57 protein-coding genes and 1 pseudogene (2 of these 58 cut by a window edge) are annotated in these 56453 nt (G+C 73.5%); 32 read left to right on the top strand and 26 right to left on the bottom strand.

All coding sequences use genetic code 11. From position 1 onward, the window contains the following. The 5 genes in view from HNR68_RS21635 to HNR68_RS21650 are tightly spaced (at most 52 nt apart) and all read right to left on the bottom strand, a layout consistent with a single transcriptional unit that may run on beyond the window. A protein-coding gene (locus tag HNR68_RS21635) for a trimeric intracellular cation channel family protein (RefSeq protein WP_343050314.1) crosses the window boundary here: on the bottom strand, positions 1-493 show its 5' portion. It extends 143 nt beyond the left edge of the window; only the first 493 of its 636 coding nucleotides appear in the window; the start codon lies at positions 491-493; its stop codon lies beyond the left edge, outside the window. Positions 494-539: 46 nt separating this feature from the next. Further along, complete coding sequence (locus HNR68_RS27285; protein ID WP_281377501.1) at positions 540-662, bottom strand: hypothetical protein; 123 nt, start codon at positions 660-662, stop codon at positions 540-542. A 25-nt stretch (positions 663-687) separates the two neighbouring features. Then, the gene (locus HNR68_RS21640) at positions 688-1692 is read right to left on the bottom strand and encodes a sugar ABC transporter substrate-binding protein (protein ID WP_179723585.1); all 1005 of its coding nucleotides are present in this window, start codon (positions 1690-1692) and stop codon (positions 688-690) included. Positions 1693-1744: 52 nt separating this feature from the next. After that, positions 1745-2743 (bottom strand): ABC transporter permease, encoded by a 999-nt coding sequence (locus HNR68_RS21645; RefSeq protein WP_179723586.1) that lies wholly within the window; start codon positions 2741-2743, stop codon positions 1745-1747. Next, positions 2736-4259 (bottom strand): ATP-binding cassette domain-containing protein, encoded by a 1524-nt coding sequence (locus HNR68_RS21650; RefSeq protein WP_179723587.1) that lies wholly within the window; start codon positions 4257-4259, stop codon positions 2736-2738. Before HNR68_RS21650 ends, HNR68_RS21645 begins: the two co-directional genes overlap by 8 nt. 348 nt (positions 4260-4607) lie before the next feature. Between HNR68_RS21650 and HNR68_RS21655 the strand changes: the two genes are divergently transcribed. After that, positions 4608-6281 carry a protein kinase domain-containing protein gene (locus tag HNR68_RS21655; protein ID WP_179723588.1) on the top strand — a complete coding sequence of 558 codons (1674 nt, stop codon included), beginning with the start codon at positions 4608-4610 and terminating at the stop codon, positions 6279-6281. A gap of 123 nt (positions 6282-6404) precedes the next feature. On the opposite strand, the gene HNR68_RS21660 is transcribed toward HNR68_RS21655, so the two are convergent. After that, a complete protein-coding gene (locus HNR68_RS21660) occupies positions 6405-7454 on the bottom strand; it encodes a lactonase family protein (RefSeq protein ID WP_179723589.1) in 1050 nt (349 codons plus the stop codon). A gap of 174 nt (positions 7455-7628) precedes the next feature. Between HNR68_RS21660 and rocD the strand changes: the two genes are divergently transcribed. Further along, positions 7629-8861 (top strand): ornithine--oxo-acid transaminase, encoded by a 1233-nt coding sequence (gene rocD / locus HNR68_RS21665; protein WP_179723590.1) that lies wholly within the window; start codon positions 7629-7631, stop codon positions 8859-8861. Between the two features lie 35 nt (positions 8862-8896). Here the strand turns inward: rocD and zapE are convergent. After that, positions 8897-9921: pseudogene (gene zapE / locus HNR68_RS21670) on the bottom strand (cell division protein ZapE). 97 nt (positions 9922-10018) lie between these two features. Here zapE and HNR68_RS21675 point away from each other — a divergent pair. From HNR68_RS21675 to HNR68_RS21720, 10 genes are all read left to right on the top strand, one after another. Then, entirely contained in the window at positions 10019-10768 is a 750-nt protein-coding gene (locus tag HNR68_RS21675) for a pyrimidine reductase family protein (RefSeq protein WP_425502923.1), read from the top strand. 233 nt (positions 10769-11001) lie between these two features. Beyond that, positions 11002-11511 carry an Asp23/Gls24 family envelope stress response protein gene (locus HNR68_RS21680; RefSeq protein ID WP_179723592.1) on the top strand — a complete coding sequence of 170 codons (510 nt, stop codon included), beginning with the start codon at positions 11002-11004 and terminating at the stop codon, positions 11509-11511. A 59-nt stretch (positions 11512-11570) separates the two neighbouring features. After that, positions 11571-11861 carry a hypothetical protein gene (locus HNR68_RS21685; RefSeq protein WP_179723593.1) on the top strand — a complete coding sequence of 97 codons (291 nt, stop codon included), beginning with the start codon at positions 11571-11573 and terminating at the stop codon, positions 11859-11861. Further along, positions 11858-12100, top strand: coding sequence for a hypothetical protein (locus tag HNR68_RS21690; RefSeq protein ID WP_179723594.1), 243 nt, complete (start codon positions 11858-11860; stop codon positions 12098-12100). The genes HNR68_RS21685 and HNR68_RS21690 overlap by 4 nt, the downstream gene beginning before the upstream one ends. Positions 12101-12155: 55 nt before the next feature. Then, a complete protein-coding gene (locus HNR68_RS21695) occupies positions 12156-12335 on the top strand; it encodes a hypothetical protein (RefSeq protein ID WP_093157530.1) in 180 nt (59 codons plus the stop codon). Beyond that, on the top strand, positions 12332-12700 hold the full coding sequence (locus HNR68_RS21700; protein WP_179723595.1) for an Asp23/Gls24 family envelope stress response protein: 369 nt from the start codon (positions 12332-12334) through the stop codon (positions 12698-12700). Before HNR68_RS21695 ends, HNR68_RS21700 begins: the two co-directional genes overlap by 4 nt. A gap of 52 nt (positions 12701-12752) precedes the next feature. Next, positions 12753-13289: a DUF6286 domain-containing protein gene (locus tag HNR68_RS21705; protein ID WP_179723596.1), complete on the top strand. Its 537-nt coding sequence runs from the start codon at positions 12753-12755 to the stop codon at positions 13287-13289. After that, complete coding sequence (locus tag HNR68_RS21710; RefSeq protein ID WP_179723597.1) at positions 13286-13885, top strand: Asp23/Gls24 family envelope stress response protein; 600 nt, start codon at positions 13286-13288, stop codon at positions 13883-13885. Before HNR68_RS21705 ends, HNR68_RS21710 begins: the two co-directional genes overlap by 4 nt. A gap of 108 nt (positions 13886-13993) precedes the next feature. Next, positions 13994-15103 carry an ATP-dependent DNA ligase gene (locus tag HNR68_RS21715; protein WP_179723598.1) on the top strand — a complete coding sequence of 370 codons (1110 nt, stop codon included), beginning with the start codon at positions 13994-13996 and terminating at the stop codon, positions 15101-15103. 10 nt (positions 15104-15113) lie between these two features. Beyond that, a complete protein-coding gene (locus HNR68_RS21720; RefSeq protein WP_343050316.1) occupies positions 15114-16004 on the top strand; it encodes a 2-dehydropantoate 2-reductase in 891 nt (296 codons plus the stop codon). A gap of 88 nt (positions 16005-16092) precedes the next feature. Here the strand turns inward: HNR68_RS21720 and HNR68_RS21725 are convergent, their stop codons facing one another. Next, positions 16093-17031 (bottom strand): EamA family transporter, encoded by a 939-nt coding sequence (locus HNR68_RS21725; RefSeq protein ID WP_179723599.1) that lies wholly within the window; start codon positions 17029-17031, stop codon positions 16093-16095. A 246-nt stretch (positions 17032-17277) separates the two neighbouring features. Between HNR68_RS21725 and HNR68_RS21730 the strand changes: the two genes are divergently transcribed. The 6 genes from HNR68_RS21730 (at position 17278) to HNR68_RS21755 (ending at position 22154) form a co-directional block, all read left to right on the top strand. Next, positions 17278-18837, top strand: coding sequence for an alpha/beta fold hydrolase (locus HNR68_RS21730; RefSeq protein WP_179723600.1), 1560 nt, complete (start codon positions 17278-17280; stop codon positions 18835-18837). 307 nt (positions 18838-19144) lie between these two features. Continuing rightward, entirely contained in the window at positions 19145-19318 is a 174-nt protein-coding gene (locus tag HNR68_RS21735) for a hypothetical protein (RefSeq protein ID WP_179723601.1), read from the top strand. 54 nt (positions 19319-19372) lie between these two features. After that, positions 19373-19660 carry a hypothetical protein gene (locus HNR68_RS21740; protein WP_179723602.1) on the top strand — a complete coding sequence of 96 codons (288 nt, stop codon included), beginning with the start codon at positions 19373-19375 and terminating at the stop codon, positions 19658-19660. A 56-nt stretch (positions 19661-19716) separates the two neighbouring features. Continuing rightward, positions 19717-20796, top strand: coding sequence for a DNA glycosylase AlkZ-like family protein (locus HNR68_RS21745; protein WP_179723603.1), 1080 nt, complete (start codon positions 19717-19719; stop codon positions 20794-20796). Between the two features lie 46 nt (positions 20797-20842). Beyond that, entirely contained in the window at positions 20843-21262 is a 420-nt protein-coding gene (msrB, locus tag HNR68_RS21750) for a peptide-methionine (R)-S-oxide reductase MsrB (RefSeq protein ID WP_179723604.1), read from the top strand. A gap of 154 nt (positions 21263-21416) precedes the next feature. Beyond that, on the top strand, positions 21417-22154 hold the full coding sequence (locus HNR68_RS21755) for a hypothetical protein (protein WP_179723605.1): 738 nt from the start codon (positions 21417-21419) through the stop codon (positions 22152-22154). A 72-nt stretch (positions 22155-22226) separates the two neighbouring features. On the opposite strand, the gene hemQ is transcribed toward HNR68_RS21755, so the two are convergent. The 3 genes from hemQ to hemE are packed head-to-tail and all read right to left on the bottom strand — an operon-like array spanning position 22227 to position 25445. Then, positions 22227-22922 carry a hydrogen peroxide-dependent heme synthase gene (gene hemQ, locus HNR68_RS21760; protein WP_179723606.1) on the bottom strand — a complete coding sequence of 232 codons (696 nt, stop codon included), beginning with the start codon at positions 22920-22922 and terminating at the stop codon, positions 22227-22229. A 4-nt stretch (positions 22923-22926) separates the two neighbouring features. Next, positions 22927-24363 carry a protoporphyrinogen oxidase gene (gene hemG / locus HNR68_RS21765; protein WP_179723607.1) on the bottom strand — a complete coding sequence of 479 codons (1437 nt, stop codon included), beginning with the start codon at positions 24361-24363 and terminating at the stop codon, positions 22927-22929. Beyond that, positions 24360-25445: a uroporphyrinogen decarboxylase gene (hemE, locus tag HNR68_RS21770; protein ID WP_179723608.1), complete on the bottom strand. Its 1086-nt coding sequence runs from the start codon at positions 25443-25445 to the stop codon at positions 24360-24362. Before hemE ends, hemG begins: the two co-directional genes overlap by 4 nt. 201 nt (positions 25446-25646) lie before the next feature. Between hemE and HNR68_RS21775 the strand changes: the two genes are divergently transcribed. The 6 genes from HNR68_RS21775 (at position 25647) to HNR68_RS21800 (ending at position 32669) form a co-directional block, all read left to right on the top strand. Further along, on the top strand, positions 25647-26225 hold the full coding sequence (locus tag HNR68_RS21775) for a DUF3000 family protein (protein WP_179723609.1): 579 nt from the start codon (positions 25647-25649) through the stop codon (positions 26223-26225). A gap of 405 nt (positions 26226-26630) precedes the next feature. Then, complete coding sequence (locus HNR68_RS21780) at positions 26631-27347, top strand: response regulator (RefSeq protein ID WP_010695004.1); 717 nt, start codon at positions 26631-26633, stop codon at positions 27345-27347. 98 nt (positions 27348-27445) lie between these two features. Further along, on the top strand, positions 27446-28690 hold the full coding sequence (locus HNR68_RS21785; protein WP_179723610.1) for an HRDC domain-containing protein: 1245 nt from the start codon (positions 27446-27448) through the stop codon (positions 28688-28690). 185 nt (positions 28691-28875) lie between these two features. Next, complete coding sequence (locus HNR68_RS21790) at positions 28876-30120, top strand: acetyl-CoA C-acyltransferase (RefSeq protein WP_179723611.1); 1245 nt, start codon at positions 28876-28878, stop codon at positions 30118-30120. Continuing rightward, on the top strand, positions 30117-32213 hold the full coding sequence (locus HNR68_RS21795) for a 3-hydroxyacyl-CoA dehydrogenase NAD-binding domain-containing protein (RefSeq protein WP_179723612.1): 2097 nt from the start codon (positions 30117-30119) through the stop codon (positions 32211-32213). Before HNR68_RS21790 ends, HNR68_RS21795 begins: the two co-directional genes overlap by 4 nt. 84 nt (positions 32214-32297) lie before the next feature. After that, entirely contained in the window at positions 32298-32669 is a 372-nt protein-coding gene (locus tag HNR68_RS21800) for a hypothetical protein (RefSeq protein WP_246330510.1), read from the top strand. A 3-nt stretch (positions 32670-32672) separates the two neighbouring features. Here the strand turns inward: HNR68_RS21800 and HNR68_RS21805 are convergent, their stop codons facing one another. The 7 genes from HNR68_RS21805 to HNR68_RS21835 form a co-directional block, all read right to left on the bottom strand. Further along, positions 32673-33818 (bottom strand): ATP-binding protein, encoded by a 1146-nt coding sequence (locus HNR68_RS21805; RefSeq protein WP_179723613.1) that lies wholly within the window; start codon positions 33816-33818, stop codon positions 32673-32675. A 4-nt stretch (positions 33819-33822) separates the two neighbouring features. Next, positions 33823-34509, bottom strand: a complete 687-nt coding sequence (locus HNR68_RS21810; protein ID WP_179723614.1) for a response regulator — start codon at positions 34507-34509, stop codon at positions 33823-33825. Positions 34510-34634: 125 nt separating this feature from the next. Further along, the gene (dxs, locus tag HNR68_RS21815; protein WP_179723615.1) at positions 34635-36560 is read right to left on the bottom strand and encodes a 1-deoxy-D-xylulose-5-phosphate synthase; all 1926 of its coding nucleotides are present in this window, start codon (positions 36558-36560) and stop codon (positions 34635-34637) included. 368 nt (positions 36561-36928) lie between these two features. Then, on the bottom strand, positions 36929-38047 hold the full coding sequence (locus HNR68_RS21820; RefSeq protein WP_179723616.1) for a hypothetical protein: 1119 nt from the start codon (positions 38045-38047) through the stop codon (positions 36929-36931). A 12-nt stretch (positions 38048-38059) separates the two neighbouring features. Next, a complete protein-coding gene (locus tag HNR68_RS21825) occupies positions 38060-38947 on the bottom strand; it encodes a hypothetical protein (RefSeq protein ID WP_179723617.1) in 888 nt (295 codons plus the stop codon). A 34-nt stretch (positions 38948-38981) separates the two neighbouring features. Next, the gene (locus HNR68_RS21830; RefSeq protein ID WP_179723618.1) at positions 38982-40220 is read right to left on the bottom strand and encodes a TRAM domain-containing protein; all 1239 of its coding nucleotides are present in this window, start codon (positions 40218-40220) and stop codon (positions 38982-38984) included. After that, entirely contained in the window at positions 40192-42228 is a 2037-nt protein-coding gene (locus HNR68_RS21835; protein ID WP_179723619.1) for an amino acid permease, read from the bottom strand. Before HNR68_RS21835 ends, HNR68_RS21830 begins: the two co-directional genes overlap by 29 nt. Positions 42229-42512: 284 nt before the next feature. Between HNR68_RS21835 and HNR68_RS21840 the strand changes: the two genes are divergently transcribed. Both HNR68_RS21840 and HNR68_RS21845 read left to right on the top strand, forming a co-directional pair. Continuing rightward, positions 42513-43178 carry an NAD-binding protein gene (locus tag HNR68_RS21840; RefSeq protein ID WP_179723620.1) on the top strand — a complete coding sequence of 222 codons (666 nt, stop codon included), beginning with the start codon at positions 42513-42515 and terminating at the stop codon, positions 43176-43178. Beyond that, on the top strand, positions 43178-43843 hold the full coding sequence (locus HNR68_RS21845; RefSeq protein WP_179723621.1) for a potassium channel family protein: 666 nt from the start codon (positions 43178-43180) through the stop codon (positions 43841-43843). The genes HNR68_RS21840 and HNR68_RS21845 overlap by 1 nt, the downstream gene beginning before the upstream one ends. 139 nt (positions 43844-43982) lie before the next feature. Here HNR68_RS21845 and HNR68_RS21850 read toward each other — a convergent pair whose 3' ends face one another. The 4 genes from HNR68_RS21850 to dut all read right to left on the bottom strand — a co-directional run bounded on the left by HNR68_RS21850 (position 43983) and on the right by dut (position 46407). Continuing rightward, positions 43983-44723 carry a DUF3159 domain-containing protein gene (locus HNR68_RS21850; RefSeq protein ID WP_179723622.1) on the bottom strand — a complete coding sequence of 247 codons (741 nt, stop codon included), beginning with the start codon at positions 44721-44723 and terminating at the stop codon, positions 43983-43985. Beyond that, entirely contained in the window at positions 44720-45097 is a 378-nt protein-coding gene (locus HNR68_RS21855) for an OB-fold nucleic acid binding domain-containing protein (protein ID WP_179723623.1), read from the bottom strand. The genes HNR68_RS21850 and HNR68_RS21855 overlap by 4 nt, the downstream gene beginning before the upstream one ends. A gap of 145 nt (positions 45098-45242) precedes the next feature. After that, positions 45243-45911 (bottom strand): DUF3710 domain-containing protein, encoded by a 669-nt coding sequence (locus HNR68_RS21860; protein WP_179723624.1) that lies wholly within the window; start codon positions 45909-45911, stop codon positions 45243-45245. Between the two features lie 4 nt (positions 45912-45915). Next, positions 45916-46407 carry a dUTP diphosphatase gene (dut, locus tag HNR68_RS21865; protein WP_179723625.1) on the bottom strand — a complete coding sequence of 164 codons (492 nt, stop codon included), beginning with the start codon at positions 46405-46407 and terminating at the stop codon, positions 45916-45918. Positions 46408-46431: 24 nt separating this feature from the next. Here dut and HNR68_RS21870 point away from each other — a divergent pair, with 24 nt between their 5' ends. Next, positions 46432-46938 carry a DUF3093 family protein gene (locus tag HNR68_RS21870; RefSeq protein WP_179723626.1) on the top strand — a complete coding sequence of 169 codons (507 nt, stop codon included), beginning with the start codon at positions 46432-46434 and terminating at the stop codon, positions 46936-46938. A 78-nt stretch (positions 46939-47016) separates the two neighbouring features. On the opposite strand, the gene HNR68_RS21875 is transcribed toward HNR68_RS21870, so the two are convergent. Further along, positions 47017-47316, bottom strand: coding sequence for a DUF4193 domain-containing protein (locus tag HNR68_RS21875; protein ID WP_179723627.1), 300 nt, complete (start codon positions 47314-47316; stop codon positions 47017-47019). Positions 47317-47792: 476 nt separating this feature from the next. On the opposite strand from HNR68_RS21875, the gene cei reads away from it, so the two are divergent. Further along, entirely contained in the window at positions 47793-48491 is a 699-nt protein-coding gene (cei, locus tag HNR68_RS21880; protein ID WP_179723628.1) for an envelope integrity protein Cei, read from the top strand. Between the two features lie 51 nt (positions 48492-48542). Here the strand turns inward: cei and HNR68_RS21885 are convergent, their stop codons facing one another. Further along, positions 48543-49370: an inositol monophosphatase family protein gene (locus HNR68_RS21885; protein ID WP_425502899.1), complete on the bottom strand. Its 828-nt coding sequence runs from the start codon at positions 49368-49370 to the stop codon at positions 48543-48545. Between the two features lie 64 nt (positions 49371-49434). Here HNR68_RS21885 and ppgK point away from each other — a divergent pair, with 64 nt between their 5' ends. From ppgK to HNR68_RS21900, 3 genes are all read left to right on the top strand, one after another. After that, complete coding sequence (ppgK, locus tag HNR68_RS21890; protein WP_179723630.1) at positions 49435-50193, top strand: polyphosphate--glucose phosphotransferase; 759 nt, start codon at positions 49435-49437, stop codon at positions 50191-50193. A gap of 252 nt (positions 50194-50445) precedes the next feature. Beyond that, positions 50446-51834, top strand: a complete 1389-nt coding sequence (locus HNR68_RS21895; RefSeq protein ID WP_380574267.1) for an RNA polymerase sigma factor — start codon at positions 50446-50448, stop codon at positions 51832-51834. 460 nt (positions 51835-52294) lie between these two features. After that, a complete protein-coding gene (locus HNR68_RS21900; RefSeq protein ID WP_179723631.1) occupies positions 52295-52480 on the top strand; it encodes a DUF7455 domain-containing protein in 186 nt (61 codons plus the stop codon). A gap of 64 nt (positions 52481-52544) precedes the next feature. Here HNR68_RS21900 and HNR68_RS21905 read toward each other — a convergent pair whose 3' ends face one another. Continuing rightward, a complete protein-coding gene (locus HNR68_RS21905; RefSeq protein WP_179723632.1) occupies positions 52545-53756 on the bottom strand; it encodes a cysteine desulfurase-like protein in 1212 nt (403 codons plus the stop codon). 103 nt (positions 53757-53859) lie between these two features. Beyond that, the gene (locus HNR68_RS21910) at positions 53860-55635 is read right to left on the bottom strand and encodes a DEAD/DEAH box helicase family protein (protein ID WP_179723633.1); all 1776 of its coding nucleotides are present in this window, start codon (positions 55633-55635) and stop codon (positions 53860-53862) included. 211 nt (positions 55636-55846) lie between these two features. On the opposite strand from HNR68_RS21910, the gene HNR68_RS21915 reads away from it, so the two are divergent. Continuing rightward, positions 55847-56453, top strand: the 5' portion of a protein-coding gene (locus tag HNR68_RS21915; protein WP_179723634.1) for a YihY/virulence factor BrkB family protein. It continues 557 nt past the right edge of the window; 607 of the gene's 1164 nt are visible here — the first part of the coding sequence; its start codon is at positions 55847-55849; its stop codon lies beyond the right edge, outside the window.

Genomic DNA, 56453 nt, shown 5'->3' on the forward strand with positions numbered 1-56453 from the left:
CGCTGCCCACCAGCGCCGGCACCGCGTAGATCTCGCTCTCCGGGTGCAGCAGCGCCGGGACGTCGCCGGCCAGCAGGTCGCGGGCGGCCCCACCGCCGATGGCGGTCGCCGCACCGAGCGCGACCGCGGCCAGCGGGTGCATGCCGTGGTTCAGCGCCTTGAGGCTGCCCGCCACGCAGAACACACCCAGCCCGATCGCGTCGAAGAACAGCACGAACCGGCGGATCCTCGTCAGGCGCGGGTGCCAGAAGAACACCACCACCGAGGCGACCAGCGGCGTGGTGAAGTACGAGGTGGTGGTGAACGCCTCCGGCGGCACAGCGCCGATCACCAGGTCGCGGAACAGCCCGCCGCCCAGCGCGGTCACCTCGGCCAGCACCACGATGCCGACCACGTCGAAGCGCTTGCGCACGGCGAGCAGCGCCCCGGAGAGCGCGAAGGCGAAGATGCCGATCAGGTCGAGGACCTGCTGGACCAGAGGGTTGAGGATCACGGTGCCCACCGCACCGTTCTACCTCCCGCCCCACCGGCCTACCCGGTCAGCGCTCCTCGGCCTGCGCGGCGATCGCGCGCAGGATCGCGACGACGTCCTCGCCGCTGGGTGCGCGGTCCGGGTGCCGCACCTGCCCGGCGCGGCCGGCGCCGTCGGACTGCCGGACCACGGTGCCGGCCGCGCTCGCTGGACCGTCAGGCGGGCGGGTTCTCGCAGGACGGGTTGAGCAGCTTCTGCACCTCGGGGCTGTCCAGGTTCTCCTCGGTGATCAGCGTCGAGCCCGTGTCGGTCTCCGGCGACGGGTTCTGCTCACCGCGGATCTCGGCCACCGCCGCGTTCACGGCCGCGTAGCCCATCTTGAACGGGTTCTGCGCGATCAGGCCGGTGATCACACCGTCGCGCAGCGCCTGGATCTCACCTTCCGAGGTGTCCCACCCGATGATCTTCACCTGGCCGACCTTGCCGGCCTGCCGGACCGCTTCGGCGGCCCCGAGCACGCTGGGCTCGTTGGCCGCGTAGATGCCGTCGAGGTCCGGGTTCGCGGTGAGGATGTCCTGGGTGACCTGCAGCGCGCGGTTGAAGTCGCTGTCGCTGGACTGCTGCGCCACCAGCTGCAGGCCCGGGTGCTTGGCCATGCCCCGCTCGAAGCCCTCGGCCCGGGTCTCGTTGGTGCTGGTGCCCGGCTGGAACTCGATGAACGCCACCTTGCCGGTCCCGCCGAGCTGCTCGGCCAGCAGGTCGGTGGCCTGCTCGGCGGCGGCGACGTTGTTGGTGGCGTAGACCGGGACGTCCGGGGGCTGGGGGTCGGTGCCGGAGTCCATGTTGACCACCGTGGTGCCCTGGCCCTGCGCGGACTTGGTGACGTCGGCCAGCGCCTTGGCGTCCGTCGCGGCGTACACCAGGCCCTTGACGTCACCCTGCGACAGCAGGTCCTGCAGCAAGCTCTGCTGGCCGCTGACGTCGCTCTCCGCGTTGACCCCGTCCCAGTGCACGGTGACGTCCTGGTGCTGGGAGCCCGCGCACTCCGCGCCGACCCGCACCTTCTCCCAGAAGTCGAAGCCGATGGCCTTCGGCACCACGGCGAGCTTGATCGGCCCGCCCTGGTCGCCACCCCCACCGGTCTGCTCGCGCACTCCGACGCTGCACCCGGCCGCTGCCACCGAGACCAGCACGCACGCCGCGGTCAGAACCTTCTTCATCCTCGAGCTCCCTTGCTCGTCACCGGTTTCCCACGGGCTGCGAGGTCGTCGCTCACCCGGCGTCGCCGCCGAGCCTGCGCCGCTGGTAGCGGTCCCACCAGACCGCCAGCCAGATGATCACGCCGATCAGCACGTTCTGGTAGAAGGTGCCGATGTTGAGCTGGACCGCGCCGTTGCGGATGACCGCGACCAGGAACGCGCCGATCAGCGAGCCCAGCACGGTGCCGCGACCGCCGAACAGGCTGGCGCCGCCGATGACGACCGCGGCGATGACGTCCAGTTCCAGGCCTTCGCCGAAGTTCGGCTGGCCGGAGTTGATCCGCGAGGCCGCGATCATGCCGCCCAGCCCGGCCAGCGCACCGGAGAGCACGTAGACCAGGGTCGTGTAGCGCTTGACCGGCACACCGGACAGCCGCGCGGCCTCCATGTTCGAGCCCATCACGTAGGCGTAGCGGCCGAGCCTGGTCCGGGTCAGCACCAGGTGCCCGAGGACCGCGACCACCGCGATGAGCAGCACCGGGATCGGGACGCTGTTGATGACGCCCTGGCCCAGCAGCCGGAACGAGTCCGGCGCGCCGAACACCGCGACCGCGCCGGTGGCGATGAGCACCAGGCCCCGGCCCACGCTGAGCATGCCCAGCGTGGCGATGAACGGCGGCAGCCCGACCACCGACACCAGCAGCCCGTTGACCAGCCCCGCCACCGCACCGACCGCGATGCCGCCGACGATCCCGACCAGTGGGTTCAAGCCGTGCTCGGCCATCAGCAGCACGCCGACCACGCCGGACAGCGCGGCCACCGAGCCCACCGACAGGTCGATGCCGCCGGTGATGATCACCAGCGTCACGCCGACCGCCATCACGGCGTTCACCGAGGTCTGCGAGCCCAGGTTGAACAGGTTGTCCGCGGTCAGGAACGACGGCGCGATGATCGACAGCACCACGAACACGACGATCAGCGCACCCGCCGCCGCGACCTGCGAGACCGCACCGGACATGCGGTCCCCCAGCGCGCCCAGCAGACCGCGGTCCGCTGTGGACGGTTCAGCCATGGTTTCCCCCGTTCGAGACGTTGCGGGCACCGGTCGCCAGCGCGACGACGCGCTCCTCGGAGAACTCCGCGCGGCCGACCTCGCCGGTGATCCGGCCGCCGCGCATCACCAAGATCCGGTCGCACATGTTCAGCAGCTCCGGGAGGTAGCTGGAGATGAACACCACCGCCGCGCCGCGCGCCGCCAGCGAGTCCATCTGCTGGAACATCTCCGACTTGGCCCCGACGTCCATGCCACGGCCGGGCTCGTCGAAGAACAGCACGTCCGCGCCGGTCTCCAACCAGCGCGCCAGGACCACCTTCTGCTGGTTGCCGCCGGAGAGCTGGCGGACCGGCCGCCCCACCCACGGCACCCGGATGCGCAGGCTGTCGCGCTCCCGCTCGGCGATGCGGCGCTCGGCGGCCAGGTCGATCAGGCCCGCGCGCATCGGCAGCTTGGCCAAGGTGATGTTCTTGTCCACGCCCAGCTGCAGGGCCAGCCCGTCGGTCTTGCGGCTCTCGGTGAGGTAGCCGATCCCGGCGGCGATCGCGTCGGCCGGGCCGCGGATGCGCAGCACCTCGCCGTCCAGCTCGACAGTGCCTGCGTCGGGCGGCTCCGCGCCGAACACCGTGCGCGCCAGCTCGGTCCGGCCCGCGCCGACCAGCCCGGCCAGGCCGACGATCTCCCCGGCGCGGACCTCGAAGGACACGTCGCGCACCACGTCGCCCCGGATCAGCCCGGAGACGCGCAGCCGGACGGGCCCGGGTTCGTGGTACGTGCGCGGGTAGAGGTTGTCCACGTCGCGGCCGACCATGAGCTGCACCAGCTGCGCTTCGTCCAGTTCGGTCACCGCCCGCGTGGCCACCACCGCCCCGTCGCGCATCACCGTGACCCGGTCGCCGATCTCGAAGATCTCGTCCAGCCGGTGCGAGATGTAGAGCACCGCGATGCCCTTGGCGGTCAGCCCCCGGACGATGCCGAACAGCTCTTCGGCCTCCCGCTCCGTCAGGCTCGCGGTGGGCTCGTCCAGGATGAGCACCTTCGCCTGCACCGCCAGGGCTTTCGCCAGCTCGACGCGCTGCTGCTCCGCTGTGGACAGCTGCGCGACGCGGCGCCCCGGGTCGATGTCGAGCCCCACCTCGGCGAGCAGTTCGCGCGCGGCGCGGCGCTCAGCCGACCGGGAGATCCAGCCACCGCGGCCGGGTTCGTGGCCGATGAACAGGTTCTCCGCCACCGACAGGTCCGGGGCGAGGGCGAACTCCTGGTGCACCATCGACACGCCGAGGCGCCGCGCCGCGCCCGGGCCGTGGTACTCGACGCGCTTGCCGTCGAGTTCGATGTGGCCGGTCGACGGCGGCTCGACCTGGGCGATCAGCTTCATCAGCGTCGACTTGCCCGCACCGTTCTCGCCGGCGAAGACGTGCACCTCGCCGGGCGGGATGCTCAGCGTCACGTCGGAGACCGCGACCACCCCGGGGAACGACTTGCCGACTCCGTGCAGCGCCACAGCGGGCCGGAGCTGGTCGGTGGGCGTCACGTGCGCCTCCCTCGATCTGCGTTGATCGTTCCTCAGGGCTGGCAGTGCGCCGGATCATACCCACAACACCCACGCCGAGAAAGGGTTGGAACGAAGCCAAGTATTCGATTACCAAGACCCGTCTCCCGCGGCGACCGCAGGCGCTGCCGCGGTGCCGCCGGAGCCGTCCCGGCGGTGGGTCCGCGCACCCGCCCGCACCAGCCTCCGACCTGGACCGCCGGGCCGCAGCGCGACTCGCCCACCCCTGTGATCTGCGCGGGCTCGCGCCAACGCACCGCACGGGTGCACAGCCAACCTCTAAGCTCGGGAGGGACGACAGCGTGATCCGTCGGAGGAGGCCGATACCCCGTGCAGCCACTGCTGGCCAGCGACCCGCGCCGGGTCGGCGACTACCGGCTGCTCGCCCGGTTGGGGCGCGGGGCGATGGGCGGGGTCTACCTCGGTCGCTCGCGCGGTGGCCGGGTCGTCGCGGTCAAGGTGATCCGGCCGGACCTGGCCGAGGACGCCGAGTTCCGGGAGCGCTTCCGCCGCGAGGTGGCCGCCGCCAGCTCGGTCGGCGGCTTCTGGACGGCCGCCGTGGTGGACGCCGACCCGAACGCCGAGCAGCCCTGGCTGGCCACCGAGTACGTGCCCGGCCCGACGCTGCACCAGGCGGTGAGCGACCACGGGCCGCTGCCGGAACCCACCGTGCGCGGGCTCGGCGCCGGGCTGGCCGAGGCGCTCAAGGCGATCCACCGCGCCGGGCTGGTGCACCGCGACCTGAAGCCGGCCAACGTGCTGCTCGGCCCGGACGGCCCCCGGGTCATCGACTTCGGCATCTCGCGGGCGATGACCGGCAACGCGCTGACCGCGACCGGGATGTTCATGGGCACCCCCGGCTACTTCTCCCCGGAGCAGACGCTGGGCCACGAGGTCGGCCCGCCCAGCGACGTCTTCGCGCTCGGCGCGGTGCTGGTGTTCACCGCCACCGGACAGGGGCCGTTCGGCGAGGAGAGCACCGCGACGCTGCTGTACCGGGTGGCGCACGCCGAGCCCGACCTGTCCGAGGTGCCGGAGGGGCTGCGCCCGCTGCTGGCCGCGTGCTTGGCCAAGGACCCGGCGGCCCGTCCCACGCCCGACGAGATGCTGGACGAGATCGGCGAGACCAGCCCGCAGGGCCACCAGTGGCTGCCGCCGGCGATCACCGACGTGATCGCCCAGCACGCCACCCAGCTGCAGGAGACGACGAGCGCCGAGCTGCCCGACACTCCCCCGCCGCAGTCGGTCGCCGCGCCCAAGCCCGCCACGCTCGCCTACACCCAGGCCGCCCCCGCGGCGGCAGCAGCACCGGCAGCGGCGCCGCCCGCACCGCAACCCCCGCCGAGCGCACCCCACCCGCCGGCACCGCAGCCACCGCCGGCGCCCGCGCCCCGACCGGCGCCGGGCCCGCAGCCGGTGACGGAGGGGATGCGGGACGAGATCGTGCCCGCGAAGCCGCGGCAGACCTCCCGGCAGCCCCAGGTGCGCCGCGACAACCCGGGGCCGGTGTTCAGCACCACCGGGCGCTTCCGGGCGCTGCTGTCGGCGCTGGTCTACTTCGCGATCATGGTCGGGGCGTACCGGCTGTACGACGCCGGTTTCGGCTCCCGCCACCTGGTGATCTTCCAGCTCGGCATGCTGCTGCTGGGCATCAGCGCGGTCTGGTCGCTCGGCCGGGCGGTGATGCCCAGCTTGCACCTGAAGGTCAACAGCGACGGACTGCTGGTCTCGCGGATGGGCATGGTGCGCGAGATCCCGTGGAGCCAGGTCCAGCGCGTCGGGGTGGCGGGCACCGGCAAGCGGGCCGCGGTCGCGGTGTGGTTCACCGACGGGGCCGCCCAGCGCTCGACGCTGTGGCACCGGCTCCGCCCGCACCACGGCGGGGCGCGCGTCTTCCCCATCGGCTCGGTCAGCGGCTGGCTGACCCGCCGCCAGGAGATCCGCCGCGTGCGCACCGCCCTCCAGCAGTACGCCCCCGGCCGCTACGACAGCCGGGTGCTCTGACCGCCGGACGGGGACGTCGCCGTACGAGGTGCGGGCTCGCACCGCCTCCTCGTCGGCCTCGGCCGGGCCGTCCACCGCAGCGAGCACGCTCCCGGCGAACGTCGCGACCCCGGTGTGGCGCCGTCATGGCACCGGGAGGACGCAGACCGGCGTCGGGGCGGGCACCGGGTCGCCGAGCGGGGTCAGCTCGCCGTCCGGCGAGAGCGCGAACGCCTGGACGTCGTCGCTGCGCTGCCCGGCGGCGAACAGGACCCGCCCGTCCGGGGACAGCGCGATGTGGCGGGGCTCGGCCACCCGTGCCGAGTGGATGCCGAGCAGCCGGAACTCGCCGTCGCTGGCGTCGGTCTGGAACACCGCGACGCTGTCGTGGCCGCGGTTGGAGGCGAGCACGAACCGGCCGTCCGGGGTCACCACCACCTCCGCGGACAGGTTCGTCCGCCCGTAGTCCGGCGGCAGCGCGCTGAGCGTCCGCCCCGGCTCCAGCGCGCCCGACAACCGGTCGTAGCCGAACTCGGTGACCGACGACGCCAGCTCGTTGACCAGGTACGCGCGGTCGCCGGCCGGGTGGAACGCCAGGTGCCGCGGCCCCGCCCCGGGCCGCACCGGCACCTCGCGCCGCAGCGCCAGGTGCCCGCTGTCCTCGTCGAAGTCGTAGACGTGCACCGAGTCGGTGCCGAGGTCCACCGCGAGCACGAACCGCCCGGTCGGGTCGGGCAGCACCTGGTGCGCGTGCGGCCCCTCCTGGCGCTGCGGGTTCGGGCCGCTGCCGCTGTGCTGCACGACGTGGCACGGTTCGCGCAGCACCCCACCGGCCCCGATCGGGTGCACCACCACGTTGCCGGTCCGGTAGTTCGCGGTGAACAGGTGCTTCCCCGACGGGTGCACGCTCAGGTGGCACGGGTCCCCGCCGAGCGTGGGCTGCGAGGTGAGCTCGCGGAGGGCACCGCCCTCGCCGACCTCCAGCGAGACGACCCGCCCGGCGTGCTGCTCGCTGACCGCGAAGACCGTCCGCCCGTCCGGGGCGAGCGCCAGGAACGACGGGTCGTCGGCCTCGGCCGCGGTGCCCTCGCAGCGCAGCGCGCCGCTGCTGTCCGCGGTGGCCGCCTGGATGCCGTCGGCCGCCGTGTCCGCGCCCGTGTAGGCCCCCAGGTACACGCGGTACTCACCCGCCATCGACGTCGCACCTCCACAGCCGCGGACCCCGCCCACCACATGGTGCCAAGCCGCACCGCAGCGCCCCAGGCGAGCAACGATCAGCCGCACGATGCCCTGACGACGCAACGAAGTGACGCCACGAGCAACACCTCGCGGCTGAAATCTCCGCTGGTCGCGGCATAACCTTGTGCCATGACTGCCGTTCCGTCCCACCTCGAGGCGTCGTCGGGGGCAGCGGAGCTCCGCGCCCTCGACGACCAGTACAGCGCGCACAACTACCACCCGCTGCCGGTCGTGATCGCCGAGGCGTCCGGCGCCTGGATGACCGATGTGGACGGACGGCGGTACCTGGACTTCCTGGCCGGGTACTCGGCGCTGAACTTCGGCCACCGCCACCCGGCGCTGGTCGCCGCCGCCACCGAGCAGCTCGGCCGGCTCACGCTGACCAGCCGCGCGTTCCACCACGACCAGCTCGGCCCGTTCTGCAAGGAGCTCGCCGAGCTCACCGGCACCGACCGGGTGCTGCCGATGAACTCCGGCGCCGAGGCCGTCGAGTCCGCCATCAAGATCGCCCGGAAGTGGGCCTACCAGGTCAAGGGCGTGCCGGAGAACCAGGCGGAGATCATCGTCGCCGGCTCGAACTTCCACGGCCGCACCACCACCATCGTGTCGTTCTCCACCGACCCGGTGGCGCACGACGAGTTCGGGCCCTACACGCCCGGCTTCCGCATCACCGACTACGGCGACGCCGCCGCCGTGGAGGCCGCCATCAGCGAGCGCACCGCGGCGGTCCTGGTCGAGCCGATCCAGGGCGAGGCGGGCGTCATCGTGCCGCCCGCCGACTACCTGCCGCGGCTGCGGCGGCTCTGCGACGAGCACGGCGTGCTGCTGATCGCCGACGAGATCCAGTCCGGGCTGGCCCGCACCGGGGAACTGCTGGCCAGCGAGCACGACGGCATCCGCGCCGACCTCTACACCCTCGGCAAGGCCCTCGGCGGCGGCATCCTGCCGGTGTCGGCGGTGGTGGGCCGGGACGACGTGATCGGCGTCCTGCGCCCCGGCCAGCACGGCTCCACCTTCGGCGGCAACCCGCTGGCCTGCGCGGTGGGGCGCGCCGTGATCAGGCTGCTCAGCACCGGCGAGTTCCAGCAGCGCTCGCGCGAGCTCGGCGCGCACCTGCACGCCCGGCTCGGCGAGCTCGTCGGGCGCGGCGTGCTGGAGGTCCGCGGGCGCGGGCTGTGGGCCGGGGTCGAGATCGCGCCCGGCGGGCCGACCGGCCGCCGGGCCAGCGAGGCCCTCGCCGAGCGCGGCGTGCTGTGCAAGGAGACCCAGGACACCACCCTGCGCCTGGCGCCGCCCCTGGTGATCACCCGCGAGGAGCTCGACACCGGGCTGGACGCCATCGCCGAGGTCCTCACCCGCTGACGCGGTCGCGGGCCGCTCGGTGCGAGCGGCCCGCGTCAGGAAGCGGCGAGGTCACGGGAGAGCGCGGTCAGCCGGCTGATCGCGCGCAGGTACTTCTTGCGGTACCCGCCGTGCAGCATCTCCTCGGTGAACAGCGACGACAGCGACTCGCCCGAGACGCGCACCGGGATCGAGCGGTCGTAGAGCCGGTCGGCCAGCGCCACCAGGCGCAGCGCGACGTCCTGGTCCGGCGCCGCGTGCACCCCGCGGAGGTGCACCGCGGTCACCCCGTCGACCAGGCGCCCGTACTTCGAGGCGTGCAGGCCGGCGAGGAACTCGCAGAGCTCGTCGAAGTCGTCCAGCGTCGAGCCGTCGGTCGCCTCCGCGAGCCGGGCCAGCTCCTCGTCGCTCATCGGCGGGGCGCCTCCGGCAGCCCGCGGTGCCGGTAGTCGGGGCCGTCCACCCGCACCACGTCGAACCGCGCCGACATCGCGTGGATCTCGCGGAGGAAGTCCGCGGCCGCGAACCGGCCCTCGCCGAGCTTGTCGGGCAGCGTGTTGGACGTGGCCGCCACGTGCACGCCCGCGTCGGTGAGCTTCGCGATCAGCTGGGTGACCAGCATGGTGTCGCCCGGGTCGTCCAGCTCGAACTCGTCGATGGCGAGCAGCTTGTGCTCGGACAGCCGACGCACCGTCTCGGCGAAGCCGAGCGCCCCGACCAGGCTGGTGACCTCGACGAAGGTGCCGAAGGACTTGCGGCCCTCGGTGGCGTGCCACAGCGAGGCGAGCAAGTGGGTCTTGCCGACGCCGAAGCCGCCGTCGAGGTAGAGGCCCTGCTTGCCGGCGGCGGCCTTCTTCCGGCCGAACACGCCGCGCAGCCACGACCCGCCCCCGCCGCTGCCGTTGATCCGCGCGGCGAACGCCGCGCACTCCCGCACGGCCTGCGCCTGGCTGGGCTCCTCGGGGTTCGGGATGTAGGTGTCGAACCGCACCGCGTCGAACATGGGCGGCGGGGTCATCGCCTCGACCAGCTCGTCCGGGGTGAGCGCGGGACGGCGGTCGACCAGACGCGGGAAGCTCATGGGCCGACTCTATAACCGGTCACCGCCCCGCCCGGGCGCGTGGGCACGTGCTCCTGCTCACCCGAGCACGCCCGCGACGTGGTGGGATGGGTCCGTGGTGGACTGTCTCTGGCCGGTGGACGGCGCGCAGCAGGTGGACGACGACCTGGAACGGTTCTACGCCTACCCCGAGCAGCTGGACCGCCCGTGGGTGCGGGTCAACTTCGTCTCCAGCCTCGACGGGGCGGTCACCGTGCGGGGCAGCTCACGCGGGCTGTCCGCGCCGGTGGACCAGCGGGTGCTGGGGCTCATCCGCGACCTCTCCGACGTGGTGCTGGTCGGTGTGGGCACCGCGGTGGCCGAGGGCTACCGCGGGGTGAAGCGCACCGAGGTCCGCGCGGAGCGGCGCGAGCGCCGCGGCCTGTCGCCGGTCCCGCCGATCGCGCTGGTCACCGCCCGCGCCTCGCTGCCCCCGGACTCGCCGCTGCTGACCGACACCGTGGTGCCGCCGATCGTGCTCACCACCGAGGCCGCCCCCGCGCAGCGCCGGGCCGAGCTCGCCGACGCCGGTGCCGACGTGGTCGTGGCCGGGGACGCGGAGGTCGACCTGCGGGCGGCGCTGGCCGCGCTGGACGAGCGCGGGCTGCGCCGCATCGGCTGCGAAGGCGGGCCGCGGCTGTTCGGCTCCCTGGTCGACCAGGACCTGGTCGACGAGCTGTGCCTGACCCTCTCCCCCTTGCTCACCAGCGGCGACGCGAGACGGATCGCGGTGGGCGCGGGCGCTGAGCCGCCCCGGGCGATGCGGCTGCGGTCGGTGCTGCACGCGGGATCGCTGCTGCTGGTGCGTTACGCAAGAATGCGCGAGTGACCGTTGGGGCGCGAGAGGCGGTCGTGACCGCTGCCGGCGCGAGCGCCTCCGACCGACGGCACGCCACCGCGAGCGCGCCGACGACACCGGACCTGGGGTCGGCAGCTCCAGCACGGGCTGACCGCCACGCGCGACGCGGTGGTGCCGGACACCTGCGCGCACGACGGGTGCGCGCCGCACTGAGCACGCCGGGCCGCCACGGCGCCGGCGCGACCGGGGAAGGAACGCCAGGCATGGCACAGAGCAACGGGAGCACGCAGAACTCGCAGACCACGACCGAACGCGGCGACCGGTGGGTCCCGGAGGCCCGGACGCCGAACGGGGTCCCGGACCGGCTCGCCGACGACACCTCGCACGGCAAGACCACCATCGCCGCCTCGGTGGTGCAGAAGATCGCCGGGATCGCGGCGCGCGAGATCTCCGGCGTGCACGCCTTGGGCGGCGGGGTCTCCCGGGCGTTCGGCGCGCTCCGGGAGCGGATCCCCGGTGGCAGCGGCACCTCCTCCGTCGCCGGTGTGCAGGTGGAGGTCGGCGAGAAGCAGGCCGCGGTCGACCTGGACGTCGTGGTGGAGTACGGGGCGTCCATCGTGGACCTCGCGCGCGCGGTGCGGCGCAACGTGATCACCGCGGTCGAGCGGATGACCGGCTTGGAGGTCATCGAGGTCAACATCGCGGTCAACGACATCCACCTGCCCAACGAGGACGGCGACGAGGCCGCCGCGTCGACCTCCCGCGTCGAATGACCACGACGGGCGGGGCCGGTGCCCGCCCGGCCCCCCGGACCGAGGAGGACGTCCACCGGATGCCGGACCAGGTCTCCGCTGACGAGCTCGCCGACCGGCTGCTGGCGCACCCCTCGGTGGCGCGGCTGCACGGCGGGCAGTACGGCGAGATCGCCACCTACCTGCCCGGGCGGCGGATCACCGGGGTGCGGGTCGGCGAGCGCGCGGTCGAGGTCGCGGTGGTGCTGCGGCTGGACCGGCCGCTGCCGCCGGTGCTGGCCGAACTGCGCGCCGGACTGGCGGACGCCGTCGGCGGCGTGCCGCTGGACATCACCGTGGCCGACGTGGTCGCACCCGGGGAGGGCGGGTGACGACCGTGCAGCACGACCCGGACACCCGCCGCGCGGTCCGCGCGTTCGTCCGGGCCCACCACCCGGACGTCGGTGGTGATCCGGAGGCCTTCGCCGCCGGGCTCGCCGAGCTGCGCGCGGGCCGCGACCGCGCCGACGCGCCGGTCGTGGTCGTGCACCGGCCGCGCGGCGTCCGCGGCCTGCTGCGCCGGTTCCGCGACTGGCGAGCCCGCCGCCACCGACCACCCCGGGTCCGGTGACCACCGGACCCCGACGAGCCGAACACCCAGCCAGACCCACGGAGGGCATTGCCAGATGAACTGGACGCAGACCGGTCTGCTCGCCGGCCTGATCCTCGGCGCGGCCGCAGCGCTCGGCGGCTTCACCGGCTTCCTGATCGCACTGCTGGTCGGTGCGCTCGGGCTGGTGGTCGGCAGGCTGCTGGACGGCGAGCTGGAGATCGGTGACATCCTCGGCCGCGGGCGGGACCGATGAGCACCGGCGCCGGGCGCGCCGACCCGGCCGACCGGGGCCGGTTGCACGTCAGCCGCACCGTCCTGCGCAAGATCGCCGAGCACACCGCCGACCAGGACCCGGGGTGCGCGCCGACGCGGCGCCGGATCGCCGGGCTCGGGCTCGGCGCGCACGGGGCGAGCGCCCACGTGTCCGGCCCGGACGACGCGCTGCGCGTCCGGCTGGACGTGGCGCTGCGCTACCCGGCACCGATCCGCGAGGCCGTCGCGGCGCTGCGCACCCGCGTCGGCGAGGAGCTGTCGCGCCTGGCCGACTGCGAGGTGCGCAGCGTCGACGTGACCGTGTCCGCGCTGGTCCCCGCGGACACCCCACCACGGGTGGAGTGAAGCCCGCCGCGGGTGGAGCCACCACGACCACAGGAGACAGGTTCTCGAAGACATGCGGTTCCTCGTCCGTCTGATCACGACGTTGCTGGGGCTGGCCGTGGCCGCTGCCGGGGCGCTGCTGGCGGTCGAGGCCGCCGGTGCGCTGGTGCGGCCCGACCGCGGCGGCCTGCTCGTGCCCTGGTCCCGGGTCCACGACGCGCTGAGCGCGGTGTCGTGGGACGACGCGCCGGTGCTGCTGACCGCCGGCGGGCTGGTCCTGGCCGGACTGCTCCTGCTGCTGGTCGCGACGGCCTCCGGGCGGCGGGAGGTCCGGCTGCACGACCCGGCGCCCGAGGTGACGGTGACGACCGACCCGCGCTCGCTGGCGCGGCTGGTCGGGCACCAGGTGCGCGCCCAGGACGGGGTGGCCACCGCCTCGGTCACCGCCAGCGCCACGCGCGTGCGGGTCCGGGCCAGTTCGCTGTTCCGCGAGGCCGAGGACCTGCGGGAGCGGTTGACCGAGACCGCCGAGCACGCCGTGCACGACCTCCCGCTGCGCAGCACCCCGACGGTGCTGGTGCAGGTGAGCACCCCCAAGGAGCGGCGATGACCGAGATCCGACCGAGCACCACCCCCACCGGCCGCAGCCTGGGCTTCGAGCGCCGCGTCGTCGTGCTGGCCGCGGTGCTCGCCGTGCTGGTCGGCCTCGCGCTGCTGCTGGTCGGGACCGGGTGGTTCGGCTCGTACCGGGCGCAGCGCCCGGTGGCCGACCCGATCCTGGTGCAGTGGCTGGGCGAGAACGCCCAGCTCGCCCTGCCGGTCGGCATCGCGGCGGGCCTCGGGCTGGTCGTGCTCGGCCTGTGGTGGGTCGCCCGGGCGCTGCGCCCGGAGCCCCGGCCGGACGTGCGCCTGGAGCGCGGCAGCGAGGAGCTGACGGTGACCGCCCCGGCCCTGACCGAAGCGGTGCGCGCGGACGCCGAGCAGGTCACCGGCGTCACCCGGGCCCGGGTGCGGATGGCCGGGGACGAGCGGCGCCCGGCGCTGCGGCTGACGCTGTCGCTGCAGGAGGGCACCAACGTCCGCCAGGTGTGGGAGGAGCTCGACGCGAAGGTGCTCTCCCGGGCCCGGGAGGCGCTGGGCACCGATCCCCTGCCCACGGCGATCTGCCTGGAGCTCGACCGGGTGCCCCGACGGCGCGTCACCTGACCGGTCCCGCGCTCGTCCAGGGCGGCGCGGCGAGCGAGACTGCGCAGGTGGGGTCGCGACGGCGCGAACGCCGGCCGTGGCCCACGCCGATCACCCGGGAGGTCCGCCGTGCTGCCCCTGAACCCGCCGGTGAAACCGATGCTGGCGACTCCGACCGACCGCATCCCGCGGCGGGGCGGGCTGCTGTTCGAGCCGAAGTGGGACGGCTACCGCTGCCTCGTCTTCGCCGACCCGCAGGCCGACGCCCCGGTGCAGCTGCAGTCCCGCACCGGCCGGTCCCTCGACCGCTACTTCCCCGAGGTGCTGGCCGCCGTCGCCGAGCACGTCCCACGGCCGGCGGTGCTGGACGGCGAGCTGGTGGTGGTCCGGCACGACGACCCCGGCGACCGGCTGGACTGGGACGCGCTCAGCGAACGCATCCACCCCGCCGCCAGCCGCGTCCGGACGCTCGCCGAGCGCACCCCGGCCACCTTCATCGCCTTCGACCTGCTGGCGCTGGACGACCGCGACCTCACCGGTGTCCCGCAGCGCGAGCGCCGCGAGCTGCTCGAGGGGCTCGGGCTCGACGCCCGCGGTCTGCGCACCACGCCGGTCACCGACGACCCGGACACCGCGGAGGAGTGGTTCCGGCTGTTCGAGGGCGCCGGCCTGGATGGCATCATCGCCAAGCCCACCGACGGCACCTACCAGCCGGGCAAGCGGACCATGCTCAAGATCAAGCACTCGCGCACCGCCGACTGCGTGGTCGCCGGGCTGCGCTGGCACGCCAAGAGCCGGCCCGGCACCGCGGTCGGCTCCCTGCAGCTGGGCCTGCACGACGAGCACGGGGTGCTGCACCACGTCGGCGTCGTGGGCGCGTTCTCCGACGCCCGCCGGCGCGAGCTGGCCACCGAACTCGCCGAGCTCATCACCGACGGCGAGCACCCGTGGCTGGACCGGAGGACGAGCGGCCAGCGGCTGCCGGGCTCGGTGAACCGCTGGAACACCAGCGAGCAGCCCTGGGTGCCGCTGCGGCCGGAACGGGTCGTCGAGGTCTCCTACGACCACACCGAGGGCGCGCACCCCGCCCGGTTCCGGCACACCACGCAGTTCGTGCGGTGGCGGCCGGACCGCGACCCGGGGTCCTGCCGCTACGACCAGCTCGACGAACCGGCGCGCTACGACCTCGACGCGGTGCTGGCCGGCGACGTGGGTCGTGGGACCCCGTCGAGCGGGTAATGTCCGTGCCGTGCACATCGCGGTGATCGGATCAGGTGGTATCGGTGGGGTCCTCGCGGCGGCGGCGGAGGCCGCCGGGCACGAGGTGACGTTGTGCGTGCGGACCCCGTTCGACCGGTTGACGGTGGAGACCCCGGAGGGCACCAGCGAGGTCCCGGCGACGGTGGTGACCGACCCCAGCTCGGTGGGCGCGGCCGACTGGGTCCTGCTGACCACGAAGGTCCAGGACGTGCCGAGCGCGGCCGGCTGGCTGAAGGCGCTCGACGACGGCCGCGCGCCGATCGTGGTGGTGCAGAACGGCGTCGAGCACCGCTCGTCGGTCGCCGGGATGGGCCTGCGCGGACCGGTGCTGCCCGCGCTGGTCTACGTGGCGGCGGAGCGGGTGCGGCCCGGGCACGTGGTGCGCCGCTCGCCGGTCACCATGCAGGTGGAGGCCGGTGAGGTCGGCGACCGGTTCCGGGAGCTGATCTCCGGCGGACCGCTGACCGTCCGCACCACCACGGACTTCCGGACCGCGGCGTGGCGCAAGATGTTGACCAACGTGGCGCCGAACCCCATCACCGCGCTCACCCTGCGCCGCCTCGACGTGCTGGCCGACCCCGACGTCCAGGAGCTCAGCACCGGTGTGCTCGCCGAAGCCGTCGAGGTGGCGCGTGCCGAAGGCGCCGACCTCGAGCCGGAGGACGCCGAGCGCGTGCTGGCCGACTACATCGAGAAGTTCCCGCCGACCAACGGCACGTCGATGCTCTACGACCGCCTCGCGGGTCTGCCGACGGAGCACGAGCACATCACCGGCGCCCTGGTCCGCGCCGCGGACCAGCACGGCATCCCGGTCCCGCTGAACAGGGCCCTCCTGACCCTGATGCGGGCCCTCCGCCCCACCAAGCTCCCCCCGGTCTGAGCGACCCCGGCACCGAACGGGCGACGCGTGCAGGGCACCTCCCGGCCGACTGGACTGGCGGAAGGGGCCCTTCACGCCGTGTCGAGAGCTAGTTGGCGGCGGTGTCCTCGGGGGTGCGGGCCGACTTGGCCGTGGTGACCGAGCCGACCGAGGCGATGACCACGCAGCCGATCGCCACCCACTGCCACGCGCCGAGGAGCTCGCCCAGCACCACCAGCCCCGCCAGGGCGGCCACCGCCGGCTCCAGGCTCATCAGCACGCCGAAGACCCGCGCCGGGATGCGGCGCAGCGCCTCCAGCTCCAGCGAGTACGGGACCACCGAGGACATCAGCGCCACGACCAGGCCCGCGACCAGCACCGCGGGGTTGAGCAGCGCGGTGCCCGCCTCGGCGATGCCGAACGGGGCCGCGACCAAGGCACCGAAGGCCATGCCCAGCGCCAGGCCGGAACCACCGGTGGTGCGGCTGCCGAGCTTCGCGCCGACCAGGATGTAGGTCCCCCACAGCGCACCGGCCACGAGCGCGAAGCCCACGCCCACCAGGTCCAGGCCGCCTTCGACACGGGCCAGCAGGAACACGCCCAGCCCGGCCAGCACCGCCCACAGCACGTCCAGCTTGCGGCGGGACCCGAGCACCGCCACCGCCAGCGGCCCGAGGAACTCGATGGTCACCGCCGCGCCCAGCGGGATGCGCTCGAACGCCTGGTAGATGCAGACGTTCATGCCCGCCAGCACCGCGCCGTACCCGGCCACCACCGCCAGCGTCGTCCGGTCCAGTCGCAGCGACGGGCGCCAGACCACCAGCAGGACCAGCGCGGCGAACGTCAGCCGCAGCGCCACCACACCGGACGCGCCCGCCATGGTGAACAGCTGCTTGGCGAAGGCGGCACCGACCTGGAGGCTGATCACGCCCAGCAGCACCAGCAGCGGGGGCGGGACCGCCCCGAGCGCCCGGGCCGGGACCTGCACCAGGCCGGACAGCGGTCGCCTGCCCGACGAGGCACCCGAGTCGATCTGCGCGACGTGCACGTTCCCCCTTCGCGGTCCGAGAGTTCGCCCGGCGGGCCGACGCCGGCGCGGGCCGCGGCTCCGACGCCGCGCGTCCCGCGGTCCGCGCGGGCGCGGGGACCGCCGAACCGGCCGGTCCTCGCCGGTGAACGTTAACGCGGCGCTGCGGCCGGCAACATCGGAATGTCAGGGCCCTCACCGAGGCCTCACGTCGATCATGCGATGCTGGCCGAGTTCCGCCACCGCGCTCGCCGACGAGGAGTACCCGTGCCGCGCACCTCTCATCGTGCCGGGGCCGTGCTGCTGCCGTTGCTGCTGGTGGTGCTCGCGGCGTGCTCGGCCGGCCCCTCGGACCGCCCGGCCGTCGCCTTCCAGGACGGCGACCAGCAGGTCGCGCCCGCTCCGCAGCCGCCGAAACCGGCTCCGGTCCCGGAGCTCGGCGGCCCCAGCGACGACGTGCTCCCCTGGTCGGACTGCACCGAGCAGACCCGCGAGGAACTGGGTGGGCTGCCGCCGGGCACGCAGGTGAGCTGCTCGCACCTGCTCACCACGCTCGACTCCCCGGAGGCCCCGGAGCGCGGCACCGCGCGCAACGCGCTGCTGCGCGTCGGTCCGGGCGGGCGCGTGCCGCTGGTGGTGGTCGGTGACGTGGGCGGGGAACCCGGCACCACGTTCGCGGCGCGGATGGCGACGCAGGTGCCCGAGCTGCTGGGCACCTTCGACATCATCGGCATCGACCGGCGCGGCACCGGGGAGTCCGACCCGGCCGACTGCGTGCCGCAGCTGGAGCGGGAGAACATCGTCGACTTCGACGCCCGCGCCACCGACCGCGCCGACCTGGACCGGCTGCTGGACTCGGTGCTGCGCGCCAGCCAGGAGTGCCTGCTCGACCTGGACGAGCGGCTGCAGGCCTACGACACCTGGCGGGCCGCCTCCGACCTGGAGGAGCTCCGCTTGGACCTGGGCGTGCCGAAGCTGCACGCGATCGGCCGCGGTGAGGCGGCCCGGCTGCTGACGACCTACGCCGAGCGGTTCCCGACCTCGGTGGGCCGCGTGGTGCTGGACGGCGCACCGGACCCGACCCGGGACACCATCGGGCAGGAGGAACTGCGGGCGCAGAGCGCGGAGCAGGTGTTCGACGTGTTCGCCGCGGACTGCGTCGCGCGCGGCTGCCCGCTGGGCCCGGACCCGCGGAAGGCGGTCAGCGACCTCGTGGAACGCACCCGCCACCAGCGGTTGCCGGCTCCGGGGACCGAGGTGGGCAGCGGCCGCGTGGTGCAGGCGGTGCTGCGCGGCCTGTCCGACCGCAGGAGCTGGCCCGCGCTGGCCGACGCGCTGGCGGCGGCGGACCGCGGGGACGGTGCCGGGGTGGCGGACTTGAGCGCCCCGCTGGTCACCGAGCAGGGCGGCGACCCCCCGTGGCTGGACGGCGATCTCATCACCAGCTGCAACGACACCACGCTGCGGGTGCCGCCGCAGCGCACCGGGGAGCTCGCGGCGGACTGGGTGAGCAGGTTCCCGCTGTTCGGCGGGGTCGCCGTGCAGCGGCTCGTGTGGTGCGGGTCGTGGCCGGTCCCGCAGCAGCCGTTGCCCGCGCCGCGCCGCCCCGACCTGCCACCGATCCCGGTGATCAGCACCGCGAACGACCCGCTGGTGCTGGCGGCGGGCAGCGAGCACATGGCCGACCAGCTGCCGACCGGCGTGCTGGTGCGCTGGCAGGGCGCCGGGCACGGCGCCATCGGCCGCTCCGCGTGCGCGACGGGCGCCGTCACGCGCTACCTGCTCCAGGGCACCGTGCCGACGGACGGCATGGCCTGCCCGGAGTGATCCCGCACGCACCCCGGGCAGGCCCGCGCCGCTCAGCCGCAGCTGGAGCAGCAGCCACAGGACGGACCGGTGCAGCTACCGCAGCAGCTGCAGCCACCCTGGGCGTGCGGAGCGCGCTCGACTTCGGTGCAGACCATAGGGGCCTCCCGTTCGTGGCGATTACCAGCGATTGCGATGGTGCTCGCCAACGGAGCAACGTCGACACCGCTGGCCGAGCGAACCGCTGTCCGCCATCGAGATGATCACTACCCATCAATCCATCGCAATGCGTAGTCGATCACAGAGCGCGACGATCCGTCACGCGTGCGTGACGAAGATCGCTGCACGTCTTCGGGAGGAGCACCGTGCTGGACGAGGCCGTCCTGCTGATCACCGGCATCTCCGCCGCCGGGAAGTCGGGCTGTGGCTGGACACCTCCGCCCAGCCCCCGGAGCAGACCGTCGACGAGGTCCTGCGCCGCTGGCGCGAGGCCGTGGCCTGACCGTCCGCACCGACGGAGCTCGTTGCCGGGGCGGCCAGGCGCTACGGTGGTGCCGTGCCGGACGACCCGACCAGCCGCCTCGGCGACGACCTCGACGGGCTCGACCCGGACGACCCCGAGGTCAAGGCCTTCGCGGCGCACCGCGACCGGATGCGGCGACCGAACGCCGACGCCACGGTCGAGGGGATGCTGCGCGGCGTGGACGACTTCGCCCAGAGCGTCAACCGCACCGACGGGCACCGGCGCCTGGTGGCGGTCTGCGTGGTCGCGCTGATCCTGCTGGGCGTGCTCCACACGGTGTGGAACGCCCTCGCGTTCGTGGTCAGCACCTTCGTCGGGTGAGCTGTCGGCCGCGCGTGCCATCCTCGCGGCAGAGTCCCCGCCCCGTCGGAGCCGCGATGATCGACGTCGACCGCGAGCGCGTGCAGGCCTACCGGTACGCCGCCCAGCAGCTGGACCGCTCCGCCGCGCACGTCGGCGACCTCGCGGTGCTGTCGCTCGGGGTCCCGGACAGCCCGGCCGGGTCTGCGGCCCAGTCGGTGCGCGCCCGAGTGCCCGGCGCGGAGGTCCCCGCCGACCTCGTGCTGGCCTGGTCGGTCCGCGGCAGCCCGCACCTGCACCGGCCCGCCGACCTGCCCGCGCTCGCCCGGCAGCTCTACCCGACCTCGGACGCGGACGTGGTGGCCAGGATGCCGGTCATGAGGGCCGTCGACGCCCCGCTCCGGGTGTTCGCCAGGACGGTCGCGGCGATGCGCGAGCACGCGCGGGAGACGACGGACCGCGGCACGCTGAGCGCGGCGGTCACCGCCGAGGTTCCGGAAGCCTCGGCGTGGTGCCAGGCCTGCGGGGCCACGCACGTCTTCTACTCGCTGTACCTGCAGTCCGGGCTGGCGGCGGGCGTCCGGCTGGTCCGCCGGTCCGGGCGGCTGCAGATCACGGCGACCGGGGACTGGACGATCCCGCAGCGGACCGAGGACCTCCCGGCGCTGGTCGAGCAGGTGCTGCGGTTGCAGGGGCCGGGCTCGGTCGCCGACGTCGCGGCGTTCCTCGGCACCAGCGCCGCAGCGCTGCGACCCAGCTGGCCGGAGGGCCTGGCCGAGGTCTCGGTGGACGGCCGGCGCGCCTTCCTCCCGCCGGAGGCGACCGCCGCGCTGGAGTCGCCACCGCCGGCGCGGGGCGTGCGGCTGCTGCCGCCCGGCGACCCGTTCCTGCGCGTCCGGGACCGCGCACAGCTGCTGCCCGATCCCGGGCTGCGCGCGCTGCTCTGGCGGGCGACCGCCTCCCCCGGAGCGCTGCTGGTGGACGGCGCGGTCCGCGGGACCTGGCGAGCCCGCAAGGCCGGACGCGAGCTGCAGGTCGCGGTCACCGCCTTCGGGGAGCTGACCGCGGGCGTCCGCGCCGAGGTGGAGATCGAGTCCCAGCAGCTGGCCGCGACGCGGGGCGCGGCGTCGGCCGCGGTGGTGTACGACTCGATCTGACCCCGGGACGGTGCAGTCGATCTCGGCACGGATTAGCGTGGGAACCATGGACTCGGTCGCAGGAACCCCCAAGGTCAACAAGACGGACGAGGAGTGGCGGCAGCAGCTCAGCCCCGCCGAGTACGCCGTGCTGCGCCAGGCCGCCACCGAACCGGCCTGGCAGGGCGAGTACGTCGACACCAAGACCACCGGGGTCTACGAGTGCCGCGGCTGCGGTGCGGAGCTGTTCCGCAGCGAGACCAAGTTCGAGTCGCACTGCGGCTGGCCGTCGTTCTACGACCCGGCCGACAGCGACGCGGTGATCCTCCGCGAGGACCGGTCCCTGGGCATGGTCCGCACCGAGGTCCTGTGCGCGTCCTGCCACGGGCACCTGGGGCACGTCTTCGAGGGCGAGGGCTTCCCCACCCCCACGGACCAGCGCTACTGCATCAACTCCATCGCGGTCCGCTTGGTCCCCTCGGAATGACGGGCAGCAGCGGGACCGCACGCGGTCGCGCGGCACGCGCTCGACGGGGAACCGCCGGCCGGCCGGGACCGCGTGCCGCGCGGATGCGGAATCGCAACCCAAGAGTGTCCGCACCCGGGACAGCGGCCCAGCCCGGTGTGCCAAGTTCTCGATCATGAGTTGGGAGCAGGTGGTCACCTGGGTCGCCGCGGGGCTGGCGATCATCGCCGTCGGGGTCGCCGGGTGGCAGCTGTGGTCGGCCCGCCGCGAGGCGCGGGAGGCCGTGCAGCGGTCGGAAGCGATGCGCCGCATGATGACGGCCGCCGAAGCGCACGCCGAGCAGGCGACCAAGGCCGCGCACAACGCCCGCACGCAGGCCGAGCGGGCGTGGGAGCAGATCAAGCACGCGCAGGCCCAGCTGGACGAGGCGCGGCAGGAGCGCCACCGCAGCACGCAGACCGAGCAGTGGGAGTGGGCGTACGCGGTGACCACCAGCGCCCGCGAACTGGTCGACAGCAGCCAGGAGCTCATCCGCACCGCGCTGGACGCCCAGGTCGCGCCGCACTACCGGGTCGCCGCGGACCGGCACTACCGGCAGACCGCGCAGCGCTGGCAGGAGACCGTGATCAAGGCGGTGGCGCGCACCTCACCGCCGCTGGAGACGCAGCAGCAGATCGTCAAGTTCGTCGACGTGCACCAGCGGCTGCACGGGCAGCTGGGGGTGCTGCTGCGCGCGGTCGAGACCGACACGCTGACCGAGGGCGACGCGCTGAGCAGGCAGATCCTGGGCCTGCGTCAGGAGCTCACCAGCGTTCACCGGCAGATGCAGCGCACCATCAGCGCGAGCCTGTCCGCCCCGGACACGCCGACCCAGCAGATCGCGCCCGCCGGCGGGCGGCTGACCGAGTCGTAGCGGCGCGAGTCGTAGCGGCGCGGTCCGCGCGGTGGCCTGCCGGCCTCGCGCGGACCGCGGACGGCCCGAGCGTCAGGGCAGGCGGCTGACCAGGTCGGCGACGTCGACGCGGTGGCCGGTGAAGAACGGGACCTCCTCGCGGACGTGCAGCCGGGCCTCGGTGCCGCGCAGGTGGCGCATCAGGTCCACGATGCGGTGCAGTTCGTCGGCCTCGAAGGCCAGGACCCACTCGTAGTCGCCGAGCGCGAACGACGCCACGGTGTTCGCCCGGACGTCCGGGTAGTCCCGGGCTTCCTTGCCGTGGTCGGCGAGCATCTGGCGGCGCTCGTCGTCGGGCAGCAGGTACCACTCGTAGGACCGCACGAACGGGTACACGCACAGGTACTTGCGCGGCTCCTCACCGGCCAGGAACGCCGGGACGTGGCTCTTGTTGAACTCCGCGGGGCGGTGCAGCGCCACGCTGCTCCACACCGGCTCGGACGCCTGCCCCAGCGGGGTCTCGCGGCGGAACCCGGTGTAGGCGGCCTGCACCTGCTCGACCTGCTCGGCGTGCCACCAGATCATGAAGTCCGCGTCCGCGCGCAGCCCGGAGACGTCGTAGACGCCGCGGACGACGACACCCGAGTCGGCGAGGGACTCCAGGTACTCCTGGGTCGCTCGCGCGGCCTTCTCCCGTTCCTCGGGCAGCGCACCCTGCTCGATCCGGAAGACCGACCACATGGTGTAGCGGATGGTGTTGTTGAGCTCGTCGTAGTTCAGCCGCGCCATGCCTTCATCGTCCCACTCCTCGGGGCGGGTCCCCCAGCAGGGCCCGCGTGATGTCCGTCGCCGCGGCCTCGCCCGTCGCGATGCACGCGGGAACGCCGACGCCGTGCAGCGCCGCCCCGGCGAGGGCCAGGCCGGGCACCTCGGCGACCGCCCGCTCCACGTCGGCGACCAGGTCGAGGTGGCCCACGCCGTACTGCGGCAGTCCGCCGCCCCAGCGCACCACCACGGAGTCCACCGGTTCCGCCGAGATCCCGGTCAGCTCGGCGAAGTCGGCCCGCACCCGCCGCCGCAGCTCGTCGTCGTCCAGCTGCAGGTCGGCGGTCTCGCCGAACCGGCCGACCGAACCGCGCACCAGCAGCTCGCCGTTCGCGCCGCGCAGGTGCGGCCACTTGTTGCTGGAGAAGGTGAACGCCTTGGCGGTGAACGGGGTCCCGTCCGCGTGGCGCTCGCCGCGCGCGATGAGCACGCCGGAGGCGTTCGGCAGGCGCACGTCCGCGGGCAGCGCGAAGCCGACGACGACCATGGAGGCCAGCTCGACCTCACCGAGCTTGGCCGCCGCGCTCGGCACGACGTCCTGCAGCAGGCGGCGCGCCGCGGGAGCGGGGACCGCGAGCACGACGCCGTCGACGTCGAGGTGCTCCGGGCTCGGTGCCGCGCCGATCTCCAGCCGCCAGCCGCTGCCGGTCCGGGACAGGCGCCGCACCGGCAGCCCGAGCCGCAGCCGCGCGTCGGCGGCGATCAGCAGCTGGTCGAGGAGCCGGCGGTAGCCGTGGTGGAAGGCGCCGAACACCGGCTTCTTCGGCACGTCGGGCTTCGGGGCGGGCAGCGCCGCGGCGGCGGCCGCGGTGATCGACCCCGCTCCGGCGTCCAGCGCCGCGGCCAGCGCCGGGATCGTGGCCCGCAGCCCGAGCCGGTTCGCGTCGCCCGCGTAGACCCCGCCGAGCAGCGGCTCCACCAGCCGGTCCACGACCTCGTCGCCGACCCGGCCGCGCAGCAGGTCCCCCACCGACACGTCCGCGCCGTCGAGCTGCACGGGCGGCAGCTGCGCCTCCGCGCGGAGCGCGGCCAGCCCGGACTCGGACAGCACGTCCCGCACCGACTCGGGCGCGGCGGGCACGCCCATCACGGTCCCGGTCGGCAGGCGGTGGGTGCGCCCGCCGGCGTGCACGGTGGCCGGTGCACCGGCCGGGTGCACGACGTCGGCGCCCACGCCCAGTTCGTCGGCCAGCCGCAGCACCTCGGGGCGCCGCGCGAGGAACGCCTCGGCCCCGAGGTCGTAGGCCCGCCCGGCCAGTTCGACCGTGCGCAGCTTCCCGCCGACGCGGGAGGCCTGCTCGACCACGTGGACCTCGGCGTCCGGGCCCAGCTCCACGCGCAACCGGTGGGCGGCGACCAGTCCCGAGATGCCGCCGCCGACGACCGCGACCCGGGGTGCGCTCATCGCTGCTCGCTCGCGGTGTGCACGAGCTCGACGACGCGGGTCAGCACCTCGGGGTCGGTGCTCGGCAGCACGCCGTGGCCGAGGTTGAAGACGTGCCCGCCGGCCGCGGCGCCCTCGGCGAGGATGCGGCGCACCTCGCGCTCCACCGCGTCCCACCCGGCGAACAGCACCGCCGGATCGAGGTTGCCCTGCACCACCGGCTCCCCCGCGTCCGGCGCCGCTGCCCGCAACCGCGCCGCGGCCTCGTCCAGCGGCACCCGCCAGTCCACGCCGACCACGTCGGCCCCGGCCTGCCGCATCGCCCCGAGCAGTTCCCCGGTGCCCACCCCGAAGTGGATCTTGGGCACGTCGGCGACCTCCGCCACCCCGGCGAAGATGCGCTCGCTGTGCGGCAGCACGAACTCGCGGTAGTCCCGCAGCGACAGCGCCCCGGCCCAGGAGTCGAACAGCTGGACCGCGTCGACCCCGGCCGCCAGCTGCGCCCTGAGGAACTCCAGCGTGGTCTCCGCCAGCTTCTCCAGCAGCGCGTGCCAGGTCCGCGGGTCCGAGTGCATCAGCGCCTTGGTCCGCTCGTGGTTGCGGCTCGGCCCGCCCTCGACCAGGTAGGAGGCCAGCGTGAAGGGCGCCCCGGCGAAGCCGATCAGCGGCGTCTCCCCCAGCTCTCCCACCAGCAGCCGGACCGCCTCGGCGACCGGGGCCACCGCGTCCTGGTCCAGCTTCGGCAGCGCTTCGACGTCGGCGGCGCTGCGGACCGGCGAGGCCACCACCGGCCCGGTGCCCGCGACGATCTCCAGCCCGATGCCCGCGGCGTGCAGCGGCAGCACGATGTCGCTGAACAGGATCGCGGCGTCCACCCCGTGCCTGCGCACCGGCTGCAGGGTGATCTCGCTGACCAGCTCCGGGGTCATGCAGGCCTGCAGCATCGGCACGCCCTCGCGGACCTGCCGGTACTCCGGCAGCGAGCGGCCGGCCTGGCGCATGAACCAGACCGGGGTGTGGCGCGGGGTGCCGCCGCGGGCGGCGACGAGGAAGGGAGCGTCGGCGAGGTCTCGGCGGGCCGGGACCGGTGCGGGTGTCGTCATCGGGGGTCTGCGTCCGTACGTCGTTCGATCCCGGTGGTACCGCACGGGCGCTGCCTCGGCGGCGGACCGGGCTTGCGCGGCAATCTTCGCACGTCGCTCCGAGCGGCTCGTCGCCGAACCCCAGCCCGCGGCCGGGCACCGGCGGGGCCGATCGGCGTGCCTCCGCCACCGCGCGGGCCCGGCCGCCTAGAGTCTGCGGGCGTGACGGAGATGGCGGCGGCGCCCGAGGCTTTTCGGCAGGCAGTTGCCACGTTGACGTCCGCCCGCCCGCGCGCGGAGGTCGAGCTGTCCGAGGTCGGTCCGCCCAAGCGACTCGCCCCGTGGGCGCACGCGCTGGCGGCCGAGGCGAACGGTCCGGCCGGGGAACTGGCCACCGCCCGGCTGGTCCTGCTGCACGACCCGGACGGCCAGGAGGCGTGGGACGGCGTGCTGCGGCTCGTGGTGTACCTGCGGGCCGAGCTGGACCCGGAACTGGCCACCGACCCGCTGCTGCCCGCCGTCGGCTGGTCGTGGCTCACCGACGCGCTCGAGGGCTCCGGGGCGGCGTGGACGGCGCTCGGGGGCACGGTCACGCTCACCTCCTCGGCGCGCTTCGGTGACATCGCCGGGCCGCCCCGCACCCACGACCTGGAGCTGCGCGGGTCGTGGACGGCCACCGACGTCGACCTGGGCCCGCACGCGGCCGCCTTCCACGAGCTGATGGCGAGCGCGGCGGGGCTGCCGCCGGAAGGCGTCTCGGTGCTCGGCCGTCGGTCCGACGGCGCTGGGCCGCGCGCCTGACCGATCGTCCCCCGATCACCGGCCGTGTCGGCCGGTTGCCGTGCGTGAAGGGGCGTGACGAGCCGACCGCGCGACACGCCGGGGCCGCGTTCCCGTTCGCGAAGAACCGCCAGGCACGGCGAAGACGTTGATCGTGCAAGTTTTTCACGATACGTATTCACGTTACGTCGGGAAGCCACGCTCTGACGTTACGGCGATCGCAGATAGTCACCCGAAAGTGCGATGCGATCATGCTCAGGTAACAACTCGATCGGGATAGATACCCGATTGATCGTCCCGCTGACCCGCTTGGGCGGTTACGCTGCCACCCGACGACACCACTTTCGGTCGATCAGTGGCGCGGCTGATTGGTCGAGAGTCCCGGTGCCGGTCGGGGGGCACGACCGACTCCAGGGAGGTAGTGACGTGGCTGCCGTCGGCTTAGGTCAGGCCGCTCGAACCACGCCCGCCGGCACGTTGCCGGCCAACATGGTCCCGCACCCGCGGGAAGAGCTGTTCACGGTGCTCGTGGTGGACGACCATCCACTGCTCCGGGAGGCCATCGCCGCCCGGTTGCTGCAGATGGGCGCCGGCACGGTGCACGAGGCCGCATCCATGGCCGAGGCCAGGGCTCGCGCTCTGGCGACCGGTCCGTGCGACCTCGCGATCCTCGATCTCGGGCTCCCGGACGGGACCGGTATCGAACTGGTCACCGAGCTCCGGAGCCAGGGATGGCCGCGGATCGTGGTGCTCGCGTCGTCCGATGACCCGTACGCGGTGCGGGCCGCCTTCCAGGCAGGTGCGCAGGCGTACCTGCTGAAGTCGGCCTCGCCGATGGTGGTCACCGACGGCGTGCGCCGCGTGCTCGACGGCGGGGTGTACGCCGACCCCAGCGTGGCGCCGGTGCTCGCCGCCGGTACCCGCGTGCCGGGGACCGACAACACCCCTCGCGAGCTGTCCGGGCGCGAGGTCGAAGTGCTCCAGTTGGTGGCCGACGGCCGTTCCAACAAGGAGATCGGCGAGGCCCTGAACCTCTCCGCGCTCACGGTGAAGAGCCACCTGTCGCGGATAGGGCGCAAGCTGGGCACGGGTGACCGGGCCCAGATGGTCGCGCTGGCCATGCGGGCCGGCGTGATCCGCTGATCAGGGCACGGACGCACCTGGGCCGGAGCGGTCGGCCCCGACGAGCTCGGGCGGAAAGCCCCCACGACCCGGACCGGAGCACGTAAGGTCTGGTAGCCGTGGAAGCTGCAAGCCCCGAGACCGTCGGGTCCGACCGCCCGGAACCGGTGTTGTTGACCGAACCCGCCGAAGGCGTTCCGCCGGTGGTGGACACGCCGTCGGCCCTGCGCGCCGCCGCAGAGGCGCTCGCCGCGGGCACCGGACCGGTGGCCGTGGACACCGAGCGCGCGTCGGGATACCGCTACTCGCAACGCGCCTACCTGGTGCAGCTGCGCCGGGACGGTGCCGGGACCGTGCTCGTGGACCCGATCGCACTGCGCGGCGACCTCAGCCCGCTGGTGCCGGCGCTGGCCGACACCGAGTGGGTGCTGCACGCCGCTTCGCAGGACCTGCCGTGCCTGGCGGAGCTCGACCTGCGCCCGGCGAAGCTGTTCGACACCGAGCTGGCCGGTCGGCTGGCGGGGTTCGAGCGCGTCTCGCTCGGCGCCCTCGTGGAGCGCATGCTCGGGTACCGGCTCGAGAAGGGGCACGGCGCCGCCGACTGGTCGCGCCGCCCGCTGCCCGAGGACTGGCTGGTCTACGCGGCGCTCGACGTCGAACTGCTGGTCGCGCTGCGCGACGCGATGCACGACGAGCTGGTGCAGCAGGGCAAGCTGGCGTGGGCGCTGGAGGAGTTCGAGGCGGTCCGCACCGCCGAACCCGCGCCCCCGCGCGACGAACCGTGGCGCCGCACCTCGGGCATCCACCGGGTGCGCAACCCGCGGCAGCTGGCGGCGGTCCGCGCGCTCTGGCAGACCCGCGACAAGTTCGCCCGGGAACGCGACCTCGCCCCGGGCCGGGTGCTGCCCGACTCCTCGATCGTGCAGGCCGCGCAGGCCAACCCGAAGACGGAGGCCGACCTGGTCGCGCTGCCGGTCTTCGGTGGCCGACAGCAGCGGCGCCGGGCCTCGATGTGGTTGCAGGCGCTGCGGTCCGCGCGGCGCCTGAGCGACGACGAGCTGCCCGCGCCGTCCACCCCCAACGACGGCCCGCCACCGACCAACCGGTGGGCCGACCGCGACCCGGACGCGGCCGCGCGGCTGGCCGCGGCCCGCGCGGCGCTGGCGGAGATCGCCGAGCGGCACCGGCTCCCGGTGGAGAACCTGCTGCTGCCCGACCTGGTCCGGCGCACCTGCTGGACCCCGCCCGAGGACCGGAGCCTGGCGTCGGTGACCGCGCTGCTGCGCGAGAAGGGCGCCCGCGAGTGGCAGCTCGAGCTGACGGCGGAGGCCATCACCAACGCCCTCCAGGCCACCGCGGGCTGAGCGCGGCGTGCGGCCGCGTGCCACGATCGGCACGGCCGGGACCGGCGAGATCAGCATGTGAGACACCCGACAGGGGTGGGCGTGTGGTTACCGGCGGGTAATGAGCGCTAGAGTTCGGTTACCGGCCGGTAAGTCCTCCGTGGGCCCGGCCGAGCACCATCCACCAAGCCAGTGAGGAGCACGCCGTGGCCGCACCTGCGTCGGCACCCGCCGACAGCCGCAGCCGCCCCGCGGTTCGGGACGTGGTCTTCGTCGACGGCGTACGCACGCCGTTCGGCAAGGCCGGTTCGAAGGGCATCTACGCCGAGACCCGCGCTGACGACCTGGTCGTCAAGGTCATCCGGGAGCTGCTGCGGCGGCACCCGGAGCTGCCGCCGGAGCGCATCGACGAGGTCGCCATCGCCGCCACCACCCAGACCGGTGACCAGGGCCTGACCATCGGCCGCAGCGCCGCGCTGCTGGCCGGGCTGCCCAAGTCGGTCCCCGGCTTCGCCATCGACCGGATGTGCGCGGGCGCGATGACCGCGGTGACCACGGTCTCCAGCGGCATCGCCTTCGGCGCCTACGACGTGGCGATCGCGGGCGGTGTCGAGCACATGGGCAACCACCCGATGGGTGAGGGCGTCGACCCGAACCCGCGCTTCGTGTCGGACAAGATCGTCGACCCGTCCGCGCTGGTCATGGGCTCGACCGCGGAGAACCTGCACGACCGCTTCCCGGCGCTGACCAAGGAGCGCACGGACGCCTACGCGGCCCTGAGCCAGCAGCGCTACGACGAGGCGCTGAAGGCCGGCAAGATCACCCCGGACCTGGTCCCGGTGTCCACCCGTTCTTCGGAGAACGGCTGGGGCCTGGCCACCACCGACGAGCCGCCGCGCCCGGGCACCACGGTCGAGGCGCTCAGCGGCCTCAAGACGCCGTTCCGCCCGCACGGCCGGGTCACGCCGGGCAACGCCGCGGGTCTCAACGACGGCGCCACCGGCTGCCTGCTGGCCGACGCCTCCACCGCCGCCGAGCTGGGCCTGCCGGTCGGCATGCGGCTGGTCGGCTACGCCTTCGCCGGCGTCGAGCCGGAGGTCATGGGCGTCGGACCGGTGCCGGCCACCGAGAAGGCGCTGGAGCGCGCCGGCCTGAGCATCGACGACATCGGCCTGTTCGAGATCAACGAGGCGTTCGCGGTCCAGGTGCTGGCCTTCCTGGAGCACTTCGGCATCGCCGACGACGACCCGCGGGTCAACCCGTGGGGCGGCGCCATCGCCTGCGGCCACCCGCTGGCCTCCTCCGGCGTGCGGCTGATGACGCAGCTGTCCCGCCACTTCGCCGAGCACCCCGAGGTCCGCTACGGCATCACGACCATGTGCATCGGCTTCGGCATGGGCGGCACGGTCATCTGGGAGAACCCGAACTACAACGCTGGAGGCGAGCAGTGACCGATCCCGCCACGCTGTTCCCGGACGAGGTGGTCACCCAGGCGCGCACCCGCCTCGTGGACGTCCCCGGCCTGTCCGGCAAGCTCGCGCTGATCACCCTCGACAACGGCCACGACCACACCCGGCCGTCCACCTTCGGCCCGGGCGGCCTGCAGAGCCTGAACGCCGCGCTGGACGAGGCCTTCGCCGCTGAGCCCGCGGCCATCGCGGTGACCGGCAAGCCGTTCATCTTCGCCGTCGGCGCCGACCTGTCCGGCATCGGCCGGATCACCGAGCGGGAGCAGGCGCGCCAGATCGCCCAGACCGGGCACGACGTGTTCCGCCGCCTGACCGAGTCGAAGGTCCCGACCTTCGCGTTCGTCAACGGCGCGGCGCTCGGCGGTGGCCTGGAGCTGGCGCTGTCCTGCCACTACCGGACGGTGTCGAAGTCGGCGGGCATGGTCGCGTTCCCGGAGTGCTTCCTGGGCCTGTTCCCGGGCTGGGGCGGCACCCAGCTGCTGCCGAACCTGATCGGCCCGGACGCGGCGGTCACCGTGATCCTGGAGAACGCGCTCAGCCAGAACAAGATGCTCAACCCGAAGAAGGCCCACGAGCTGGGCATCTTCGACGAGCTGCTGGACAGCCCCGACTTCCTCGAGGAGTCGATCCGCTGGGCGGTCCGCGTGGTCAACGGCGAGCACACCGTGTCGCGCCCGGAGATCGACCGCGGCAAGGGCTGGGACGACGCGGTGGCCCGCGCCAAGGCCATCGCCGAGTCCCGCACGCACGGCGCCTCCCCGGGCGTGACCAAGGCCGTCGAGCTCATCGAGCTGGCCCGCGGCAACGACCTCGACGCCGGCTACGCGGCCGAGACCGAGGCGCTGGCCGACGCGCTGATGACCGACGAGCTGCGCGCCGGGCTGTACTCGTTCGACCTGACCCAGAAGCGCGCCAAGCGGCCGGCCGGTGCGCCGGACAAGTCGCTGGCCCGCGACGTCAAGAAGGTCGGCGTGGTCGGCGCCGGGCTGATGGCCGGCCAGCTGGCGCTGCTGTTCGTGCGCCGCCTGGAGGTGCCGGTGGTCATCACCGACATCGACCAGGAGCGCATCGACCGCGGTGTCGGCTACATCCACGGCGAGATCGACAAGCTGGCCGCCAAGGGCCGGCTGTCGCCGGACGCGGTGAACAAGCTCAAGGGCCTGGTCCAGGGCTCGCTGGACAAGGCCGCGTTCGCCGACGCCGACTTCGTCATCGAGGCCGTCTTCGAGGAGATGTCGGTCAAGCAGAAGGTGTTCGCCGAGCTGGAGGAGCACGTCTCCCCCGAGGCGATCCTGGCGACCAACACCTCCTCGCTGTCCATCACCGAGATGGCCTCCAAGCTCCAGCACCCGGAGCGGGTCGTCGGCTTCCACTTCTTCAACCCGGTCGCGGTCCTGCCGCTGCTGGAGGTGGTGCGCGGCGAGCGGACCGACGACGCGGCGCTGGCCACCGCCTTCAAGGTCGGCAAGAAGCTGAAGAAGTCCTGCGTGCTGGTCAAGGACGCCCCGGCGTTCGTGGTCAACCGGCTGCTGACCCGCTTCATGGGCGAGGTCATCGCCACCGTCGACGAGGGCACGCCGTTCGAGGTGGCTGACGGCGCCCTGGAGCCGCTGGGCCTGCCGATGACCCCGATGGTGCTGCTGCAGCTGGTCGGCCCGGCGGTCGCCCAGCACGTCAACGAGACGATGCACGCGGCCTACCCGGACCGGTTCGGGCTCAGCGACAACATGCAGCGGTTCGTCGACGCGGGCAAGACCGCGGTGTGGACCACCGACGAGTCCGGCAAGCAGGTGGTGGACCCCGAGGTCGCGGAGCTGTGGAAGCAGGGCGACAAGCCCTCCACCGCGGAGCAGGTCCGCGAGCGGGCGCTGCACGCGCTGGCCGAGGAGATCCGGATCATGCTCGAGGAGGGCGTGGTCGCCGAGCCGCAGGACATCGACCTGTGCATGCTCCTCGGCGCGGGCTGGCCGTTCTGGCTGGGCGGCATCACGCCGTACCTGGACCGGGCGGGCATCTCGGAGAAGGTCAACGGCAAGCGCTTCCTCGACCCGGGCGTGGCTTCGGTCCCCGCCTGATCGACGGTCGCCGCAGCGGGGCCGGGACGCACGCGTCCCGGCCCCGCTCCTTCCTCGTGTGGGGGCAGTTCTACCGTCGTGCTCGTGACGCGGCTGGGTACGGGACGGGGGAGCGACGGCACCGGGTCTGTCCACTCCGGACGTTGGCGCGCACGGGCCCGCCTGGTGGCGGCGGTGGTCGGCGCGGCCGTCTGCGTCGTGCTCGACCTCGGCGCCGCCTACGCGGTCGCCTCGTCGTTCTCGATGAGCCCCGGTGGCGCGTGGGACGACGACGTGCTCACCGCGGTCCAGGTGAGCGCGTGCGCGGGCGGTGCGCTCGCCGTGCTCGGCGGGGCGGTCCGGGCCGTCCCGGTGGCGCGCGGCCGGCTGCGGTGGTGGTCGTTGCTGCTCCCCGCCGTCCTGGTGGCGCTCGCGGTCCTGCGCTTCGTCTGGGTCGACCTCAGCTACCCGACGTGACCCTCACGGCGCGGCGGGGAGGCGCACGGTCACCGCGAGGCCGCCGGTGGGCAGGGCCTCCGCGTCGACCTTGCCGTGGTGGGCCTCCGTGGCCGCGCGGACGATCGACAGGCCCAGGCCCGCTCCGCTGCGGGCGGTGCGCTCCACGCCCGCCCGGCGGAACGGTTCGAACAGGCCCTCCACCTGCTCGGGTGGGACCCGCGGGCCGGAGGAGGCCACCCGCAGCGTCGTCCACCGCGGATCGCTGCCGACGGTGATCTCCACCCAGCCGCCGTCGGTGTTGTGCCGCACCGCGTTCTCCAGCAGGTTGCCCGCCACCCGCTCCAGCAGCGCCGGGTCGCCCACCACGAACGCCGGTTCGCCGCTGCACGTGACGCGCAACCCGCGCTGGCGGACCTCCGGCCGCACCGGGCGCAGCGCCCGTCCGACCACCTCGGTGAGGTCCACCGGCTCGCGCACCGCCAGCTCGACGCCTTCCGTGCGCGCCAGCAGCAGCAGCGACTCCACCAGGCGCTCCGCGCGGGCCGTGGCCTCCCGCACCACCTCGGCCATCCGGCGCAGCTCCGCCTCGTCGGCGTTCGGGTCGGACAGCGTGACCTCGAGCTCCGTGCGGATCACCGACAGCGGGGTGCGCAGCTCGTGGCTGGCGTTGGCGACGAAGCGGCGCTGGGCGTCGAAGGCGGCCTGCAACCGGTCGAGCATCTCGTCGAAGGTGTCCGCCAGGCGCGCCACCTCGTCGCGGGGACCGCTCAGCGCGATCCGCTCGTCCAGCGACTCCGCGGAGAGCCGCCGCGCGGTCGCGGTCACCTCGTGCAGCGGGCGCAGCACCCGGCCGGCCGCCGTCCACGCCAGCAGCGCCGCGGCCAGCACCACCGCCACGAACGCCCCGCCGCCGACGAGGAGCACCTGCTGCCGCGCCGAGTCGCGCAGCGCCTCCCCCAGCAGCTCCGCGGGCACGTCCACGCCGTGCACCCGCACCAGCGTGCCGTCCGGCAGCCGCGGCACCGCGGCCACCACGTTGCCCACCAGCACCCAGCCCAGCCACAGCAGCAGGGCGCTGACCACCGCGACCAGCCCCGTCGCCAGCAGCGTCAGCCGGAGCCGGAGACCGGGCCCGCGACGGGAGAACCCCCGGGCAGCCGTGCGCACCAGCTCAGCCTCGGGCGTGCTCGGCGCGGCCGGCCGACGGCACCCGGTAGCCGGAGCCGACCACCGTCTCGATGATGCCCGGCTCCCCCAGCTTCTTGCGCAAGGTCATCATGGTGACCCGCACCGTCGTGGTGAACGGGTCGGCGTTCTCGTCCCAGACCCGCTCCAGCAGCTCCTCGGAGCTCACCACCGCACCCCCGGCCGACAGCAGGACCTCCAGGACGCCGAACTCCTTGCGGGTCAGCTCGATCTCGCCGTCGCTGCGGCGGACCGTGCGCCGCGCCGGGTCCAGCTCCAGGTCCTCCGCGGTGAGCAGCGGCGGCTGGGCGGGTGTGGCGCGCCGCCCGAGCGCGCGCACGCGGGCGACCAGCTCGGCGAAGGCGAACGGCTTGGCCAGGTAGTCGTCGGCGCCCAGCGACAACCCGGCGACGCGGTCGGCCACCGTGCCGCTCGCGGTGAGCATGAGCACCCGCGTCAGCTCACCCGAGCTGATCAGCTGCCGGCACAGCTCGTCACCGGACATGCCGGGCAGGTCCCGGTCGAGCACCACCACGTCGTAGCGGGTGATCGACGCCTTCTCCTGGCCGCTCTCGCCGTCGTAGGCGACGTCCACGGCCATGCCGTCCCGGCGCAGGCCACGAGCGATCGCGTCGGCCAGCGGCTTCTCGTCCTCGACCACCAGGATTCGCACGCACCCACCCTGCCACAACGACCAGACCGGGAACTCCCGGTGCGATCACGAGTCGGCGGGTCACCCGGTCCTCGCCCACCCGTCGGTGTGCCGGGCACCGACGGCACGTCGCGTGGAGCCGGGGATCAGCCGTTGGCGGCGGGGCGCTCGGGGTCCGCGGCGACGCGCAGCGGCACGCGGGGCCCGCCGAACTTGGCCAGCCAGCCGGTGATGCGGTCGGCGATGTCCTCCTCGGTGAGACCGAGGTCGGCCAGCACCTCGTCGCGCGAGGCGTGGTCCAGGAACTCGTTCGGCACCGCCAGGTCGCGCAGCGGCACGTCCAGCTCGGCGTCGCGCAGCGCGGCGGCCAGCGCCCAGCCGAAACCGCCGTGCCGGCCGCAGTCCTCCAGGGTGACCACCAGCCGGTGCCGGGCGGCCAGCTCGACCACCTGCTCCGGGACCGGCAGCACCCAGCGCGGGTCCACCACGGTGACGTCGACGCCCTGCTCGGCGAGCCGCTCGGCCGCCGACACCGCCAGCCGGCCGAACGCGCCCACCGCGACCAGCAGCACGTCGCCCTGGCCGCGCCGCAGCACGTCCACGCCGCCGACGCGCTCGACCGCGGGCACCTCCTCGATCACCGAGCCCTTGGAGAAGCGCACCACGGTCGGGCCGTCGTCGACGGCGACCGCCTCGCGCAGCTCCTCGCGCAGCGTCACCGCGTCCCGCGGCGCGGCGACCCGGATGCCCGGGACCACGCCCAGGATCGACAGGTCCCACATGCCGTTGTGGCTGGCCCCGTCGTCGCCGGTGATGCCGGAGCGGTCCAGGGTCACCGTGACCGGCTGCTTGTGCAGCGCGACGTCCATGAGCAGCTGGTCGAACGCGCGGTTGAGGAACGTCGAGTACACCGCGAACACCGGGTGCAGCCCGCCCATCGCCAGCCCGGCCGCCGAGGTCATGCCGTGTTGCTCGGCGATGCCGACGTCGAAGCAGCGGTCCGGGTAGGCCTCGCCGAACTTGCGCAGGCCGGTGGGCCCGAGCATCGCGGCGGTGATGGCGACCACGTCGGGCCGCTCCGCGCCGATCTTGACCAGCTCGTCGGCGTAGACGTCGGTCCAGCTCTTCGGGGCCGGCTTGGTCGGCACGCCGGTCTCCGGGTCGATGACCTTGACCTGGTGCATCAGCTCGGCCTGGTCGTTCTCGGCCGGGGCGAAGCCGTTGCCCTTGCGGGTCACCGCGTGCACGATCACCGGCCCGCCGAAGGACTTGGCCATCTGCAGCGCGTGCTCCATCGCGCGCAGGTCGTGGCCGTCCACCGGGCCGAGGTACTTGATGCCCAGGTCGGAGAACATCACCTGGGGCGCGATGGCGTCCTTGATGCCGCTCTTGGCGGCGTGCAGACCGGTGTAGAGCGAGCGTCCCACCACCGGCAGGTTGCGCAGCGTGCGGCGACCGCTCTCCAGGGCCTTCTCGTAGCTGGGGTTCAGCCGCAGCGCCGCGAGGTGCTCGGCCAGGCCGCCGATGGTCGGCGCGTAGGACCGGCCGTTGTCGTTGACCACGATCACCACCGGGCGCTCCTGGTCGGCGGCGATGTTGTTCAGCGCCTCCCAGCACATCCCGCCGGTGAGCGCGCCGTCGCCGACGATCGCCACCGCGTGCCGCTTCTCGCCACGCAGCTGGAACGCGCGCGCCATGCCGTCGGCGTAGGACAGCGCGGTCGAGGCGTGGCTGTTCTCCACGTGGTCGTGCTCGCTCTCGGCGCGCGACGGGTAGCCGGAGAGGCCGTTCCGCTTGCGCAGCCGGTCGAAGCCGTCCTGCCGACCAGTGATGATCTTGTGCACGTAGGCCTGGTGGCCGGTGTCGAACACGATCGAGTCGCGCGGTGAGTCGAACACCCGGTGCACGGCCAGGGTCAGCTCCACCGCTCCCAGGTTCGGCCCCAGGTGGCCACCGGTGCGCGAGACCTTCTCGATCAGGAACCGCCTGATCTCGTCAGCCAGTTGCGCCAGCTCAGCGTGCTTCAGACGCCTGACGTCGGCGGGACTGCGCACGGACCCCAGCAGCGTCACCGCTCCACCTCACTCATCGTGCTGGTCGGGTTCTCCCGCATGCCGGGCGCCCAGCTGGCTGCCTGGGCTCCGCCGCGATGCATGGTGCGACCAGTCTACGGAGCGGGCTGCTGGACGCCCGGTGCGGTGTGCACGGCCTCCCGACGCAGAGTCGGCTGCTCACAACGGCCGAACACGGCTGAGCCGAACGGCCGCGGACACCCGTCCCCCGGCGCTCTGAGCGGCCCGGAGACCGGGTCGGCAGGGACGGTGACCCCCGCCATGCGCAGGGTCGACGCGGCCGAGCGGCAGCGGCGGGAGATCACCGGCCGGCGCCGCGCAAGATCATTGTGGGGATCATCACGGGGCCCGGGACGCCGGGCCCGGCCTCACCGCCAGGGGCGCCAGCCCGGGAGCGGGGCGACGTCCGGGCGCAGGTCGCCCCACGGCGGGCCGTGCGGCGGGAGGGCGTGCAGCTCGGCGTGCTCCAACCGCGCGCGCACGCGCAACCACCAGACGGCGAAACCACCGCCGAGCACCAGCAGGACGACGCCGACGACCCACACCCCGGGATCGGTGAGCCCGCGGCCGACGGCGGTGGCCAGCAGGCCCGAGCCGAGCACCGCGGCCGCGAAGCCGACCAGCGCCCGGAACGCCGGGTAGGCCTGGGTCTGCCTGCCGTCGCGGAAGGTCTTCGTGCGCGCCACGGCCCAGCTGCGCAGGGCGTGCCACGCTTCGACGGTCTGCGGGCCGGTGCGCTGCGGCCAGGCGGCGGTGGCGCGGCGCCGCGCGATGGCCGCCACCAGCCGCGGGTCCGCCACCGGCAGCAGCCACTGCTGGCGCCCGGCGACCAGCCGCACCGCCGGGCCGCGACGCACGCGCACCCCGGTCCCGCCGGGCAGCGGCCACCAGGCGTCGGCGTCGACCTGGCCGGGCTGGGCGAGGGCGAGCTCGGCCAGCGGCAGCGCCTGGTCGACGTGCCCGCCACCGGCCCTGGTGCTCTGCGCCATCACCACCCGGTCCCGGCCGACCCGCAACCGCCCGGTCCCGACCGGGAAGGCGACCTCCACGTCGAGCTCGGCGAGGTCCAGCGCGGGCTCGGTGCACCGGCGCCAAGCCACCCACGCCAGCGCCGGCCCGACGACCAGCAGCGCCACCGCGACCGGAACGCCGACGAGGAGGTCGACCACCACCGGGGGCACCGCGGCCAGCAGCGCCCACCCCGGCCACCGGCGCGGGGTCCGCTGGTCCAGCAGCCAGCCCGCGGCGGCGACCACGACCCACGCGGCCGCCCAGACCAGCAGGTGCACCGGCACCGCGCCCAGCCCCAGCAGCAGCGTCACCGCGGGCAGCAGCACGACGGCGAGCCCGCCCACGACCAGCGCCACCGCGCGCCGGCCGGGCACGGACTCCCGCGCCGCACCCGGGTCCCCGGGCACGGGCCGCGCCTCGGTCCCCGACTCGGGCGGGGCGGGCAGCACCTCCGGCAGGTGTTCGCGTCTCGTCATCTCTCGGTCTCCTCAGCACTCACCGGGGTCGAGGCGCACCGGGGCGCGCCCGCGCGCGGCGACGCGCGCGCACAGCACGTCGGCGAACTCCGGGTCGACCGGCAGCAGCTGCTCGTCGTGGCGGGTCCGGACCACCACCACGTCACCGGGCGGCACCGACGCCCCGCGCCCGTCGGGGAGCCGGGCCCAGGCCCGGTCCTCCGGGGTGCTCGGCCGCACCCCGACCGCGGTGATCGCGGCGAGCTCGACGTCCTTGGTGGCCGGTCGCTGGGCGGGTCGCCCCGCGGCGGTCCGCACGGTCAGCCGGATCCGGTCCTCCGCCAGCAGCAGCGAGTCCTCCCCGCCTCCCTGCGGGGAGCGCAGCGGCCAGCGCAGCAGGAACTCGCTGCCGCCCAGGTCGCGCAACGGCGGCCGCAGCAGCGCGCGGCGGGCCGCCTCGGTGGCCAGCACCGGCACCGCGGTCCCGACCACGAGCAGCAGCACCGGCTGCCACCACGACAGCACCCCGCCGCCCACCGCGGCGATCACCGCCAGCAGCAACCCGAGCGCCTGCAGCGGCGCGACGAGGACGGAGCCCTGGTGCCAGGTGTGCGGCTTCCGGCGCCAGTCGACGCCGTCCACCGCGCGCCCGGCCAGCCACGCCGCGGCCGGGAGCGGCAGCAGCACGAGGACCGCGGTGAACGCCCACCCCACCAGGTCCTGCGTGCCGCGCGGCCCGGCCACCGGCACCACCGGCCCCCGGGCCACCCACGACCAGGCCAACCCCAGCAGCGACACCACCAGCTCGGCGAGGCAGAACAGGGCCGCCACCCGCAGCCAGGTGCGCGCCCGGCGCCAGCGCTGCTCGACCGCGGCCCGGCAGCGCGGGTCGACCCGGCCGGGCACTCCGTCAGGCCACACCCGCGCCTCCCTCCCCGCCGCGACCGGTCCGCGGCTACTCGCCCGTGGCCTCCAGCAGCGCGATGCACTCGACGTGGTGGGTCATCGGGAAGGCGTCGAAGGCCTCCAGCTCCCGCAACCGGTAGCCGCGCTCGGCGTACAGACCGACGTCGCGCGCCAGCGCTGCCGGGTCGCAGGCCACGTGCACGACCCGCGACGGTCGGCGCGAGGTCACCGCCTCCACCACGGCCCGCCCGGCGCCCTTGCGCGGCGGGTCCAGCACCACGACGTCCGGCACCGGGAGGTCCTCGTCCTCGGTCACGCGCTCCACCGTGCCCGCCCGGAACGACACCTGCGGCAGGTCCCGCAGGTTCGCCACCGCGTCCTCCACGGCCCGCGCGGAGGACTCCACCAGCAGCACCGAGCCGCTCGGCCCGGCCTGCTCGGCGAGCACCGCCGCGAACAGCCCGACCCCGCCGTAGAGGTCCCACGCCACGCCCCCGGCGGGCACGGCGGCCATCCGGGCGACGGTCTCGCTGAACACGTCCGGCGCGGCCGCGTGCACCTGCCAGAAGCCCTGCACCGACACGTCGAACGCGCGACCCCCGGCGGACTCGCGCGCCACGGCACCCCCGCGGACGGCCCGGGCCACCGGGCGCCCGCGTCGCCGCTGCGGCTTGTGGTCCACCGCGGTCACGTGCACCTCGCCGCGCGCGTCCTCGACCACGGTCAGCTCCGCGCCCGGCCGCCAGCGGCGGTCGGTGACCTCCGCCATCGCGTCCGCCGCGGTGATCGGGCAGTCCGCCACCGGGATGACCCGGTGGCTGCGGTGCGCGCGGAACCCGGCCCGGCCGCGGCGGTCCACCGCCAGCCGGGCGCGCGTGCGCCAGCGCAGCAGGCCGCCGGGCAGCTCGCGCACCCGCACCGGCCAGTCGATCCCCGCGATCCGCTGCAGCTGCTCGGCCACCACCGCCGCCTTGAGCTCGCGCTGGGTCTCCGCCGAGGCGTGCTGCCAGTCGCACCCGCCGCACCGGTCGCGGCCCCGCGCCATGTCGGCCAGCGGGCACGGCGGGCTCACCCGCCCCGCCGCCGGGGTCCGCACCTCCACCGCGTCCGCGCGGCAGAACCCGCCACCGGCGTCCTCGGTGACCTCCGCGACCACGACCTCGCCGGGCAGCGCGTGCCGGACGAACACCACCCGTCCCTCGTGCCGGGCCACGCAGTGCCCGCCGTGCGCGACGGGCCCCACCTCGACCTCGAGCCGCCTACCGGTCCAGTCCGGTCTTCCGGTCACCGCTTCCCTTCCCGTTGGTCCCCAGGCCGCGCCGCGTCGCGCCGGGCATGGAGGTCAGCTGCTGCTTCTTCTTCTGGCGGATGCGGTCGGAGGACTCCAACTGCCACGGCACGCTGGTGACCATCACGCCCGGCTGGAACAGCAGACGGCTCTTCAGCCGCAGCGCGCTCTGGTTGTGCAGCAGCTGCTCCCACCAGTGCCCCACCACATACTCCGGGATGAACACGGTGACGACGTCGCGGGGGCTGTCCCGGCGGATCCGCTTGACGTACTCCAGCACCGGCCGGGTGATCTCCCGGTAGGGAGACTCCAGCACCTTCAGCGGCACCGGCAGGTTCTCGTCCTCCCACTGCGCGGTCAGCTTCCGGGTGTCCCCGTCGTCGACGTTCACCGTGACCGCCTCCAGCACGTCGGGCCGGGTGGCGCGGGCGTAGGCGACGGCCCGCATCGTCGGCAGGTGCAGCTTGGAGACCAGCACCAGCGCGTGGTTGCGGGACGGCAGCACCGTGTCGGCCTCCTGCCGCTCCAGCTCCGCGGCCACCCGGTCGTAGTGCCCGTGGATGGCGGTCATGAGCACGTAGATCGCGGCCATCACGGCGATGGCGATCCAGGCACCGTGGGTGAACTTGGTGATCAGCACGATGACCAGCACGCTGGAGGTCATCACCAGGCCGAAGGCGTTGATGGACTGCGCCCGCCGCATCCGCTGCCGGGCCCGCGGGTCGGTCTCGGTGCGCAGCTGCCGGTTCCAGTGCCGGATCATGCCGCTCTGGCTGAGCACGAACGACACGAACACCCCGACGATGTAGAGCTGGATCAGCCGGGTGACCTCGGCGTCGAAGGCGAGCACCAGGACGATCGCGCCGAAGGCCAGGAACAGGATGCCGTTGGAGAACGCCAGCCGGTCGCCGCGGGTGTGCAGCTGCCGCGGCAGGTACCGGTCCTGCGCCAGGATCGACCCGAGCACCGGGAAGCCGTTGAACGCGGTGTTGGCCGCCAGCACCAGGATCAGGCCGGTGCACACCAGCAGGTACCACACGCCCGGCGGGAAGCCGGCGAAGACCGCGCCGGCCAGCTGCGCGACCAGGGTCTTCTGGTGGTAGCCCTCCGGGGCGCCGATGAGCTGGTGCGCCGGGTCCTCGGCGATGACGACGTCGGTGACGTCGGCCAGCCACAGCAGCCCCAGGAACATGGCCACGCTGATGGTGCCCATCAGCGCCAGGGTGGTGGCGGCGTTGCGCGACTTCGGCTTGCGGAACGCGGGGACGCCGTTGCTGATCGCCTCCACCCCGGTCAGCGCCGCGCTGCCGGAGGAGAAGGACCGCAGCACCACGAAGGCGAACGCGATCCCGGCCACCTGGGTCTCGTCCGGCACCAGCTCGAAGTCGGCGCTCTCCGCCCGCAGGTCCCGGCCGAGCGCGAAGTCCTGGAACAGGCCCCAGCCGATCATGCCGAGCACGCCGACGACGAAGGCGTAGGTCGGGACCGCGAAGAGCGCGCCGGACTCCCGGACCCCGCGCAGGTTCAGCGCGGTCAGCAGCGCGATCGCGCCCACCGCGAACAGCACCTTGTGCTGGGCCACGAACGGGACCAGGGAGCCGATGTTGGCTGCCGCCGAGGAGATCGAGACCGCGACGGTGAGGATGTAGTCGACCAGCAGCGCGCTGGCCACCACCAGCCCCCACCGGCGCCCGTGGTTGACGCCGGCGACCTCGTAGTCGCCGCCGCCGGAGGTGTAGGCGCGCACGTTCTGCCGGTACGAGGCCACCACGGCGATCATCACCACGGCGACCAGCAGCCCGATCCACGGGCTCATCGCGTACGCCGAGAGACCCGCCGCCGAGAGCACCAGCAGGATCTCTTCCGGGGCGTAGGCGACGCTGGACATGGCGTCGGAGGAGAACACCGGCAGCGCGATGCGCTTGGGCAGCAGGGTGTGCGCGATGCGGTCGCTGCGGAACGGCCGACCGACGATCAACCGTTTCACCGCGGTGGCGAGCTTGGACACGGCACGAAGCGTAAGCGCAACCCGGGGTCCACCGGGTGGTGCGGCCGTCCGTTTTGCTCGCAGGTCACATCCCGGGGCCACCCCTCCCCGCACCCGCGCCTCACCCGGTACGGTGCAGCCGCCCGGAGGCGTGCCAGCCCGCCGGGAACTGACCGTCCGATCCAGACGTCCCGGTCAGTCCCCGGTGGAACTGGCGCCGCCCGGCCGCGGGTATCCGGGTACCGTCAGCAGACGATCGAGAGGTCGTCACGACACCAGCACTTCCGCAGCGAGGAGACGAAGCTGTGCACGTGGTGATCATGGGCTGCGGCCGGGTCGGTGCGTCCCTGGCCGCCGCCCTGCAACGGCTCGGTCACACGGTGGCCGTGGTCGACAAGAACCCCCAGGCGTTCCACCGCCTGGGCAAGGAGTTCCGCGGGCAGCAGATCACCGGCAACGGCTTCGACCGGGACATCCTCGTCGAAGCGGGCATCGAGCACGCGACGGCGTTCGCGGCCGTGTCCAACGGCGACAACTCCAACATCGTCTCGGCGCGGGTGGCCCGCGAGACGTTCGGCGTGGAGCACGTGGTCGCCCGCATCTACGACCCGAAGCGCGCCGAGGTCTACCAGCGGCTCGGCATCCCCACGGTGGCCACCGTGCCGTGGACCACCGACCGGTTCCTGCGGATGCTGCTGCCCGAGGGGGTGGCCACCGCGTGGCGGGAACCGTCCGGCACCGTCGCGGTCCTGCAGCTGCCGCTGCACGAGGGCTGGGTCGGCCACCGGGTCTCGGAGCTGGAGTCGGCCACCGGCGCGCGGGTGGCGTTCATCATGCGGTTCGGCAACGGCGTGCTGCCGGACGCGAGCACGGTCATCCAAGCTGACGACGCGGTCTACGTGGCGGCCCTGTCGGGCACCGTCACCGACGTCACGGCGGCTGCCCGCCGCACACCCGAGGAGAGCGACTGATGCGCATCGCGATCGCGGGGGCCGGCGCGGTCGGCCAGTCCATCGCGCGGGAGCTGCTCGAGGGCGACCACGAGGTCCTGCTCATCGAGCGCAGCGTGCAGAGCTACCACCCGCGCAACATCCCCGGCGCCGAGTGGATGCTGGCCGACGCCTGCGAGCTGTCCTCGCTGGAGGAGGCAGGGCTGGAGTCCTGCGACGTGGTCATCGCGGCCACCGGCGACGACAAGGTGAACCTGGTGGTCTCGCTGCTGTCGAAGACCGAGTTCGCGGTGCGCCGGGTCGTGGCCCGGGTCAACGACCCGCTCAACGAGTGGCTGTTCACCGAGGCGTGGGGCGTCGACGTCGCGGTGTCCACGCCCCGGATGCTGGCCGCGATGGTCGAGGAGGCGGTCAACGTCGGCGACCTGGTGCGGCTGATGACGCTGCGCCAGGGGCAGGCGAACCTGGTCGAGGTGACGCTGCCCGAGAGCACGCCACTGGCCGGCCGGCGGGTCCGCGACCTGAAGCTGCCCGCGGACGCGGCGCTGGTGAGCATCCTGCGCGGGGGCCGGGTCATCGTGCCGCAGGCCGACGACCCGCTGGAGGTCGGCGACGAGCTCCTCTTCGTGGCCACCACGGACGTCGAGCAGCAGATCCGCGAGGTCCTCCACGGCGAGGCGTCCTGACCCGGGCGATCCCGCTGAGGAGCCGGTCCACGACCATGGTGGATGCGTCTCGACGGGAATCAGACGTCCGGGTTCCCGGTGGAGCCGCGGACCGCGGGACGCGCGACGACGTTCGGTGACTCGGGCACGGGGCGTGGGGTCAGCTGGTCGAGGGGGTGGAGCGCGCTGCCGGCGCGTCCTCCGCCGCGGCGGCCTTCTCCTCCTCCGCGACCTTCGCCGCGCGCCGGATCGCCCACACCGTCACGATGAGCGCCAGGCCGGTCAGCGGGTAGCCCATCGCGATCCGGGCGAACGCCAGCCAGCCGGTCTGGTCGGAGTCGTAGAGCCACTGCTGCACCACGTACTTCGCGGCGAACACCGCCGTCCACGCCAGGGTGGCCAGGTCGTAGCCGCGCAGCGCGCGCCGCTGCTTGCGCCAGGCGAAGCCGAGCCCGTTCAGCGCCGACCAGGCCACACCCACCAGCGGCCAGCGCGCCAGCACCGACACCAGGAACGCGCCGCCGTAGACCAGGCTCGTCCAGATGCCCAGCAGGAAGAAGCCCTTGGCGTCACCGGAGCGGTAGGCGATGAACGAGCACACCGCCACCCCGATCACGCCCGAGATCGCCGGCTGGACCGGCTCCTTGCGCACCAGCCGGAAGACCGCGATGGCCACCGCCACGCCGATCGCCGACCAGATCGCCACCATCAGGCTCACGAAGGAGCTGACCAGGACGAAGACCACGATGGGCACCGCGGAGTAGGCCAGGCCGCTGACCCCGCCCATCTGCTCCAGCAGAGTGGTCTCGGACACGGCGGCGCGCGGCTCGCCGCTGTCCGCCTGCTTCTCGGCCGCGTCCTGGGCGGGCAGCCCGGCAGCCGCTGCGTCGCGTTCGCTCATGCGGTGTTCTGCAACTCGTAGTAGGGGTTGTACAGCACCTTGCGCCCGTCGCGGACCGCGATCCGACCCCGGGCCTTGATGATGCGCCCCGGTTCGATGCCCGCGATCCGGCGACGCCCCAGCCACACCAGGGTGACGTCCTCGGTGCCGTCGTAGAGCTCGGCTTCCAGCGTCGGCGCGGACGCCTTGGGGCACAGCCCCACGCTGCGGACCCGTCCGAGGACCACCGCTTCCTGACCGCACTGGCAGTCGCTGGCCGGCTGCGCTCCCCCGGCTTGCGACCGCTCCGACAGGTCGTCGGCGTCCAGCTCGGCGACGTCACTGGTCAAGCGCCGTACGAGGCGACGCCAGTAGCCGCCCTCGCTCTTGCTCATGTAGCGCTCCTGTGCGCCTCGGGGCTCGACTCGCGCAGCCCGTGCACCACCAGCCTAGCGGCCTCCGGAGACGTGGTCGCGTCCCCGGCGCGATTGCGCGCGTGATCGCTCGAAAGCATCAACCAGGGCCCCACGGCGTGGACCGTCACCGCGCCCGGCCGTTGCCCTGCTGCGCCTGCTGCTGGGCCTGCTGCGCTTGCTGCTGCTGCGCCTGCTGGATGTGGCGCACGATGGCCTCCGGCAGCTGGATCGGCAGCGGGGTGCGCACCGGCATCGGGTCGCTGCCGCGCACCACGATCGTCTCGTCGATCACCGCGTAGAGCAGCTTCGCGCAGTCCTGGGCGGTCTCCGCCGGTCCCGCCGCGACGCCGCGCAGCAGCCAGCGCGGGCCGTCCACGCCGACGAAGCGCAGCGCGGCCTTCGGCGAGTCGGCCACCAGCTCGGTGCCCCAGTCGCCCTCCTCGGTGTGCACCCGCGCGCCGTCCTTGCGCAGCTGCTCGGCGAGCTCCGCGCTGACCTCGTGCCACAGACCGGTGCTGCGCGGCGCGGCGTACGCGCTCACGGTGAGCCGACCGACCGGGGTGACCAGGTGCACGGCGCGCACCGGGCCCGCCGGGTCGACCTCGACCTGGAGCTGGCCGCCTTCGGGCACCGGCAGCCGCACCGACCCCAGGTCGAGGCGCTCGACGCCGTCCTCCGGCGCCTCGCTCTCGTCGAACGGCCCGCGCTCCGGGACGTCCGCGGCCTCCACCGGCTCCTCGAGCTCCTCGACCACGTCTTCGGCGGCACGCTTGCCGCGGCCCCATCGGAACATCCCCTCAGCCCTCCGTCCTGTGACCGGTCTCGGCTCCCGAGACCGCCAGCACCTCGTGCCCGCCGGTGGACCCGTAGCCCCCGGCGCCCCGCTGCGACGCGGGCAGCTCGTCGACCTCCTGGAACACCGCGTGCTCAACCTTCTGCACGACGAGCTGGGCGATCCGGTCGCCGCGCCGCAGCGACAACGAGTTCTCCCGATCATGATTGATCAGACACACCTTGATCTCACCCCGGTACCCCGAATCGACCGTGCCGGGCGCGTTGACGACGCTCAACCCCGCCTTCGCGGCGAGCCCGGAGCGCGGGTGCACGAAGCCCGCGTAGCCCTCGGGCAGCGCCAGCGCGATGCCGGTGCCCACCACAGCGCGCTCACCGGGCTCGAGCACCAGGTCGCGGGTGGTCACCAGGTCCGCGCCGGCGTCGCCGGGCCGGGCGTAGGACGGCAGCGGGACGTCCGGGTCAAGTCGGGTCAGCAGGACCTTCACGTTCGACACGGGCGGCGAGACTACCCTGAAGTCGTGTCGGAAAGCGTGGAAGCGGCCAGCACGACCGGAGGAACGACCGGTCAGGCGAACTCGACGGGGGAGCCGGTCTACCGGGAGCGGCTGTACGCGGCCTGGTGGTCGTGGCCCCTGCCGCTGATCGCCGCCGTGCTGATGGCCGCACAGGTTCACATGGGCTACCCGGGCGTCCGGGCGTGGCTGCCCTACGTGGTGCTGGTGCCGCTGGCGATCGCCGTCCCGCTGTGGCTGGGGCGCACCAAGATCGAGGTCACCGGCGGCGAGCTGTGGGTGGGTGACGCGCACCTGCCGCTGCGCTTCATCGACGAGGTCGAGGTCATCACGCCGCAGGAGCAGCGCCGCGCGCTGGGGCCGGACCTGGACCCGGCCGCGTTCCTGGTGCACCGCGCGTCGATCCGGACCTCGGTGCGGATCTGGCTGTGCGACGAGAACGACCCGACGCCGTACTGGGTGGTCAGCACCCGGCACCCCGAGGAGCTCATCACGGCGCTGGGCAAGGGCTGACCCGGAAAAGACAACTGGGCACACGCCCCGCGTGTGCCCAGCCACTCCCCGGTCTCGTCGACGCCTGCTCGCCCGTCCTCAGGCAGCGCAGTCACGGCAGATCAGCTGACCGTTCTTGTCTTCGGCCAGCCGGCTGCGGTGGTGGACGAGGAAGCAGCTCGCGCACGTGAACTCGTCTGCCTGCTTCGGGAGGACCTTGACGGTCATCTCCTCGCCGGAGAGGTCCGCGCCCGGGAGTTCGAAGTTCTCCGCGATCGCCCCTTCGTCCTCGTCGACGACGCCCGATTGCGCATCGTTGCGTCGCGCCTTCAGCTCCTCCAGCGAGTCCTCAGCCAGGTCGTCGGACTCGCGGCGCGGAGCGTCGTAGTCGGTCGCCATCGTTCTTCACCCCTGCGTTTGTGGAGACTGCAATGGTGTGCCGCTGGTAAACGTTCCAGGACCAGGATTTGTGCCCGGCGGCGCAGTGATCGTGGTCTCGCCCTGCAACGTGTCCAGTACCCCCGTTATGAGCGACTTGCCTCATCCGGCACTCCGTGAGGCGCGGAGAGGGTAGCTCATAGCGGTCGCGCACATGCACCAGGTCACCCATAGGTGTGGTGTTCACTGCATCCACGCTTCTTCCGCGGTCGTTCCCGGGCGCGTTCCGCGGCCGGTGCCCTCGGGTGCCCACTGCGCGGTCCCGCGATGCCGTGCGCTGGCGGTTCGAGCGCTCCTCATCGATCCAGCCGCGATCCGGCCTCGACCTCGACACAACAGCGGTGTCCGGCGCCGCACGACGCGGGTTCTGCGCATAGTCTTGATCGCAGCGCACAGGTAGGGAGACGCGCGCGGGCGAGGATCGAGGAGGGGCGGACGTGGCAGCCGTTGGGACACGAGGGGGGCGTCGAGCCGGGTACCGGCGCCGTCGACCGCTGCCCGCTCTGCTGGTGCTGGCCTGCCTCGTGTTCCTGGCCGGCCTGCTGTGGACCCGGGTCTTCGACTCCGTGCAGGACATCGAGGCCGCCACCACCTGCAACCCGCCGTCCCCGCCCACCGCGCCACCGGAGGAGGACGCGCCCGAGCAGGTGGCGTTGGGCACGATGCTGCCGCGCGACGCGCTGGACTCGACCAACCCGATCCCGCCGCAGGACGTGCAGGTGCGGGTGCTCAACGGCAACGGGGAGAGCCGGCAGGCCTCGCTGGTCAGCGACGAGCTGGCCACCCTCGGCTTCGCCAAGGGCGGCGCGGACAACGACCCGGTCTACGTCAACTACGACCTGAAGTGCCACGGCCAGATCCGCTTCGGCGGCGCCGGGGTGAGCGCGGCCCGCACGCTGAGCCTCATCGCGCCGTGCGCGCAGCTGGTCCGCGACGAGCGGCCGGACGCCTCGGTCGACCTGGTCCTGGGCAGCAAGTTCGACGACATCAAGACCACCGCGGAGGCCAAGCAGGTCCTCCAGCAGCTGGAGAGCTGGGTGCCGCAGCGCGACCAGCAGGGCGGCGCGAACCAGGAGGTCACGCCCCCGAAGATCAGCAAGGACCTGCTGACCAAGGCCCGCGAGGTGCACTGCTGAACGCGTCGCGTGCGCGGGCCCGCGGGTCCGCGCACGCGACGCGACGGCGACTCAGACCCGGCCCGCGTCGGCCTCGCGCAGGGCTCCGGTGAGCTGCTCGGCGATGCCCGGCGCGGCGCAGACGAGCATCTCGTCGCCCAGGCCGTCGGTGCTGCCGCGTTCCGGCAGGCGCAGGTGGGCGCCCGCCTCCTCGGCGACCAGCGCCCCGGCCGCCCAGTCCCAGCGGTTCAGGCCCACCTCGTACATGCCGTCCAGCCAGCCCGCGGCGACCGCGCACAGGTCCAGCGAGGCCACCCCGGCGCGGCGGATGTCGCGCACCTGCCCCAGCATCCGGCCCACCACCGTCGCCTGCGCCCGGCGGCGCTCGACGTCGTAGGCGAAGCCGGTCGCCACCAGCGACAGGTCCAGCCGGTCGGCGGCCGAGGCGCGCAGCGGACGGCCGTCCAGGTGGGCGCCGTGGCCGCGCGCCGCGCTCCAGACCCGCCCGGACACCGGCTCGACCACCGCACCCGCCACCGAGCGCCCGTCGAGCTGCGCGGCCAGCGACACGGAGTACCAGGGGAACCCGTAGAGGTAGTTGACCGTGCCGTCGATCGGGTCGACGACCCAGCGCAACCCCTCGAGGGCGGTCTCGCCGCCCTCCTCCTCGCCGAGGACCGATTCACCGGGCCGCAGCTCGGCCAGCCGCTCGCGGACCAGCCGTTCCACGGCGCGATCACCGGCCGTCACGACGTCGGTTTCGGTACTCTTCGTGTCGACACCTCCAGTGACAGCATCATCACGCACGGTGCGGGCCAGAGTGGCGGCCTCGCGCGCGATCTGCACCGCGACCTCGCGCAACGCCTTCGCATCTACATCAGTTGCCAATCCCACGCCCACATCGCAACACAACCCGGTTAAGGTCTGCACACCTCGGTCTGAATCGAAATAGGAAGGATCAGCCATGGGGACTGCCCGCGGTTTCGGCGTGGACATCGGCGGGTCCGGCATCAAGGGATGTCCGGTCGACATCGAACGCGGCGTGCTGGCCGAGGAGCGGATGCGGATCCCGACCCCGCAACCCTCGACCCCGTCCGCGGTGGCCGATGCCGTGGCAGAGATCGTCGAGAAGTTCTCCTGGACCGGCCCGGTCGGCGTCACGCTCCCCTGCGTCATCAAGGACGGCACCGCGATGACCGCGGCGAACATCGACAAGGGCTGGATCGGCACCGACGCGCAGGCGCTGTTCGCCGAGCGGCTCGGCCGCCCCCGCGAGGAGGTCGTGGTGCTCAACGACGCCGACGCCGCGGGCATCGCCGAGATGCGCTCCGGCGCGGGGGCCGGGCACCGCGGGCTCGTCGTGGTGCTCACCTTCGGGACCGGCATCGGCAGCGCGATGTTCATCGACGGCCAGCTGGTGCCCAACACGGAGTTCGGCCACATCGAGGTCGACGGGCACGACGCCGAGACGCAGGCGGCCGCATCGGTCAAGGACAACCTGGACCTGAGCTACCCGGAGTGGGCCCCGCGGGTCTCCCGGTACATCCAGGCGCTGGAGCAGTTCCTGTGGCCGGACCTGATCATCGCCGGCGGCGGGGTCAGCAAGAAGGGCCACAAGTGGATCCCGCTGCTGGAGACCCGGACCCCGGTCGTCGCGGCCTCGCTGCGCAACGACGCGGGCATCGTCGGAGCTGCCACCGCCGCGACCAGCGGGAACGCCTGACCGAGCGATCGCCTAGCACACGAAGGTGCGGGCAGGGTCCACCTTGCAGCGGAACCGCACCCCCGCATCGCAGTTACAATGGAACGCGGCCCACTTGGTTCGAGGCCCTCCGGCTAGCAGAAAAACACGATTCCACCTGGTGTTTTCTGCTTGCCGAAGGAACTGGAACCCGGTGGGTTGTTCCCCGACCTTTGGCGGCCGAGGTTTCGCGCCCTCCGGCCAGCCCTGATCGACCGTCGCGAAAGGGCGTACGTGGCAGCCGCAGAAACCGCAACCCGACGCTCCAGCACCGCCGCTACCGGTGGCGCCCAGTCCGAGTCGGGCCAGTCGCAGGCCACCCCAGCTTCGGAGGCGGCTGCTTCGTCTGACACCACGCAGACGAAGTCCACCGCCACGCGGAAGAGCAAGAGCTCGACGGGGGCGAAGTCGACGACCCGCAAGACCGCCACGAAGACCGGGGCGGCCAAGAAGGGCGCCAAGACCCAGGGCAAGAAGTCGACCAAGTCGGCTTCCGCCAAGGGGTCCGGCGAGGGCATGGAGATCGACGAACCGATCGAGACCGACCTGACCTCCCCGGACGTCGGCGACCTGGCCGATGTCGAGGTGGAGATCCCCGAGGAGCCGGTCCCGGACGAGGACTCCAAGGAGTCCGGCGACTTCGTCTGGGACGAGGAGGAGTCCGAGGCGCTGCGCCAGGCGCGCAAGGACGCGGAGCTGACCGCGTCCGCCGACTCGGTCCGCGCGTACCTGAAGCAGATCGGCAAGGTCGCGCTGCTCAACGCCGAGGAAGAAGTCGAGCTGGCCAAGCGGATCGAGGCCGGGCTCTACGGCGCGGAGCGGCTGCGCCAGATCGAGGAGTCCGGCGAGCAGGTCAGCACCCAGATGCGGCGCGACCTGCGCTGGATCGTGCGGGACGGCGAGCGCGCCAAGAACCACCTGCTGGAGGCCAACCTCCGCCTGGTGGTCAGCCTGGCCAAGCGCTACACCGGCCGCGGCATGGCGTTCCTGGACCTCATCCAGGAGGGCAACCTGGGCCTGATCCGCGCGGTGGAGAAGTTCGACTACACCAAGGGCTACAAGTTCTCCACCTACGCGACCTGGTGGATCCGCCAGGCCATCACGCGCGCCATGGCCGACCAGGCCCGCACCATCCGCATCCCGGTGCACATGGTCGAGGTCATCAACAAGCTCGGCCGCATCCAGCGCGAGCTGCTCCAGGACCTGGGCCGCGAGCCCACGCCCGAGGAGCTCGCCAAGGAGATGGACATCACCCCGGAGAAGGTGCTGGAGATCCAGCAGTACGCCCGGGAGCCCATCTCGCTGGACCAGACGATCGGCGACGAGGGCGACAGCCAGCTCGGCGACTTCATCGAGGACTCCGAGGCCGTGGTGGCGGTCGACGCGGTGTCGTTCACGCTGCTGCAGGACCAGCTGCAGTCGGTGCTGGCGACGCTGTCCGAGCGCGAGGCCGGCGTGGTCCGGCTGCGCTTCGGCCTGACCGACGGTCAGCCGCGGACCCTGGACGAGATCGGCCAGGTCTACGGCGTGACCCGGGAGCGCATCCGGCAGATCGAGTCCAAGACGATGTCGAAGCTGCGCCACCCGTCCCGGTCCCAGGTGCTGCGCGACTACCTGGACTGACGCGACAGACCCCGCGGGAGGGCCGTCGACCAGCCGGTCGGCGGCCCTCCCGCTGTGTCCAGCACCCATTGCACGGGAGAAGCCGTCCACATCGTGGGATCCGGTGTTCGCCTCCAGCGGAACGACCGTCTCGCCCGCCCTGCCCTTCCTGTGATCCGGAGCACCGGTTCGTCCGGTTCTCGATCATGCCGGCACCTCCGCGCCGATCTGCGTGGTCGCCACAACTCCGTTCGTGACAAGGGTTTTCGCGAACCTGATCACGGTCCGCGAGCACCGCTGCTGCAACCGGGTACTTCATGGTGACGACGGTCGCCGCGCGGCGCGGGAACACTGACTACGGCCCATGCGTCTGGAAGAGTGGGACTCAACGAGCACCGACCCCGCAGCCAGCGGGACACCGGTGGTCGTAGCCGGATCGAGGGCGTCGGAACTTCCGACGCCGGGACGGAGGGAGATCACGATGCCGGGAACGCTCACCCGCCCCGAGCTGACCGCCGCCGACCGCTGCGACCGCTGCGGGGCCGCTGCCAAGCTTCGCGCCGTGCTGCCGTCCGGTGGCGAGCTCCTGTTCTGCGGTCACCACGCCCGGGCCTACGAGGCCGGGCTGCGTGAGGTGGAGGCGGACCTCCAGCAGGACGAGCAGTAAGCGCCCGAACGAGGACGGTGCCCCCGCAGGCCGCCTGCGGGGGCACCGTCGTCTCTGGGCCGCGTCAGGAGCTGAGGTCGGCGAGCACCTCCAGGAGGCGGCGGACGTCGGCCTCGCTGGTGTAGTGCGACAGGCTCGCGCGCACGCCGCCCTCCGGGCCGAGGCCGAGGGCGTGCACCGCCTCCCAGGCGTAGGAGTGGCCGTGCGAGACGTTGAGGCCCCGCTCAGCCAGCTGTGCGGCCACCTCCGCGGGTTCCCTGCCGGGGAGCCCGAAGAAGGCCGTGGGCGTGCACGGGCCCTGCGGGGCGCCGTAGCGCACCACCCCGTCCAGCGCGGCGATGCCGTCGAACAGCGTGGTGGCCAGGGCGTGCTCGTGCGCCAGCACAGCCCGCCGGGAGACCGCCAGGCGGTCGCGCCGGCTGCCGTCGGCGTCCGAGTCCAGACCGGCCAGGTGCTCCACCGCGGCGACGACCCCCGCCAAGGAGGCGAACGGGTTGGTGCCCAGCTCGAACCGGTCCGGCGAGGTGTCCGGGGACGGCTTGAGCTTGTCGGGGTGCAGGTTCTCCAGCGACCACGGGTCCGCGGCCACCACCGCGGCCAGGTGCGGCCCCGCCCACTTGTAGGCGCTGGTCGCGTAGAAGTCCGCGCCCAGCTCGGTCAGCTGCACGTGCGCGTGCGGGCAGTGCTGCACGCCGTCGACGTACGACAGCGCGCCCACCTCCCGCGCCCGCGCGGTGATGGTCCGCACGTCCGGGATGGTGCCCAGCAGGTTCGACGCCGCGGTGACCGCGACGAGCTTGGTGCGCTCGCCGATGAGGTCGGTGACCCGCTCGGCGGGCAGCTCACCGGTGGTCGGGTCGAGCTCGGCCACGCGCACGGCGGCGCCCGCGCGCTGCGCGTGCTGCACCCAGGGCCGCACGTTGGCGTCGTGGTCCAGCTGGGTCACCACGACCTCGTCGCCGGGCCGCCAGCCGTCGGCGAGCACCGCGGCGAACCGGTAGGTCAGGGCGGTCATGCTCGGTCCGAAGACCACGCACGCGGGGTCGGGCGCCCCGACCAGGTCAGCCACCGCCGCCCGCGCCTCGGCGACGATCCCACTCGCCCGGCGGCTGGACTCGTACGGTCCACCCACGTTGGACACCCCGACCCGGTAGGCGTCGGTGACGGCGTCGATCACCGGCTGCGGCACCTGCGTGCCCGCCGCCCCGTCCAACCACGCCCTGCCGTCGGCCAGCGCCGGGTACTGCGCCCGCACCTTCTCCACGTCGAAAGCCATGCACCGACCCTAGGAGACCGGACGAGCGGAACAGAACCGATCTTCGGTGCGCCGTCGGAGGCGTACACCGAAACGGGCGATCTTCACCCGAACCGGCGAACGGTCACCAGGAGCGCAGGGTGGCGATGCGCTCCTCGAGCTGCTCGACCGTGGCCATCGCGGTCGGCGGGCCGCCGCAGACCCGCTGCAGCTCGTTGTAGATCTTGCCGTGCGGCTTGCGGGTCCGGTGGTGGTGCAGCGACACCAGGGTGTTGAGCTCCTTGCGGAGCTTCTGCAGCCGCTCCTGCACGCTCTGCGGCCTGGCGTTCGCGCGCTTCTCGGCCTCCTCGGCGGCCTTGGCCGCCTTCGCCTCGGCCTCCCGCTTGGCGACGTCCTTGAGCTGCTGCGACTGGCGCTGCCGCAGCAGCGCCCGCACCTGGTCGGGCTCGAGCAGGCCCGGCAGGCCGATGTACTCCTGCTCCTCCTCGGAGGTGCTGAAGGCCGCGGTGCCGAACGACGAACCGTCGTAGATCACCTGGTCCAGCTCGGCGTCGGCGCCCAGCGAGGTGAACGCCTTCTCCTCCTCACCGGGCTCGTCCTCCCGGCGGTTGGCCTGGGCGAGCAGCTCGTCGTCCCAGCCGTCCTTCTCCCGGTGCGGCTTGCCCAGCACGTGGTCGCGCTGGGTCTCCAGCTGGCTGGCCAGCTCCAGCAGCACCGGCACGCTCGGCAGGAACACGCTGGCGGTCTCCCCCGGCCGCCGGGACCGCACGAAGCGACCGATGGCCTGGGCGAAGAACAGCGGGGTCGACGCGCTGGTGGCGTAGACGCCGACGGCCAGCCGCGGCACGTCGACGCCCTCGCTGACCATCCGCACCGCGACCATCCACCGGTCGTCGGACTCGGCGAACTCGGCGATCCGCCCGGAGGCCTGCGGGTCGTCGGAGAGCACCAGCGTCGGCTCGGTCCCGGTGATCTCGTGCAGGGTCTTGGCGTAGGCCTTCGCCGTGACGTGGTCCGAGGCGATGACCAGACCGCCGGCGTCGGGCATGCCGCCGCTGCGCAGCTGCGCCAGCCGCGTGTCCGCGGCGCGCAGCACGGTCGGGATCCACTCCCCCGCCGGGTCCAGGGCGGTGCGCCACGCGCGGGCGGTCTGCTCGGCGGTGAGCGGCTCGCCGAGGCGCGCGCTGAACTCGTCGCCCGCGCTGGTGCGCCAGCGCGCCTCGCCGGAGTAGGCCAGGAAGACCACCGGCCGGACGACGCCGTCCTGGAGCGCGTCCGCGTAGCCGTAGGAGTGGTCGGGGCGGCTGCGCATCGACCCGTCGGCGTCGGGCTCGTAGGTGATGAACGGGATCGGCGAGTCGTCGCTGCGGAACGGCGTACCGGTCAGCGCCAGGCGCCGCACGGCCGGGGTGAAGGCCTCCCGGATCGCGTCGCCCCAGGACTTCGCGTCGCCCGCGTGGTGCACCTCGTCGAGGATCACCAGCGTCTTGCGGCGCTCGGTGCGCACCCGGTGCAGGGCCTCGTGCGCCGCGACCTGCGCGTAGGTGACGACGACGCCCTGGTAGTCACTGGAAGTGACACCGTCGCTGTTGCGGAAGTGGGAGTTCAGCGCGATGCCCGCACCCGCAGCCGCCAGCGCCCACTGGTGCTTGAGGTGCTCGGTGGGCGCGACGACGGTCACCGCCTCGACGGTGCGGTCGGCCAGCAGCTCCGCGGCGACCCGCAGTCCGAAGGTCGTCTTGCCCGCGCCGGGCGTCGCGACCGCCAGGAAGTCCCGCGGCTTGGTCGCCAAGTACTTGGTGAGCGCCCGGCGCTGCCAGGTGCGGAGCGGTCGGGACGAGGCCTGCGCGGGGTCGCTGAGCACTGAACGGACGGGACTGTCGAGTTGCGCTTCGGACACGCCAGCTCGCCGCTCCTTCCTCGGTCTCCCCTACCTGAATGGTGCGGGCGAGTCGTCGCACCGCCCCTCGCGACCGCCCGGGCGTCGATCGACTCGATGCGGGCCGCCGTGCAGCTTACCTCCGCCCGTCGATCTCCACCGCCAAGGCCGTGGCGCGGGAGCCGACACACCGTTTTCCCGGGTCGGCGCTCATCGCCGGGAACCATGCAGCATGCTTGGGGGTGCCATGGGTTCGCCGAGTTCGTCAGAAGGCCGGGGGCGCAGTGCCGCCGCACCACGGAAAGCCCCGGTGCGACGAGGGCCGCTGCGCGTGATCGTGCGCACCCTGGACAAGGCCTGGTGGGACAACATCTTCTCGGAGTCGGCGGCCGCCGCGTTCTGGCAGACGCTGTCCCTGCCGCCGCTGCTGCTCGGGCTGCTGGGCAGCCTGGGCTTCCTCGGGGACTGGTTCGGCCCGTCGATCGTGGACGCGGTGCACGACAAGATCCTGGCGTTCTGCCGCACCGTGTTCACGCAGAACGTGGTGGACCAGATCATCGGCCCGACCGTGGCCGACATCCTCACCAAGGGCAAGGGCGAGATCGTCTCGGTGGGCTTCCTGCTGTCGCTGTGGGCGGGGTCGTCCGCGCTGGCGTCGCTGGTCGACTCGATCACCATGGCCTACGACCAGTACCTGGTGCGCAACAGCGTGTGGCAGCGGATCTTCGCGCTGCTGCTGTACCTGGTGTCGCTGGTGGTCGCGGTGGTCGGGCTGCCCATCGTCGCGCTCGGCCCGGACTGGCTGCCGACGCTGTTCCCCCAGGAGTACCAGGACGACA

It is taken from the genome of Saccharopolyspora hordei (assembly GCF_013410345.1).
Lineage (GTDB): Bacteria > Actinomycetota > Actinomycetes > Mycobacteriales > Pseudonocardiaceae > Saccharopolyspora > Saccharopolyspora hordei.

Bases quoted from the DNA above. Each gene is read 5' to 3' on its own strand.
- HNR68_RS21710 (WP_179723597.1), top strand. From the start codon at position 13,286: ATGACCGAGATCCGACCGAGCACCACCCCCACCGGCCGCAGCCTGGGC.
- HNR68_RS21700 (WP_179723595.1), top strand. From the start codon at position 12,332: ATGAGCACCGGCGCCGGGCGCGCCGACCCGGCCGACCGGGGCCGGTTG.
- HNR68_RS21745 (WP_179723603.1), top strand. From the start codon at position 19,717: ATGATCGACGTCGACCGCGAGCGCGTGCAGGCCTACCGGTACGCCGCC.
- HNR68_RS21905 (WP_179723632.1), bottom strand. From the start codon at position 53,756: ATGGCTTTCGACGTGGAGAAGGTGCGGGCGCAGTACCCGGCGCTGGCC.
- hemQ (WP_179723606.1), bottom strand. From the start codon at position 22,922: ATGGCGCGGCTGAACTACGACGAGCTCAACAACACCATCCGCTACACC.
- msrB (WP_179723604.1), top strand. From the start codon at position 20,843: ATGGACTCGGTCGCAGGAACCCCCAAGGTCAACAAGACGGACGAGGAG.
- HNR68_RS21705 (WP_179723596.1), top strand. From the start codon at position 12,753: ATGCGGTTCCTCGTCCGTCTGATCACGACGTTGCTGGGGCTGGCCGTG.
- HNR68_RS21900 (WP_179723631.1), top strand. From the start codon at position 52,295: ATGCCGGGAACGCTCACCCGCCCCGAGCTGACCGCCGCCGACCGCTGC.
- HNR68_RS21695 (WP_093157530.1), top strand. From the start codon at position 12,156: ATGAACTGGACGCAGACCGGTCTGCTCGCCGGCCTGATCCTCGGCGCG.
- HNR68_RS21855 (WP_179723623.1), bottom strand. From the start codon at position 45,097: ATGAGCAAGAGCGAGGGCGGCTACTGGCGTCGCCTCGTACGGCGCTTG.
- HNR68_RS21755 (WP_179723605.1), top strand. From the start codon at position 21,417: ATGAGTTGGGAGCAGGTGGTCACCTGGGTCGCCGCGGGGCTGGCGATC.
- HNR68_RS21645 (WP_179723586.1), bottom strand. From the start codon at position 2,743: ATGGCTGAACCGTCCACAGCGGACCGCGGTCTGCTGGGCGCGCTGGGG.
- HNR68_RS21875 (WP_179723627.1), bottom strand. From the start codon at position 47,316: ATGGCGACCGACTACGACGCTCCGCGCCGCGAGTCCGACGACCTGGCT.
- hemE (WP_179723608.1), bottom strand. From the start codon at position 25,445: ATGACGACACCCGCACCGGTCCCGGCCCGCCGAGACCTCGCCGACGCT.
- HNR68_RS21685 (WP_179723593.1), top strand. From the start codon at position 11,571: ATGCCGGACCAGGTCTCCGCTGACGAGCTCGCCGACCGGCTGCTGGCG.
- ppgK (WP_179723630.1), top strand. From the start codon at position 49,435: ATGGGGACTGCCCGCGGTTTCGGCGTGGACATCGGCGGGTCCGGCATC.
- HNR68_RS21845 (WP_179723621.1), top strand. From the start codon at position 43,178: ATGCGCATCGCGATCGCGGGGGCCGGCGCGGTCGGCCAGTCCATCGCG.
- HNR68_RS21680 (WP_179723592.1), top strand. From the start codon at position 11,002: ATGGCACAGAGCAACGGGAGCACGCAGAACTCGCAGACCACGACCGAA.
- HNR68_RS21640 (WP_179723585.1), bottom strand. From the start codon at position 1,692: ATGAAGAAGGTTCTGACCGCGGCGTGCGTGCTGGTCTCGGTGGCAGCG.
- HNR68_RS21820 (WP_179723616.1), bottom strand. From the start codon at position 38,047: ATGACGAGACGCGAACACCTGCCGGAGGTGCTGCCCGCCCCGCCCGAG.
- HNR68_RS21660 (WP_179723589.1), bottom strand. From the start codon at position 7,454: ATGGCGGGTGAGTACCGCGTGTACCTGGGGGCCTACACGGGCGCGGAC.
- HNR68_RS21850 (WP_179723622.1), bottom strand. From the start codon at position 44,723: ATGAGCGAACGCGACGCAGCGGCTGCCGGGCTGCCCGCCCAGGACGCG.
- HNR68_RS21860 (WP_179723624.1), bottom strand. From the start codon at position 45,911: ATGTTCCGATGGGGCCGCGGCAAGCGTGCCGCCGAAGACGTGGTCGAG.
- hemG (WP_179723607.1), bottom strand. From the start codon at position 24,363: ATGAGCGCACCCCGGGTCGCGGTCGTCGGCGGCGGCATCTCGGGACTG.
- rocD (WP_179723590.1), top strand. From the start codon at position 7,629: ATGACTGCCGTTCCGTCCCACCTCGAGGCGTCGTCGGGGGCAGCGGAG.